The sequence below is a fragment of the Actinoplanes philippinensis genome (assembly GCF_900113015.1).
GTDB lineage: Bacteria > Actinomycetota > Actinomycetes > Mycobacteriales > Micromonosporaceae > Actinoplanes > Actinoplanes philippinensis.
Genome location: NZ_FONV01000019.1, coordinates 1 through 57,671 on the forward strand (window position 1 = coordinate 1; position 57,671 = coordinate 57,671).

General features: G+C 72.4%; 42 protein-coding genes (1 of these 42 running past the window's edge). 18 read left to right on the plus strand and 24 right to left on the minus strand.

What is annotated here, in order from left to right; genetic code table 11:
• Positions 1-97 precede the first annotated feature (97 nt).
• Together BM290_RS38935 and metX are read right to left on the minus strand one after the other, a co-directional pair.
• Positions 98-1,396 (minus strand): O-acetylhomoserine aminocarboxypropyltransferase/cysteine synthase family protein, encoded by a 1,299-nt coding sequence (locus tag BM290_RS38935; protein WP_093620988.1) that lies wholly within the window; start codon positions 1,394-1,396, stop codon positions 98-100.
• Complete coding sequence (gene metX, locus BM290_RS38940) at positions 1,393-2,511, minus strand: homoserine O-acetyltransferase MetX (RefSeq protein WP_093620989.1); 1,119 nt, start codon at positions 2,509-2,511, stop codon at positions 1,393-1,395. Before metX ends, BM290_RS38935 begins: the two co-directional genes overlap by 4 nt.
• A gap of 88 nt (positions 2,512-2,599) precedes the next feature.
• On the opposite strand from metX, the gene BM290_RS38945 reads away from it, so the two are divergent.
• From BM290_RS38945 to BM290_RS38955, 3 genes are read left to right on the plus strand one after another with little or no spacing between them, the layout of a single operon-like run.
• Positions 2,600-3,145, plus strand: a complete 546-nt coding sequence (locus BM290_RS38945) for an OsmC family protein (RefSeq protein ID WP_093620990.1) — start codon at positions 2,600-2,602, stop codon at positions 3,143-3,145.
• 2 nt (positions 3,146-3,147) lie between these two features.
• The gene (locus BM290_RS38950; protein ID WP_093620991.1) at positions 3,148-4,407 is read left to right on the plus strand and encodes an NAD(P)-binding domain-containing protein; all 1,260 of its coding nucleotides are present in this window, start codon (positions 3,148-3,150) and stop codon (positions 4,405-4,407) included.
• A complete protein-coding gene (locus BM290_RS38955) occupies positions 4,404-6,431 on the plus strand; it encodes an alpha-glucuronidase (protein ID WP_093620992.1) in 2,028 nt (675 codons plus the stop codon). Before BM290_RS38950 ends, BM290_RS38955 begins: the two co-directional genes overlap by 4 nt.
• A gap of 7 nt (positions 6,432-6,438) precedes the next feature.
• Here the strand turns inward: BM290_RS38955 and BM290_RS38960 are convergent, their stop codons facing one another.
• From BM290_RS38960 to BM290_RS38985, 6 genes are read right to left on the minus strand one after another with little or no spacing between them, the layout of a single operon-like run.
• On the minus strand, positions 6,439-6,906 hold the full coding sequence (locus tag BM290_RS38960; RefSeq protein ID WP_093620993.1) for a GNAT family N-acetyltransferase: 468 nt from the start codon (positions 6,904-6,906) through the stop codon (positions 6,439-6,441).
• A 9-nt stretch (positions 6,907-6,915) separates the two neighbouring features.
• Positions 6,916-8,943, minus strand: coding sequence for a beta-galactosidase (locus BM290_RS38965; protein ID WP_093620994.1), 2,028 nt, complete (start codon positions 8,941-8,943; stop codon positions 6,916-6,918).
• Positions 8,940-9,587, minus strand: coding sequence for a hypothetical protein (locus tag BM290_RS38970; protein WP_093620995.1), 648 nt, complete (start codon positions 9,585-9,587; stop codon positions 8,940-8,942). Before BM290_RS38970 ends, BM290_RS38965 begins: the two co-directional genes overlap by 4 nt.
• Positions 9,588-9,642: 55 nt before the next feature.
• Positions 9,643-11,283: an ABC transporter substrate-binding protein gene (locus BM290_RS38975; RefSeq protein ID WP_093620996.1), complete on the minus strand. Its 1,641-nt coding sequence runs from the start codon at positions 11,281-11,283 to the stop codon at positions 9,643-9,645.
• Positions 11,284-11,295: 12 nt separating this feature from the next.
• The gene (locus BM290_RS38980; RefSeq protein ID WP_239143872.1) at positions 11,296-12,141 is read right to left on the minus strand and encodes a carbohydrate ABC transporter permease; all 846 of its coding nucleotides are present in this window, start codon (positions 12,139-12,141) and stop codon (positions 11,296-11,298) included.
• A gap of 20 nt (positions 12,142-12,161) precedes the next feature.
• A complete protein-coding gene (locus BM290_RS38985; protein WP_239143871.1) occupies positions 12,162-13,076 on the minus strand; it encodes an ABC transporter permease in 915 nt (304 codons plus the stop codon).
• Between the two features lie 259 nt (positions 13,077-13,335).
• Between BM290_RS38985 and BM290_RS38990 the strand changes: the two genes are divergently transcribed.
• Both BM290_RS38990 and BM290_RS38995 read left to right on the plus strand, forming a co-directional pair.
• Positions 13,336-14,475, plus strand: coding sequence for a LacI family DNA-binding transcriptional regulator (locus tag BM290_RS38990; RefSeq protein WP_093620999.1), 1,140 nt, complete (start codon positions 13,336-13,338; stop codon positions 14,473-14,475).
• A gap of 8 nt (positions 14,476-14,483) precedes the next feature.
• Positions 14,484-15,461, plus strand: a complete 978-nt coding sequence (locus BM290_RS38995; RefSeq protein ID WP_093621000.1) for an acetylxylan esterase — start codon at positions 14,484-14,486, stop codon at positions 15,459-15,461.
• Positions 15,462-15,734: 273 nt separating this feature from the next.
• On the opposite strand, the gene BM290_RS39000 is transcribed toward BM290_RS38995, so the two are convergent.
• The 6 genes from BM290_RS39000 to BM290_RS39025 all read right to left on the minus strand — a co-directional run bounded on the left by BM290_RS39000 (position 15,735) and on the right by BM290_RS39025 (position 22,737).
• Positions 15,735-17,840, minus strand: a complete 2,106-nt coding sequence (locus BM290_RS39000; RefSeq protein ID WP_239143870.1) for an ATP-binding protein — start codon at positions 17,838-17,840, stop codon at positions 15,735-15,737.
• Positions 17,841-17,958: 118 nt separating this feature from the next.
• Positions 17,959-18,234 carry a hypothetical protein gene (locus tag BM290_RS39005; RefSeq protein WP_093621001.1) on the minus strand — a complete coding sequence of 92 codons (276 nt, stop codon included), beginning with the start codon at positions 18,232-18,234 and terminating at the stop codon, positions 17,959-17,961.
• 121 nt (positions 18,235-18,355) lie between these two features.
• Positions 18,356-19,171 carry a right-handed parallel beta-helix repeat-containing protein gene (locus BM290_RS39010; protein ID WP_143134089.1) on the minus strand — a complete coding sequence of 272 codons (816 nt, stop codon included), beginning with the start codon at positions 19,169-19,171 and terminating at the stop codon, positions 18,356-18,358.
• A gap of 77 nt (positions 19,172-19,248) precedes the next feature.
• Complete coding sequence (locus BM290_RS39015; RefSeq protein ID WP_093621002.1) at positions 19,249-20,508, minus strand: restriction endonuclease subunit S; 1,260 nt, start codon at positions 20,506-20,508, stop codon at positions 19,249-19,251.
• Positions 20,505-21,902 (minus strand): class I SAM-dependent DNA methyltransferase, encoded by a 1,398-nt coding sequence (locus BM290_RS39020; protein ID WP_093621003.1) that lies wholly within the window; start codon positions 21,900-21,902, stop codon positions 20,505-20,507. The genes BM290_RS39015 and BM290_RS39020 overlap by 4 nt, the downstream gene beginning before the upstream one ends.
• An 85-nt stretch (positions 21,903-21,987) precedes the next feature.
• Entirely contained in the window at positions 21,988-22,737 is a 750-nt protein-coding gene (locus BM290_RS39025; protein WP_093621004.1) for a maleylpyruvate isomerase family mycothiol-dependent enzyme, read from the minus strand.
• Positions 22,738-22,923: 186 nt separating this feature from the next.
• Here BM290_RS39025 and BM290_RS39030 point away from each other — a divergent pair, with 186 nt between their 5' ends.
• A complete protein-coding gene (locus BM290_RS39030) occupies positions 22,924-23,874 on the plus strand; it encodes an ABC transporter substrate-binding protein (RefSeq protein WP_093621005.1) in 951 nt (316 codons plus the stop codon).
• Positions 23,875-24,193: 319 nt separating this feature from the next.
• Here the strand turns inward: BM290_RS39030 and BM290_RS39035 are convergent, their stop codons facing one another.
• Positions 24,194-25,513 (minus strand): flavin monoamine oxidase family protein, encoded by a 1,320-nt coding sequence (locus BM290_RS39035; RefSeq protein WP_093621006.1) that lies wholly within the window; start codon positions 25,511-25,513, stop codon positions 24,194-24,196.
• A gap of 712 nt (positions 25,514-26,225) precedes the next feature.
• On the opposite strand from BM290_RS39035, the gene BM290_RS39040 reads away from it, so the two are divergent.
• The 3 genes from BM290_RS39040 (at position 26,226) to BM290_RS39055 (ending at position 28,334) form a co-directional block, all read left to right on the plus strand.
• Positions 26,226-26,831: a flavodoxin family protein gene (locus tag BM290_RS39040; protein ID WP_093621007.1), complete on the plus strand. Its 606-nt coding sequence runs from the start codon at positions 26,226-26,228 to the stop codon at positions 26,829-26,831.
• Positions 26,832-27,588: 757 nt separating this feature from the next.
• Positions 27,589-28,014, plus strand: coding sequence for an ATP-binding protein (locus BM290_RS39050; RefSeq protein ID WP_177320080.1), 426 nt, complete (start codon positions 27,589-27,591; stop codon positions 28,012-28,014).
• The gene (locus BM290_RS39055; RefSeq protein WP_093621009.1) at positions 28,011-28,334 is read left to right on the plus strand and encodes an STAS domain-containing protein; all 324 of its coding nucleotides are present in this window, start codon (positions 28,011-28,013) and stop codon (positions 28,332-28,334) included. Before BM290_RS39050 ends, BM290_RS39055 begins: the two co-directional genes overlap by 4 nt.
• 54 nt (positions 28,335-28,388) lie before the next feature.
• Here the strand turns inward: BM290_RS39055 and BM290_RS39060 are convergent, their stop codons facing one another.
• Complete coding sequence (locus BM290_RS39060) at positions 28,389-29,375, minus strand: aldo/keto reductase (protein ID WP_093621010.1); 987 nt, start codon at positions 29,373-29,375, stop codon at positions 28,389-28,391.
• Positions 29,376-29,480: 105 nt separating this feature from the next.
• The gene (locus BM290_RS39065) at positions 29,481-31,097 is read right to left on the minus strand and encodes a sensor domain-containing diguanylate cyclase (RefSeq protein WP_093621011.1); all 1,617 of its coding nucleotides are present in this window, start codon (positions 31,095-31,097) and stop codon (positions 29,481-29,483) included.
• A 141-nt stretch (positions 31,098-31,238) separates the two neighbouring features.
• Between BM290_RS39065 and BM290_RS39070 the strand changes: the two genes are divergently transcribed.
• Complete coding sequence (locus tag BM290_RS39070) at positions 31,239-32,051, plus strand: aquaporin (protein ID WP_143134090.1); 813 nt, start codon at positions 31,239-31,241, stop codon at positions 32,049-32,051.
• Here the strand turns inward: BM290_RS39070 and BM290_RS39075 are convergent.
• Complete coding sequence (locus BM290_RS39075; RefSeq protein ID WP_093621012.1) at positions 32,011-33,084, minus strand: flavin-containing monooxygenase; 1,074 nt, start codon at positions 33,082-33,084, stop codon at positions 32,011-32,013. The two genes, BM290_RS39070 and BM290_RS39075, sit on opposite strands and share 41 nt — an antisense overlap.
• Positions 33,085-33,236: 152 nt before the next feature.
• On the opposite strand from BM290_RS39075, the gene BM290_RS39080 reads away from it, so the two are divergent.
• Together BM290_RS39080 and BM290_RS39085 are read left to right on the plus strand one after the other, a co-directional pair.
• Positions 33,237-34,811, plus strand: a complete 1,575-nt coding sequence (locus BM290_RS39080) for an MFS transporter (RefSeq protein ID WP_093621013.1) — start codon at positions 33,237-33,239, stop codon at positions 34,809-34,811.
• A gap of 13 nt (positions 34,812-34,824) precedes the next feature.
• Positions 34,825-35,439 (plus strand): TetR/AcrR family transcriptional regulator, encoded by a 615-nt coding sequence (locus BM290_RS39085; RefSeq protein WP_093621014.1) that lies wholly within the window; start codon positions 34,825-34,827, stop codon positions 35,437-35,439.
• A 448-nt stretch (positions 35,440-35,887) separates the two neighbouring features.
• On the opposite strand, the gene BM290_RS39090 is transcribed toward BM290_RS39085, so the two are convergent.
• A complete protein-coding gene (locus BM290_RS39090; protein ID WP_093621015.1) occupies positions 35,888-36,343 on the minus strand; it encodes a hypothetical protein in 456 nt (151 codons plus the stop codon).
• Positions 36,344-36,536: 193 nt separating this feature from the next.
• Here BM290_RS39090 and BM290_RS39095 point away from each other — a divergent pair, with 193 nt between their 5' ends.
• The 3 genes from BM290_RS39095 to BM290_RS39105 all read left to right on the plus strand — a co-directional run bounded on the left by BM290_RS39095 (position 36,537) and on the right by BM290_RS39105 (position 43,563).
• On the plus strand, positions 36,537-38,174 hold the full coding sequence (locus BM290_RS39095) for a GGDEF domain-containing protein (RefSeq protein ID WP_239143869.1): 1,638 nt from the start codon (positions 36,537-36,539) through the stop codon (positions 38,172-38,174).
• 149 nt (positions 38,175-38,323) lie between these two features.
• Positions 38,324-42,220, plus strand: coding sequence for a Pls/PosA family non-ribosomal peptide synthetase (locus BM290_RS39100; RefSeq protein WP_093621017.1), 3,897 nt, complete (start codon positions 38,324-38,326; stop codon positions 42,218-42,220).
• Positions 42,217-43,563, plus strand: a complete 1,347-nt coding sequence (locus tag BM290_RS39105; RefSeq protein WP_093621018.1) for a M1 family metallopeptidase — start codon at positions 42,217-42,219, stop codon at positions 43,561-43,563. The genes BM290_RS39100 and BM290_RS39105 overlap by 4 nt, the downstream gene beginning before the upstream one ends.
• Before the next feature lie 81 nt (positions 43,564-43,644).
• Here the strand turns inward: BM290_RS39105 and BM290_RS39110 are convergent, their stop codons facing one another.
• Positions 43,645-45,792, minus strand: coding sequence for an ATP-binding protein (locus BM290_RS39110; RefSeq protein ID WP_177320081.1), 2,148 nt, complete (start codon positions 45,790-45,792; stop codon positions 43,645-43,647).
• 27 nt (positions 45,793-45,819) lie between these two features.
• The gene (locus tag BM290_RS39115; RefSeq protein WP_093621020.1) at positions 45,820-46,599 is read right to left on the minus strand and encodes a hypothetical protein; all 780 of its coding nucleotides are present in this window, start codon (positions 46,597-46,599) and stop codon (positions 45,820-45,822) included.
• A 202-nt stretch (positions 46,600-46,801) separates the two neighbouring features.
• Here BM290_RS39115 and BM290_RS39120 point away from each other — a divergent pair, with 202 nt between their 5' ends.
• Positions 46,802-47,854, plus strand: a complete 1,053-nt coding sequence (locus BM290_RS39120; RefSeq protein WP_203779602.1) for a glycoside hydrolase family 43 protein — start codon at positions 46,802-46,804, stop codon at positions 47,852-47,854.
• A gap of 3 nt (positions 47,855-47,857) precedes the next feature.
• Here the strand turns inward: BM290_RS39120 and BM290_RS39125 are convergent, their stop codons facing one another.
• From BM290_RS39125 to BM290_RS39135, 3 genes are all read right to left on the minus strand, one after another.
• On the minus strand, positions 47,858-48,841 hold the full coding sequence (locus BM290_RS39125) for a helix-turn-helix domain-containing protein (protein WP_093621021.1): 984 nt from the start codon (positions 48,839-48,841) through the stop codon (positions 47,858-47,860).
• A 46-nt stretch (positions 48,842-48,887) separates the two neighbouring features.
• On the minus strand, positions 48,888-51,932 hold the full coding sequence (locus BM290_RS39130) for a poly(A) polymerase (protein ID WP_218163314.1): 3,045 nt from the start codon (positions 51,930-51,932) through the stop codon (positions 48,888-48,890).
• A 448-nt stretch (positions 51,933-52,380) separates the two neighbouring features.
• Positions 52,381-52,704 (minus strand): STAS domain-containing protein, encoded by a 324-nt coding sequence (locus tag BM290_RS39135; protein WP_093621022.1) that lies wholly within the window; start codon positions 52,702-52,704, stop codon positions 52,381-52,383.
• Positions 52,705-52,896: 192 nt separating this feature from the next.
• Between BM290_RS39135 and BM290_RS39140 the strand changes: the two genes are divergently transcribed.
• Positions 52,897-57,189: a family 78 glycoside hydrolase catalytic domain gene (locus BM290_RS39140; RefSeq protein ID WP_093621023.1), complete on the plus strand. Its 4,293-nt coding sequence runs from the start codon at positions 52,897-52,899 to the stop codon at positions 57,187-57,189.
• A gap of 97 nt (positions 57,190-57,286) precedes the next feature.
• A protein-coding gene (locus BM290_RS39145) for a DUF4394 domain-containing protein (protein WP_093621024.1) crosses the window boundary here: on the plus strand, positions 57,287-57,671 show its start. The gene runs 482 nt beyond the window's last position; the window shows 385 of its 867 coding nt (coding positions 1-385); the start codon lies at positions 57,287-57,289; its stop codon lies off the right edge, out of view.

Sequence of the window (57,671 nt, forward strand, 5' to 3'; positions counted from 1 at the left end):
GCTGGACCACCGGCACCGCCTACGATCCCGCACAACACCGAGCCCTCCAACGACTCCTCAACCAAGATCAAACCGTGGCGGGTTGACACAGGGCTACTCATGCCGTCACCCCCGCAAAGGCCTGTGTGAGGTCCCAGATCAGATCGTCCACGCTTTCCGTGCCGACCGACAGCCGGATCGTGCCCGGCCCGACCCCGGCGGCCCGCAGCTCGTCGTCGCTGAGCTGCCGGTGTGTGGTGCTCGCCGGATGGATGATCAGGCTCTTCGCGTCGCCGACGTTGGCCAGGTGCGACCACAGCCGTACCCCGCGGATCAGGTCCTGGCCGCCCTCGCGCCCACCGGCCACGTCGAACGAGAACACCGCGCCCGGCCCGAGCGGCAGATACTTCTCCACCAGCGCCCGGTAGCGACCGCCGGGCAGCCCGGCCCAGGTTATGTTCGAGGCCAGCGGGTGCTCGTCGAGGAACGCGGCGATCCGGCGGGCGTTCGCCACGTGCCGGTCCATCCGCAGCGACAGCGTCTCCAGCCCCTGCAGGAACAGGAACGCGTTGAACGGCGACAGCGCCCCGCCCAGGTCACGCAGCGTCTCGGCGCGCAGCTTCATCAGATAGCCGTAGGTCCCGAATGTCTCATGGAACTTCAGGCCGTGGTACGCCGGGGACGGCTCCGCCACCACCGGGAACCGCCCGTTCGACCAGTCGAACGTGCCGGCCTCGACCACCACCCCGCCGATGCTGGTCCCGTGGCCGCCGATGAACTTGGTCGCCGAGTGCACCACGATGTCGGCGCCCCACTCGATCGGCCGGCACAGGTACGGCGTGGCGAACGTGTTGTCCACGATCAGCGGCAGCCCGTGCTCGTGCGCGATGGCGGCGATCGCCTCGATGTCGAGCACGTTGCCGCCCGGGTTGCCGATCGTCTCGCCGAAGAACGCCTTCGTGGTGTCCCGGACCGCCTTGCGCCACGCCGACACGTCGTCCGGGTCCACCCACGACAGCTCGACGTTGAGTTTGCGCAGCAGGTGCTTGAGCTGGTTGACGGTGCCGCCGTAGAGCGCCTGTGACGCGACCACGTGGTCACCCGGCTCCAGCAGGGTGAACAGCGCCGCCGCCTGGGCTGCGATGCCGCTGGCGAAGGCGACCGCCCCGCTGCCGCCCTCCAGGTTCGCCACCCGCTCCTCGAAGACCGCCGTGGTCGGATTCATGATCCGGGAGTACGTGTTCCCGTACTCCTGAAGGTTGAAATAGGCGGCAGCCGACTCCGGATCCTCGAAGACGTAGCTGGTCGTCTGGAAGATCGGCACCGCCCGCGCGCCGGTGTTCGGATCGGGTCGCTGACCGGCGTGCAGCTGCCGGGTCTCGAACCCGAACTCGTGCGGCGCTTCTTCTCTGCTCACTCGGTGCCCTCCTGAAGGAACCGCCGGACGATGGGGGTCTGCCGGGCCTCTTCCAGCAGAAAACAATCGTGCCCGTACGGCGCGTCGATCACGTGGTTCTCCACGCTCTTGCCGAGTCGCGTCAGGGTGTCGGCGATCTCCTGGGACGCGGCCGGCGGGTAGAGCCAGTCCGAGCTGAACGAGATCAGCAGCGTGCGGGCCTTCACCTGGTCGAGGGGCCCCAGCTCGAAGTAGGTGAGCGCCCGGGAGAGGTACAGGTAGGTGTTCGCGTCGAACCGGCGGACGAACGCGGCCGCCTGGTGTCGCAGGTAGCTCTCCACCGCGAACTCCGGCTCGGTGATCGTGTAGTTCAGCCCGTCCTGGAGTCGCCGGCCGAACTTCTCGGCCAGCCCCGGCGCCGACAGGTAGGTGATGTGCCCGACCATCCGTGCCACGCCCATCCCGGCGTCCGGGGCGCGGCCCGTCCCGTAGTAGCGGCCACCCTGCCAGTCCGGGTCCCGCATGATCGCCTCGCGGGCGATCGCGTTCCAGGCCACCCCCTGCGGCTGCAGCGCGTGGGTGGACGCGATCACCACTATCGCGTCGACCTGGTCCGGGTAGCGGGTCGCCCATTCGAGCGCCTGCATGCCGCCGAGGGAGCCGCCGGCCACCGCGGCGAGCCGGTCGATGCCGAGCTCGTCGAGGAACGCCCGCTCGCAGCGGACCATGTCGGCCACCGTGATCACCGGGAAGTCCGGCCCGTACGGCTCACCGGTCGCCGGATCGGTCGAGGACGGGCCGGTGGTGCCCCGGCAGCCGCCCAGCAGGTTCGTCGACACCACGAGATACCGGTCGGTGTCGAACGCCTTGCCCGGTCCGATCATGCCGTCCCACCAGCCCAGCCCCTTGGCGTACCCCTCACGGGTGCCCTCCTCGGGCGGCTGCGCGGCGATCCCGGCCGCGTGCGCGTCACCGGACAGGGCGTGGCAGACCAGGATCACGTTGTCCCGATCGGGGGACATCGTCCCGTACGTCTCATAGGCGACCCGGACTCTGGAAAGCTCACGCCCGCAGTCCAGAGGCAGCGGACCGGGCAGGTCGAGGTAGCGCGTCTCGACGACTCCGACGCTCGTCATGGCCCCCCACGCTATCCGCGGACAAGATCATTGTCTAGCGTACCGATGGGTGTTGTAGATCAGGCCCCCACCAGGGAGGATGCCAGCCATGACCGTCACCGATAACGGAGTCAACGTCCAGGCGCTGCTCGACGCGCGCGAGGCCCTCAAGGGCGCACCGGAGGCCGCCCGGTTCACCTGGCGGGCCACCTCGAAGTGGGACCGGGGCGTGCACTGCACCACCACCATCGAGAACTTCTACGGCCTCGGCGCCGAGCAGTCGCACAAGGCGAAGTCCGAGTTCGCCGCCGACCACCCCGAGGTGTTCGCGGCCGAGGACAACGGCATCACCCCGATCGAGTACCTTCTGGTCGGCCTGGCGAGCTGCCTCACCGCCGGCGTCGCCTCGGTCGCCCAGAACCGGGGGATCCAGCTGCGCTCGGTCACCGCCGTCGTCGAGGGCAACCACGACATCCGCGGCATCCTCGGCGACCCCGACGTGCGCAACGGCTACAACGACATCAAGGTCACCTTCGACATCGACGCCGACGCCTCCAAGGAGGACATCGAGGCCATCGTCGCCCAGTCGCAGAAGCGGTCGGCCGTCTTCGACGCGCTCACCAACCCGACCGACGTGACCGTAGAGGTCGCCTGACCTTGGGCGACAGTGTCACCACGGTCGTCGTCGGCGCGGGACACGCCGGGCTGGCCGCCAGCCACTTCCTGCGCCGGCGGGGCATCGACCACGTCGTCCTGGAACGCGGGCAGGTCGCGAACTCGTGGCGCACCGAGCGCTGGGACTCGCTACGGCTGCTCACGCCCAACTGGCTGAGCCGGCTGCCCGGGCTGGACTACGACGGCGACGACCCGGACGGGTACATGACGATGGACGAGGTGGTCGCGTTCATCGAGCGTTTCGCCGCGGGGGCGCCCGTCCGGACCGGTGTGAACGTGACGTCGGTACGGCGTACCGGCGAAGGGTTTGCCGTCGGTGACCTGCGGTGCCGGTCGGTGGTGATCGCGACCGGCGCGTGCAACGTGCCGGTCGTGCCGGACTTCGGGGACCTCGGCGTCCCTCAGGTCACGCCGTTCGGGTACCGCAACCCGGACCGGCTGCCCGACGGCGGCGTGCTCGTGGTCGGCGCCTCGGCCACCGGTGTGCAGATCGCCGCCGAGCTGCGACGAGCCGGGCGGCAGGTGGTGCTCTCGGTGGGGGAGCACACCCGGATGCCGCGCCGGCACCGTGGCCGTGACGTGCTGTGGTGGATGCACGAGTCGGGTCTGTGGGCGCAGCGTTACGACGAGGTGGAGGATCTCGACCGGGCCCGGCGGCTGCCGTCGCCGCAGCTCGCCGGCGGCGCCGACGTCGACCTCAACACGCTGACCGAGGCCGGGGTGGAGTTGGTCGGGCGGCTCGCCACGGTACGGGACGGGTGGGCGCTGTTCTCCGGCGGGCTGCGCAACGTGTGCTCGCTCGCCGACCTGAAGGCGAACCGGATGCTCGCCGGCTTCGACGAGTGGGCCGGGCTGACCGGCCGGGTCGTGCTCGAACCCACCCGGGTGCCGGCGAAGCCCCGGCTGCGCCTCGACCTCGGCAGTGGCGAGATCGGCACGATCGTGTGGGCGACCGGCTTCCGGCCGGACCACTCGTGGCTGCAGGTGCCGGTCCTCGACGAGAAGGGCCGGCTGCGCCACGACGGCGGCGTGACCGAGGTTCCCGGGCTGTACGCCCTGGGCCTGCCGGTGCTGCGCCGCCGCCGGTCCACGTTCCTGCACGGCATCGAGGACGATGCCCGCTACGTCGTCGATCACCTGGTTCGTACGCTGAGCGGCACGCCCGGCCGGCCGGAGTCCGAGGCCGGATCGACGCTCGGGTGGAATGGGCACGGATCCGGAGATATCGTTTCTCCTCGATGAACGAGAGACCCGCTCCGGACGCCGATCCGGTCCATGCCGCCTGGCTGCCGCCGTCGGTGTTCCGTGCCCTGGGCTCCCGCCGCGTCCGGGTGGACGGCGAGGGACCGCTCGCCGACACCGTCCGCGCCGAGGTGGCCGCCGCCTGCGCCCGCTTCGGCGGTGTCGCCCAGCCCACCTCGGCACCCGACCTGCTCCTCACCGTCGCGGCCGGCGCCGCGGGCTCCGAAGGCTTTCTGCTGGGCCGCCGCGACGGCGCCACGGTCGTGCTCGCCGACGGCCCGGCCGGGCTGCTCCCCGGACTGTTCGAGGTGGTCCGCCGGGGCGAGGCCGCCTTCGATCCGGCGCTCGCCGACGAACGCCACCAACCCGCGTTCCGGCTGCGCGTCCTCGACCACTGGGACAACGTCTTCGTGCACCCGGTGATGGGCCAGGTCGAACGCGGCTACGCCGGCGGGTCGATCTTCTGGCAGGGCGGCCGGCTCCGGGCCGACCTCTCCCGGGTCCGCGACTACGCGAGGTTGCTGGCCGCGTCCGGCATCAACGCGATCACCGTCAACAACGTCAACGTCGGCGAGGGCGAGACCCACCTGCTCACCGACCGGCTCGGCGACGTCGCCGCCATCGCCTCGGCCGTCCGGCCGTACGGCATACGCGTCCACGTGTCGGTCAACTTCGCCGCCCCGGTGATCCTCGGCGACCTGCCGACCGCCGACCCGCTCGACCCGGCCGTCCGGCGCTGGTGGGCGTCCACCACCGACCGGGTCTTCGCCACGATCCCCGACTTCGGCGGCTACCTGGTGAAGGCCGACTCCGAAGGCCAGCCCGGCCCGTTCACCTACGGCCGCACCCACGCCGACGGCGCCAACATGCTCGCCGCGGCCCTCGCCCCGCACGGCGCCCCGGTCCGGTGGCGGGCGTTCGTCTACAACCACCGCCAGGACTGGCGCGACCGCACCACCGACCGGGCACGCGCCGCCCACGACCACTTCGCCGCGCTGGACGGCCGGTTCGCCGACAACGTGATCCTGCAGGTGAAGCACGGCCCGATCGACTTCCAGACCCGCGAGCCGGTGTCCCCGGTCCTGCTCGCCATGCCGCACACTCACCTGGCCGTCGAGCTGCAGGTCACCCAGGAGTACACCGGCCAGCAGAGACACATCTGCTACCTGCCGCCGATGTGGAGCGGGGTGCTCGGGTTCCGCCCCACCGGCGACACCTCGCCCACCCTGGCCACCCGTCTGACGGCCGGCCCCTCCGGCGCCGACTCGGGTTCCGTCTCCGGTCGTACCCCCGCGGGGGTGCTGTCCGCCGTTGCCAACGTGGGCGATGACCGATTCTGGACAGGGCACCCGTTGGCTCAGGCCAACCTCTACGCGGTCGGCCGCCTGGGCTGGGCGCCCGGCCGCGACCCGGCGGCGATCCTCGACGAGTGGATCTCGCTGACGTTCCCGGAGGCGCCGCCCCGGCTCCGCCACACCCTGCACACCCTGATGGACGACTCGTGGCTGACGTACGAGCAGTACACGGCCCCGCTGGGGGTGGGCTTCATGGTCCGTCCCGGTCACCATTACGGCCCCGACGTGGACGGCTACGAGTACACCCCGTGGGGCACATACCACTTCGCCGACCGGGACGGCATCGGCGTGGACCGCACGGTCGCCACCGGCACCGGGTTCACCGGCCAGTACCCGCCGCCCTGGTCGGAGCGCTACGAGTCACTGTCGACCTGCCCCGACGAGTTGCTGCTGTTCTTCCACCACGTCCCCTACACCCACCTGCTGCACAGCGGCACGACGGTGATCCAGCACATCTACGACACCCACTTCGCCGGCGCGCAGCGGGTGGCCGAGATGCGCCCGGAGTGGGATTCCGTCGCCGGCCTGGTGGATCCGGCCACGCACGCCCGGGTCGCCGAACGCCTGGCCGAGCAGCACCGCAGCGCCGAGGAGTGGCGGGACCAGATCAACACGTACTTCCACCGCAAGTCCGGGGTCCCCGACGACAAGGGCCGCCGGATCCACTGATCCGGGGTCACCGGCCGCGCTTCTCGTAGATCAGCGTGGTGCGGCCCTTGGCCATGTCGGGGCGGGTGTCGACGTGCCGGTAACCGAGCGCCGACCAGAAGCGCTGAGCGGCCGGATTGTTGACCAGGACGCCGAGACGGAGGACACCCGTACCCTCGAAGAGATCCTCGACGGCGGTGGCGATCGCCCGGCCGTGCCCCTGCCGGCGGTGGTGGCCGTCGACCAGGAGCAGGCCGATCCACGGATGGCCGTCCCTCAGGTGGCGTTCCAGGACACGGACGTAGCCCACTGTCGCGTTCCCGTGGCGGGCGGTGAACGCCAACTCGCCGGGGGCGAGGTCGGCGGCGGCCCGGGCGACGGCCGGCCGGTCCAGCCGGGACGGGTCGAGGTCACCGCTGCGGCGCCAGTAGTCCGCGTTGGTGAGGTAGACCGAATGCAGGTCGTCGTCCGCGGCCCAGGGGTGAAGCGTGGTCACCGCACGACCCTACCGGCGCGCCGGTGTCCCGCCGCCGGTCGACGGAGTGCGCGCCGGGTCGCGGTAGAGGGCGACCCCGTTCGGGCCGAGGACGCGGACGAGGTGCCCGGACAGCAGGTCGGTGCCGGCGCAGGCATCCGGCAGGTCGACCGGTGACGTGCCGTGGTTGAGGACGAACAGCAGCCGCTCGCCGTCGGGGGTGACGCGGACGGCGGTCTCCACGTCGGGCAGGTCGGCGCACGGGCCGAGCAGCCCGTGCCGGGCGAGGACCTCGCGGATCACGTGGGTCACCCCTTCCGGGGACAGGCCGGCTCCGACGTACCAGGCGTGGCCGTCGCCGTAGGTGTTGCGGGTGACCGCGGCGGTGCCGGCGTAGAAATCGGCCCCGTAGGTCCCGACGACCTCGGCGCCGCGCGGGAGGACCAGTTCGAACAGCAGCCGCGACTCGAACGTCGTGCCGTTCATGGTCACCGGGTTGACGTAGGACTCCTCCCGGGCGTCCTGCTCGTCCACCCGTACTCCCAGGAGGGCGGCCAGGGGTCCCGGCACGTCGGACAGGAAGGCGTTGTCGTTCTCGTCGACCCGCCCGGACAGGAACGTGGCGACCACCGTCCCGCCACCGGACGCGACAGCCGCGAGCCGATCCGCCAGACCGTTCTTGACCATGTGCAGGGCGGGCGCGACGACCACGTCGTAGCCGTCCAGGGGCGCGGTCACCGGTATCACGTCGAGGTCGGCGCCGAGCTGCCACAGCGCCCGGTGGTAGGCGATGACCACGTCGAGGTAGCGGACCAGCCGGGACGGGCCGTCCGAGATCTCCAGCGCCCACCAGCTGTCCCAGTCGAAGAGCAGCGCCACCCGCGCCGGGGTCCGGGCGCCCAGCGTCATCGGGCCGAGGACGGCGAGTTCGGCGCCGAGGGCCGCGACCTCCCGGAACACCCGGGTGTCCGAGCGCCCGGCGTGCCCGATCACCGCGCCGTGGTACTTCTCGCTGGCGCCGCGACCGGCGCGCATCTGGAAGAACAGCACCGCGTCGGCCCCGTGCGCGACCGCCTGCCAGCTCCACAACCGCATCACCCCGGGACGTTTCAGCGGGTTGACGTCCCGGCACGCGGTCACGCTCGGTGTCTGCTCCATGAGCCAGAACGGCTGCCCGCCCTTGAGTCCGCGCATCAGGTCGTGGGCCAGCGCCATCCGGGCGGCGGACCGGTCGTCGGGCGGATAGTTGTCCCACGAGACCAGGTCGAGATCGGCGGCCCACCGGTGGTAGTCGATCGGCCGGTAGAGGCCCATGAAGTTGGTGGTCACCGGAGTGTCCGGATCTGATCGCCGGATAGCGGCCTTCTCGTCACGGAAGTTGGTCAGCATCGCGTCCGACATGAACCGCAGGTAGTCGAGCGTGATGCCCTGGAAGGCGGTGTGGTCGGGGCCGCGCCAGTGCTCGGTGAGCGCCGACGGCGGCTCGATCTCGTCCCAGCCGGTGAACGTGTGTGACCAGAACGTGGTGTACCAGGCGTCGTTCAGCGCCGACAGGCTGCCGTACCGGGAGCGCAGCCAGTCACGGAAACCGGCGGCGCACAGGTCGCAGTAGCAGGCGCCGCCGTACTCGTTGCCGACGTGCCACGCGACGATCGCCGGATGCCCGGCGTAACGGTGCGCGATCCGGCCGGCCACCTCGGCGGAGAAACGCCGGAAGTCGGGCGAGCTGGGGCACGAGTTGTGCCGCTGCCCGAACCGGTGCTTGCGGCCCTCGAAATCGGTGCGGGTCACCGACGGATACGCCCGGGCCATCCACGCCGGATGCGCGCCGGTGCCGGTGGCGAGGCAGATCCGCCGGCCGGAAGCGGTCGCCCGCTCGATGATCGCGTCGAGGACGCTGAAGTCGTACACGTCCGGGCCGGGCTGCGTCAGCCCCCAGGTGAAGACACCCACGGTGAGCGTGTCGATGTGCGCCTCGTCGAACAGGCGGTGATCGTCGTCCCACACCTCCTTCGGCCACTGCTCCGGGTTGTAGTCGCCGCCGTAGGGGATCTTCATGCCACGAACTCCTTCCGGACCACGGCGATCAACGGCCGGGCATTGCCCAGCAACGCCAGCACCAGCAACGATGCGGCCAACGCGAGGACCGCCTCGGACCACAGCCAGACACCGGCCAGAGCGACCACGATCAGGCAGGCGTTACCCACCGTCACCCCGAAAGAGCGGATCAGGAGGTACGCCGAAAGCCGCGCGACATCCCGCAGACGGAACACGAACAGGGACGTGATCACGAGGGCGTTGAGCATCCACATCGTCGCCACCGCGATCACGATCCACTGAGCGGGCCCCGGACCGGCCAGGTTCAGGCTGATCAGAAGCAGCCACGGTGCCCACACCTTCAGGGAGCCCGCCGCGTTCAGCCGGTAGCCCCGGACGAACGCGGCGCCCGGATGGAGGTCGGTCAGGTCGAGCCGCCGCCGGTGCAGGGCGTAGATCGCCGCCGACAGCGCCGGCCCGGCCGGGAGCAGGCACAGCGCCGCGAGCGGCAGGTTCGACGCGTCCCGGTCCAGCAGGGCCAGCAGCGCCACCCCCGGCCCCGCCGTCACCAGCACCAGCGCCTCGACCACGAGCAGCGTGTAGATCATCGCGGCCGCCTGGGACAGCAGCCCGGTCCCGAAGCGTTCCCCGAGCGCGGCGCTCACGACGACGCGCCCAGCAGGTCGGCGTCGTCCCACCACCAGGCGGCCGGCAACCGGCTCACCCGTGCTCTTTCTTGTAACGCTCGTACGCCTTGTTCACGATGTCCACGTACTTCGTGGAGTTCTTGCCCTCGAGCTCCTTGACGTAGGCGTCCCATTCGGCGAGCGGGCGCTGCCCGAGCGCGAATTTCAGCGTGTTCTGGAAGACGTGGTCCTTCAGCGCCGAATCCCAGAGCGTGACCTGCTCGCGCTCCTCGATGGTCAGCGGCGCAGGCGGCGCGACCGGGCGGATCTGCCGTTTGTTCATCTCGGCCTGGAACGCCTTCTCCTCCTCGGAGAACTGTGAGTTCAGCATGTTCGTGCTGCCGCCGTAGGCGAAGACGCCGTTGGAGAAGCCGTAGTCGACCTGGAGGTCCTTGGGCGCGCCGGGGTTGATGCCACCCCACTTGATGCCCGGGTCGAGTTTGAAGCTGCCGTCGTCCACCTTGCCGGTGTAGGTCTGCCCCTCGATGCCCCACTTGCTGAACATCAGGCCGGCGTCGGAATACCAGAGCCAGTCGATGAACTGCATCATGGCCACGAAGTTCTTCGATTCGAGCGCCTTCTTGGAGATCATGAGCCCGTTCTCCAGGCGGTTGTGGCCGGGCAGCGTGGCGCCGGCCGGGCCGACCGGCAGGATCAGCTTGGCGACCTTCGCGCCGGGGAGCTTCGCGATGTCCTTGCGGGCCTCGTTGACCAGGGTCTGCGCGTTGACGCTGATCATGAACGACTTGCCGTTGGCGAACTTCTGCCGGGCGATGTCGTCGGTCTGGGTGAAGCTCTCCGGGTCGAGCAGGCCCTCCTTGACCAGCGTGTTCACGTATTGCAGCATTTGCCGGTACTGGTCCATGGCGCCGGAGTAGACGAACTTCCCGGCGGTCGCGTCCCACTCCATCGGGTTCCAGGCCCAGCCGGCGCGCGTGCCGTACGCGGTGCTGAGCAGGCCGAACAGGTTGTTGGCGCCCGGCTGTGGGGGAGTGCTCCAGCGGTCGGACAGCGGGTAGAGGTCCGGGTGGGCCTTCTTCATCTCGCGCAGCACACCGGTCAGGTCGTCCCAGGTCTGCGGCGCGGTCAGCCCGAGCTTCTCCATGACGTCGGTGCGCACCCCGAGCGTGTAGTCCTGCCAGACGTTCTCGTGCAGACCGGGCAGCAGGTAGTATTTGCCGTCCTGGGCCTTGAACCCGTCCAGGTTGGGCTGCAGGTTCCAGCGGGCGACCTTCTCCGTGAAGTGCGGCATCAGGTCGACGTAGTCGCTGACCGGCAGGATCGCGCCGCCGGCGATGAACGCCTCCTCGTCCGGGTGGTAGGTCTTCGGGATGATCATCGGCGCGTCGCCGGCGCTCACCACGACGCTGCGCTTCTGGTTGTAGTCGCTGCCCGGCACGGCCGTCGACTCGAGCGTCACGTTGGTCCGGGCGGTCAATTCCTTGAAGAACGGCCAGTCCGCCTTGTACGGGTACGCCTGGTTGCTGAGCATCATGATCGAGAACGAGACCGGCTCGGTGGCCTTGAACTGGTCACCGACCTTGAACCCGTCCATCGCGCCGGCCCGCTTGTCGTCGGTCGACGTGTCGCCGCCGTCGTCGCTGCACCCGGCGAGCCCGGCCACGGCCGCGGCGCCCGCGGCGGTCAGAAGGTGACGTCTGGTCAGCTGAAACATGGGGGAGTGCTCCTAGCCCTTGACGGCGCCGAGCATGACGCCGGAGACGAAATATCGCTGGATGAAGGGGTAGACGAGCATGATCGGCGTCATGATCAGCACGATCGTGACGGCCTGGATGCTCGCGGCGATCTGCAGCGCGGCCTCGCTGGTGGCGGTGTTGTCGGTGCCCGAGGTCGCGCCGGCGATCAGGTTGCGCAGATAGACGGTGACCGGGAAGAGTTCCTGTCGGTCCATGTAGAGGAACCCGGCGAACCAGGAGTTCCAGAAACTCACCGCGTAGAACAGCAGCATGGTGGCGAGCACCGCCTTGGACAGCGGCAGCACGATCCGCAGCAGCGTGCCGTACGTGCCGGTGCCGTCGACCGCGGCCGCCTCCTCCAGTTCGGTCGGAAGGCTCTCGAAGAACGCCTTCATCACGAGCAGGTTGAAGACGCTGATCGCGTTGGGCAGCACGATCGCCCACAGCGTGTTGCGTAGGCCGAGCGAGCTGACCAGCACGTAGTTGGGGATGAGACCGCCGTTGAAGAACATCGTGAACACCGCGATCCCGACGAGCAGGCCGCGCCCCTTGAGATTCCTCTTCGACAGCACGTACGCGTAACAGGTCGTCAGCACCAGCGCGATGACGGTGGCCACGACCGTATAGACCACGGTGTTGCGATAGTTGGTCCAGAACATCGCATCGGACATGACCTTGTCGTACGTCGTCAGGTTGAACCCTTTCGGCCAGATGCTCACCTGACCGGACCGGATCTCCTGCTCGCCGCTGAACGAGCGGGCCACGATGTTGACGAACGGGAACAGCGTCACCAGCACCACGACGGTCAGCACGACGCCGTTGACCACCTGGAACACCCGGTATCCCCGGGTCTCGCCTACCACAGGCTCGTCCCGGCGACGCGGCGCGACAGCGAGTTCGCGCCGAGCACCAGCGCCAGCCCGATCAGCGACTCGAACAGTCCGATCGCGCCGGCGTAGCTGAAACTTCCCGACACGATGCCGACGCGATAGAGGTACGTGGAGACGACATCCGCGGTCGCGTAGGTCAGCGGGTTGTAGAGCAGCAGGATCTTCTCGAACCCGACCGCCAGGAACGTGCCGATGTTCAGGATCAACAGCGTGATCATGGTCGGGCGGATGCCGGGCAGCGTCACGTGCCAGGTCTGCCGCCAGCGGTTCGCGCCGTCGACCTTCGCCTGGTCGTACAGGTCGTTGTCGATCGTGGTCAGCGCCGCCAGGTAGAGGATCGTGCCCCAGCCGACGGTCTGCCACACCTCCGACGACACGTAGATGGTCCGGAACCAGCCCGGCTCCTGGATGAACGCGACCGGATCCTGCCCGATCGCCCGCAACCCCTGATTGATCACGCCGTCGATCGAGACGGTCTGCAGGATCAGGCCGGCCACCACCACGATCGACAGGAAGTGCGGCAGGTAGGAGATGGTCTGCACGAAACCCTTCAGCCAGCGCGTGCGGACCTCGTTGAGCAGCAGGGCCAGCACGATCGGCAGCGGGAAACAGAACAGCAGCGTGAGAGCGCCGATCACCGCGGTGTTCGTGAAGACCTGCCAGAACGTCGGATCGGCGAGGAACATCCGGAAATACCGGAGCCCCACCCAGTACTCGCCGAACAGGTCGCCGCCGGGCTCGTACCGCCGGAACGCGATCACGTTCCCGAGCATCGGCAGATACCGGAAGACGACGAAGAACAGCAGCGGGAGTACGGCCAGCGAGTACAGCTGCCAGTCCCGGCGCAGAGCCTGCGCCCAGGATCGGCGACGCGGCCGCAATGGGGTGTGTGGTGGATCCTCAGTGGAGTGGGGTGGGCTTGCCTGGGCTGTCAGCATGAGCCAGCCTTCCGAAACTTTCATCGAAGGACCGGGATGTATGGCGGCGAACGTAAGTCCGTTACGAATCGATGTCAAGCCTGATGGAAGCGCTTTCCTGATGACGATCATCAGTGGACTACATCGATCTCTTGTGGTTAGGGTGCGTGCAGGATCGAGCGAAACCACATTCGCAACTACCGATGGTGGTGCGTGATTTTCGATGACGAAGTCTGACGGGTCAGCGACCATCGCCCTCATCGCGAGCGACGTCGGGGTGTCGGTGACGACGGTCTCGAAAGTGCTCAACGGACGCTCCGACGTGGCCGCCCGCACCCGGGCCCTCGTCGAGGCCAGCCTGCAGCGGCACGGCTACCGCCGGCGCAGCCGCCGCCCACCCGCCGTCACCGGCCATGTCGACCTCGTCTTCCACGAGTTCGACACGGCCTGGTGCATGGAGGTCATCCGCGGCGTCGAGGAGGTCACCTCCCCGGCCCGGGTCGAGCTGGTCATCTCCCAGCTGGGCGGCAGACACCGCCCGCCCCGGCACTGGGCCGACGACGTGCTGCACCGCAGCCCGCTCGGCGTGCTGCTGGTGCTCTGCCACCCCACCGAGTCCCAGCGGCGGCTGCTGATCCGGCAGCGGATCCCGTTCGTCGTCCTCGACAGCGACAGCGCCACCGCCGCCTCGGTGCCGACCGTCGGCTCCAACAACTTCGACGGCGGCCTCCTCGCCACCCGCCACCTGATCGACCTCGGTCACCGGCGGATCGCCGTCATCTCCGGCCCGTCCGACGTGCTCTGCAGCCGGGCCCGCGTCGCCGGCTTCCGGTCCGCCCACGACGAGGCCGGGCTGCCGCTTCTCCCGCACCTGGTGCGGTACGGCGCGTTCACCGGACAGGCCGGATACGAGCACGGCATGCAGCTGCTCGCCGCCCCCGACCGCCCCACCGCCGTCTTCGCCGGCTCCGACACCCAGGCGATGGGCGTGATCCGCGCGGCCCGCCGCCTCGGCCTGCAGGTCCCCGCCGACGTCTCGATCGTCGGCTACGACAACGTCCCGATGGCCGCGTGGGCGGCCACCCCCCTCACCACCGTCGACCAGCACGTCGCCGACATGGGCGGCGCGGCCGCCCGCATGCTCCTCGACCTGGCCCGCGGAGTGGACGTCCCGATGACCCGGGTCGACCTGGTCACCGAACTGATAGTCCGCGAAACCACCGCCCCGCCCCCGCCGCTCCCGGCCGCCGCGCCCTCCTCAGCCGCACCACCCCAGCCGCCCGCGCCCGCGCTGTCGCCCGCGCCCGTCTCACCGTCGCCGCCGCCCGTCTCGCCTTCCCCTTCGCCGTCGCCTTTCGCCTGAGGATCGCCATGGCCGCCTTCGACATGCCGCTCGACCAGCTGGAACGATATGCGCCGGACCTGGCGGAGCCGGCCGACTTCGACAGGTTCTGGACATCGACGCTCACCGCCGCCGCGGGCCCGCTCGTTCTCGACATCCGGCCCGAACCCAACGACCTGGCCCTGCTCGACTGCTGGGACGTCACGTTCGGCGGCTTCGGCGGCCAGCCGGTCCGAGCCTGGTACACCCGCCCCGCCGGACGGCCCGGCCCGCTCCCGGGGATCGTCGAGTTCGCCGGTTACGGCCGAGGCCGCGGACTGCCGCACGAGCGTCTGACCTGGCCCGCGGCCGGCTACGCCCACCTGCTCCTGGACAACCGCGGCCAGGGCGACCTCTACGGTTGCGGCGGCGACACCCCGGATCCGCCGTCCGGCGCGGCGATGGGCGGCCCGGGGGTGGCGACCCGGGGCCTCCTTTCCCCGGACGACTACTACTACCGCCGCCTGATCACCGACGCGTTCCGTGCCGTCATGGCCCTCCGCGAACTCCCCGACGTCGACCCGGCCCGCATCGCAGTGATCGGAAACAGTCAGGGCGGCGGTCTGGCCCTGGCAGTCGCCGGCCTGATCCCGGACCTGTCCGCGGTGCTCGTCTCGTCACCGTTCCTGTGCCACATCCAGCGGGCGGTGTCCCTGACCGACCTGTCCCCGTACGGCGAGATAGCCACCTACCTGTCCGTGCACCGGGATGCCGAGCCCGCGGTCTGGAACACCCTGTCCTACGTGGACGCCGTCCACTTCGCCCGCCGGGCGAACGCCCCCGCCCACTTCGGCATCGGCCTGCGCGACACGGTCTGCCCGCCGAGCACCGGTTTCGCCGCCTACAACCACTACGCCGCCGCCGACAAGACGATGCACACCTACCCCTACAACGGCCACGAACACGGCGACGCCGTCCACACCCGCTCCCAGCTCCGCTGGCTGAACCCCCGCCTGCGCCCGACCTGACCCGCCTCCAGCGCCCCGCCCCGGGCTCAGCTCCGCCACCCGACCCGGTCACGGGTTCCACATCCGCGGACGCCGTTGCGGCCAGACCCCCACGCTCGGCACGGGAAGGGGCGCTGGCATCTGGCGGGGCCTTCCCGGCCGGTCGGCATGGCTGTCCGGTGGCACGGGAAAGGGCGCTGCGGTCTGGCCGGGCCCTCCCGGCCGGCCGGCACGGCTGTTTGGTGGCGCGCGAAATGACGCTGGGGTCCGGCCGGCTGTTCGAGGGCGCCGGGGTCAAGCGGGAGCCGGGGCCGGGCGGGGGCGGGACGGCTGGGTGGCCAGGGGGATCGTCACGGTGATCACGGTGCCGGCGCCGGACGGGTTGTCGGTGGCGGTGATCGTGCCGCCGTGGCGCTGGGTGATGCGTTTGCAGATGGCCAGCCCCAGACCGGTGCCGGCGTAGTCCGACGTGCGGTGGGCGCGGTGGAAGTTGTCGAAGACGGCCTCGTGCTGGCCGGCCGGGATGCCGATGCCGTTGTCGGCCACGCACACCCGGATGTCGTCGCCGTCGGCGGTGGCGTAGACCATCAGCTGCGGGATCACGCCGGGGGCGGTGTACTTGACGGCGTTGCCGACGACGTTCTCGAAGAGTTGCCGCATCAGGGCCTCGTCGGCGCGCACCACCGGCAGGGCGCCGAGGGTGACGCGCGGAGCCGGGGCGCCGGTGGATTCGGCCTGGTCGGCACGGGCGGCGGCGATGTCCGCGATCAGTGGCGCCAGGTCGACGTCGGTCAGGTCGAGGCGGCCGTCGCGGGCGGTGGTGTAGTTGAGCAGGTCGTTGATCAGGTTGCGCATGCGGGCGGCGGCCCGGCGGATGCGGGTGACGGCGGCTCCGGCGCCGGGCACGTCGATCAGCTCCTCGGACCAGCCTTCGACGGTGGTCAGCGGATTGTTGAGGTCGTGGGCCACCACACCGGCGAAGGCGGCCAGATCGTCGCGTTGCCGGCGTTCGGCGGTGACGTCGGAGAAGACCGTCACGGCGTACCGGACGCCGTTGATCGGCTTCGGCATCGGCGTGGCGTGGACGGCGAGGGTCCGGCCCTGCGGGACCGCGGAGTTGCGTACCACGATGTCCATGGCGTGCGGCTCCCCGGTGGCGAGGGTGCGCTGGTAGGGGAGTTCCCCGCGGGGCACGAGCGTGCCGTCGGCGCGGTACAGGCCGTAGAAGGCGCTCTCCCGGATCTGGCCGGTGCCGCTGGTGACGCCGCCGAGCAGTTCGAGGGCGGCCGGGTTGCGCAGCAGGTACCGCCCGTCGGCGTCGACCACGGCCAGGCCCTCGGTCATCGAGTCGACCACGGTGCGCAGCACCTCGGCCTGGTCGGCGGCCTCCTGCCGGGCGCCGCGCAGGTCGTCGACGAGGCGGGTGCGTTCGTCGCGTCCGAGAGCCACGGCCAGGCCGACGACGGCGACGAATCCGACGAACAGTTGCACCACCAGGGCGCGGGTGGGGTTGGAGGGAATCGAGGCGAAGGGGCCGTCGCCGTGCAGGGTGAAGACGACGGCGAGGCCGCCGAACATCAGGTCGTGCGCGATCACGAACGATGTGTGCAGCCGCAGACCGGCCCAGACGGTGACGGTGAGCAGCGGGAACGCCAGCGGCAGACCGTGCCGGAGCCCGAACGCGACCGAGTAGGCGGCGAACGACACGACCAGCAGGGTGAGGTATTCGGCCCGGCGCGGCCACGGCGTGCGCTGCCAGGCGTCGCGCAGGGCGGACCGGCGGCGGCCGGGGTTGCCGGTCCAGTACCGGTGCAGCAGGTGGCCGATCCGTAGCCCGGCCACGCCGATCAGCAGCATGCTCGCGGTGTTGCGGGTCAGCCACACCGCGGTCGCTGCGACCGAGTAGTTGCCGGTGATCAGCCACAGTCCGGTCGGGCCGATCAGCGCCCCGCACACGGTGCTGATGGCGGAGATCGACAACAGTCGCCACAGGTGGGTCAGCCGGGAGATCGGCTCGGCGCCGCCGCCGCCCCACAGCTCCGGCAGCCAGCGGCCGAACAGCCACGCGAACACCCCGGCCTGCACCACGTTGGCGAGCACGAAGAACCCGGCGAGCGCCGCGGAGGCCCCGGTGGCCATGTTGAGGGCCATGGTCACCGCGGCGAGCAGCGTCACGTCCAGCGTGAACAGCCGCGACCGGCGCTGCGCCACGAACCACACGGCGGCCACCCCGGCGGCCGGCCAGACCAGGCTCAGGTTGGTGTTGTCCATCACGGTGAGCCGGCCGACGAATGCCGCGACGAGATGGAGCAGCGCGAACGCGAGCGACCGCAGGGCCTCCACGCGCAGCCCGGGCCGCGGCGCCGGCCCGGCGCCGGCCCGCTCCTCGTCGACCGTCACACCAGGTTCTTCGGCAGGCGGCGGCGGGTCCGGAGGATTAGAACCGGGCGGGGGTACGCTCCACACCCGGCCCGGTCCGCGCAAGAGGCGGGTGGCCCGCCCCGGAACCGTGTGAAGACTAGCTCCGCAGACCGGCTTCCCAGCGGGCCCGGCGCTGGTCGAGGTCCTGTTCCCACCACGGGGCGCCCCGCTCGCCGAGCGCGACTTTCGCGGCGTGCACCCGGCGACGGGCGGGCGCCGGGTCCGCTCCGGCGCGCAGGGCCGCGCCGACGTCACGGCGGGCCGCCATGAGGATCCGGCGCAGCTCGGCGGCGACCGGCTCGGGGATCGCCGGGTCGGTCGCCCGCCACCGTCGCCCGTTCACCACGATGAACCGGTCCTCACCGTCCGTCATCGGCTCATCCTCACACAGCGGGACGCGAGAGCGGCGGCGCGTGGGGTGGCCGGCGGTGCGTGACCCCGGCCGGAGCCGGACGGGCTCCGACCGGAAACGGTCACGCGGAGCGCGTACCCCCTCAGATTTCGGCACCGACCGAGGCGCCGTCGGACGGGACCAGGAAGCTGGACGGCCGGATGGCGCCGTCGGCGGCCCTGGCGCCGGTGATGGTGGAGGCGTCGGTGCTGGTCAGAGTCCAGGTGCCGGCGATGTTCCAGGAGTTGCCGGAGGCGGTGGAGGAGCCCAGCGCGACGGCGGTGGCGTTGCCGTCGCCGCTGCCCTCCTTGATGCCCAGCCCGTCGGCGCTCTCCCCGTTCTTGCGCGGGTCCCGGTTGCCGTAGCTGTCGAGGTTGAGGATCAGGTTGTTGGCCGAGCTGTTCTGCAGCTGGAAGCCGGTCTCGTAGTTGTCCCGCGTGACCAGGCGCTCGAAGGTGTTGTTGTTGCAGCCGGCGCAGTACACCCCGTACGGCCCGTTGATGATCTCCAGCCCGGCCAGCTTCCAGTACGACGCCTCCATGTGGATCGCGCCGCGCTGGGCGGCCGGGATCGTCGACCCGACCGCGCCGGGGGTGTAGCCGAGCGCCTCGCCGTCGATGATCACCCGCTCGCTGCCGTACGCGGTGAGCGTGATCGGCGCCGACGACGTGCCGCTCCGGGTGATCTGGATGTTGGAACTCAGCGCGTACGTGCCACCGCGCACCGCGATGGTCCCGCCGGGCGTGATCAGACTGATCGCCTTCTGGATCGTGGCGAACGGCGCGGCCTGGGTGCCGGCGTTGGCGTCGTTGCCATTGGTCGCCACATACAGCGTGGTGGCGGCCGATGCGGGCACCTGGAATACGGCGGACAGGACCGCTCCGGTGATCGTTGCGGTCAACACATTCCGCAATTTCATGGGGATTCTCCTGGTGGGGACGAGGGCAGCGCGACAAGGGGGAATGCGCTTTCCTGCCGGGACCGTACGACGAGCACCTACTGCGCGTACACGCTGGATCCGGCGTCGTCGGTTGCGGCGCCGGTGACCGCCGGCGCCGGGGCGGGCCGGATCCGACGCCCCGCCATCAGCTCCGGGAGCAGCGCGTCCCGCAGCGACTGCAGAGCCCGTGACTCGGCGAGCAGGCCGGCCATGTGTGTGAACGCCGCGCCGGCCCGCTCGCCGAACACGGCCAGCCGCTCCGGGGACGGCACGCTGATCCGGAAGTCGGCGGCGTCGGCGGCGTTCACCCGCTGCCGGCCCGACGACCCGGCCATCTTCCGCACCGCGTGGCCACGGAACCGCTCGTCACGGGCCAGGAAGTAGGGGAACTGCGGCGGCACGCCCGGCCGGGCCCGCAGCACGATGAACTCGGTCGACCCGGTCGCCGTCTGGCCGGGGGCGAGGAAGTCCACGTAGCCGGTCTTGCCGTTCTCCAGGCACGGGGTGATCCGGGCCAGCAGCGTGTCGCCGTTGCGGAACCGGCTGCCCCCGCGCGGCGGGCGATGCGACCACGAGCGGATCCCGGCGACGTGGGTGGGCAGGGCGGCCATGTCGACGTACGGCGCGCCGGCCCGCTCCGGCGGCGGGGTGCGCGGGTTGAACTCGACCAGCTCGGTCACCGGCACGCTGCCGTGACCGGTGACCGCCAGGGCGTCGAACTCGGCGCGCAGCAGCTCCTCGGTCGCGGTCACCACCCGCTCGTTGATCTCGATCTTGTCGTCCAGGGCGGCCAGCACCCCGGCGATCCGGCGCTGCTCGGCCATCGGCGGCACGCGCAGCAGCTCGGCGTCGAGGAACCGCTCGAACTGGAAGTTGCTGATCCCGGTCGACTGGTTCTCGTAGTCGCCGGCCCGCCCGGACAGATACATGTCGAGCAGGCCGTAGTAGGCGTAGCGCGGGTCGACGAGCGTGGTGTCGAACCGGACGAGACGGCAGAAGCTCGCCGGGATCACCGGCAGCTCGAACGCCGGCAGCACGTCCGGGCCGACGAACAGCGAGCGGCCGGTCGTCTGCCCGCGGGCGACGCTGCCGCCGGAGATCTCCAGCAGCACATCGCCCGGCCGCACCCGCCGCGGCACGATCAGGGTCCGTTTCTCCCACCGGCGAGGGACGGTCTCGGTACGGCCGGAGCGCACCGCCGCGAAGTCGGTGCCCCGGATCACCGCCACCGGGTCGTAACCGTCGGCTGCCCGGTCCACGCCCCAGCCGCCACCCCGGGCGAAGATCACCAGGTCACGGTACGGACGACGGGTCACGTCAGGTCCCGGAGCCGGTTCCGGAGCACGTCCTCACGGCGGCGTGACTCGTCCAGGCAGGCCTGCAGCTCCTTGGTGAGCCGGGCGATCCGGTCCGGCAGCGGCTCGGCCGCCGGGCCCGCTCCGGGGGCGCCCACGTAGCGTCCCGGACTCAGGACGTGGTCACGCTGCCGGATCTCGTCGAGGTTCGCCGCGTAGGAGAAGCCGGGCGTGTCCTCGTACCCCCGCATGGTTTTGATCTTGTCGGTGCGCCAGGCGTGGAACGTGCTCGCGATGCGCTGGATGTCGGCGTCGGTCAGGACGCGCTCGGTGCGGCCGGTCATCGTGCCGAGCCCGCGCGCGTCGAGGAACAGCACCTGCCCGCGGCGCGCGCCCTTGTCGCGGGACAGGAACCAGACGCACGCCGGGATCGCTGTGGTGCGGAACAGGTTCGGCGGCAGCGCCACCATGCACTCCACCAGGTCGTCCTCGACGATCGCCCGGCGGATGGCGCCCTCGCCGGCCAGCCGCGACGACATCGAGCCGTTCGCCAGCACCACCCCGGCGCTGCCGTGCGGGCCGAGTTTCGTGATGATGTGCTGCAGCCACGCGTAGTTGGCGTTGCCGCGCGGCGGCAGACCGTGCCGCCAGCGCGGATCGTCCTCGCGGCGGGCCCAGTCGCTCATGTTGAACGGCGGGTTGGCCAGGATGAAGTCGGCGCGCAGCTCCGGATGCCGGTCGTCGGCGAACGTGTCCGCCCACCGCTCGCCGAGCCCGCCCGGGTCGATGCCGTGGATGGCCAGGTTCATCTTCGCCAGCCGCCACGTCCGCTCGTTGGCCTCCTGGCCGAACACCGCGATCCGGCTCTGCCGGCCGGCCTGCACGAACATCCCGCCCGAGCCGCAGCACGGGTCGTACACCCGGCCGTGCCGCGGCTGCAGCATCTCCACCAGCAGCCGGACCACGCTCGCCGGGGTGTAGAACTCGCCGGCCCGCTTGCCCTCGGCGCGCGCGAACCGCTCCAGGAAGTACTCGTACACCTCGCCGAGCACGTCCCGCGCGTCCCCGGTGAACCGGGCCCCGCCGATCACGCCGACCAGCTCCCGCAGCCGGTCCTGGTCGACGTTGTCCCGGTCGAAGATCCGCGGCAGCACCCCGGTCAGCGCCGGGTTCTCCCGCATGATCGCGTCCATCGCGGCGTCCAGCAGCGCGCCGATCCGCCCGCCGGTGTGCGCGGCCACACGCTCCCAGCGGGCGCTGTCCGGCACCCGGAACACGCTGCCGGCGGTGTCCGACACGTACTTGAGGAACACCAGCCCGAGCACGAACTCCTTGTACTGCGCGGCGTCCACCGATCCGCGCAGCTTGTTAGCCGCCGTCCACAGCACATCCTGGAACTGCCTGCCAGTGGCCACCCATGATCCGTTTCTGTCGCGCCGCGAACCCGTACCGTACGTCCAACCCCGGGCGGGTCCGGTGACGACGGCGCCGTGTCGGCGGTCAGAAGCGGATCAGGTCGAGCCAGTGGTCGAGCAGCGGCCGGTCGCCGTGCACGCGGGCGTCGTCGGGCAGGCGTCGCCGGTTGAGCACCAGCAGCAGGTCCAGGACCGGCCCCTGACAGACGACATCGGCCGGGGCCTCCGCCTCCTCCCAGCGCATCCCGCCGCTGTGCAGCGTCACGAGCCAGCGTCCGCCGGTGTCGGTGGCCCGCAGCAGCAGCGTCTCGCCGGCGCCGGTCAGCTCCCGAAGCCGGGGGCCGCGGGCAGCCGGGCCGGCCATGGTCGCGAACACCGTCAGCAGGTCGGCGATCCCGTCGGCGGCCAGATCGGCGGCCAGGTCACCGGCCGGGTCGGCGTCGAACCGGTGGATGATCTCGTCGTGCACCATCCGGCGCAGCCAGAACCCGGCGATCGGGTGGGCCGGGATGAACGTCCACACCGGATTGTCGAAACCGTGCTTCCCGACCGCCTCGACCAGCCCCCGGGCGCCGGCGGCCAGCCAGCCGGGCCAGTCGCCGGGATCCTCCGGCGCCGGCAGCGCCTCGAACGGCACCGGTGCGGTGGCGGCCCGCTCGATCACGCCCGTGGCGTACCGGTGCCCGGTGCCGACGTGCGCGACCAGGTCACGCACCGTCCACTCGGGACACGTCGGCACCACCGCCGCCGGTGACAGCCGGCCCACCGCGCCGGCCAGCCGATCGGTCTCCGCCTCGAGTTCCGCCGCGTATCGTCGCGGCTCCAGCCAGTCCATGCCCCCACACTCCCACAACCGCGCGTCACGCCGCCCTCGTCTCGAAGGCGGCGGCCCGCACCCGTGCCCGGCAGGGCGAACATGCCCGCGCCACCTTTCCTCACCCTCGGCGGATCTTTTCGGCAGGCGTACGGCCGCCGCGAAGTTGATTGACGTTTGCGAATGGCCCGTCTAGGTTCCGAGTCCATGCGACGATCACGCCTGCTCGCGATCCTCACCACGGCCACCCTGCTCGCCGCCGGGTGCAGCGAGGAACCCGCCACTCCCGGCGCCGCCCTCGACAAGGTCAACGCCGGGGTCATCGCGATCGTCGACGTCGCGCCGATCTACCTCGGCAAGGAGAAGGGGTTCTTCACCGAGCAGAAGATCGATTTGACCCTGACCACCGCACAGGGCGGCGCGGCGATCGTGCCGGCCGTGCTCAACGGGGAGTACCAGTTCGGCTTCAGCAACACCGTCTCGCTGCTGCTCGGCGCGGCGAAGAACCTGCCGGTCAAGGTCGTCGCCAACGGCACCAACTCGACCGGCGCCGACGGGCAGGACTTCGGCAGCCTCTTCGTCAAGGCCGACAGCCCGATCAAAACCCCCAAAGACCTGGCCGGGCGTACGGTCGCCGCGAACACCCTGAAGAACATCGTCGAGACGAGCGTGCGCCAGTCGGTACGCAAGGACGGCGGGGACGCGGCCGCCGTCAAGTTCACCGAACTGGCGTTCCCCGACCAGGTCCCGGCGCTGCAGTCGGGCAGCGTCGACGCGATCTTCGTGGTCGAGCCGTTCCAGCAGACCGCCGTCGCCGCGGGCGCCCGCCGGATCGCCTCCAGCTACGTCGACGTGGCTCCCGACCTCACCGTCGCCATGTACTTCACCTCCCAGCAGCTGCTCGGCAGCGACCCCGGCCTGGTGTCCCGCTTCACGACGGCGATGAAGAAGTCCCTCGCGTACGCCGACGCCCACCCGGACGAGGTCCGCAACGTCCTGGCCACCTACACCAAGATCACTCCGGAGGTGCGGGCGGCGCTCGTCCTCCCGAAGTGGCCCGCCGAGATCAACACGGCCTCCGTGGACGCTCTCGCCGGGCTGGCCGTCACCGACGGGCTGCTGACCGCCAAACCCGATGTGGCGAAGCTGCTGCCCTGAGCCGTTCCTCGCCGGCCCGGCCGCTCGGCCGGGTTCGGCTGCGGCTTTCTGATCGCTTCTGCCGCGTCCTCTCCGCCGGTTTGCTGTGGCCTTCGGGTTGGTTTCTGCTGTGGCCTTTCGGCCGGGTTTGCTGTGGCCTTCGGGTTGGTTTCTGCTGTGGCCTTTCGGCCGGGTTTGCTGTGGCCTTCGGGTTGGTTTCTGCTGTGGCCTTTCGGCCGGGTTTGCTGTGGCCTTCGGGTTGGTTTCTGCTGTGGCCTTTCGGCCGGGTTTGCTGTGGCCTTCGGGTTGGCTTCTGGCGCGGCCTCTCGATTGGCTTTGCCTAGGGCCTTGCGATTGGCTTCTGCCGCGGCCCGTCGGTGGGGTGGTCGCCGCCGTCCTCCGGGTGGCCGGTCGCGTTGCTGACGATGGCTGCGGCGCGGGCGGCGATCCGGTCGTCGGCGCCCGCCCACAGATCGTCCAGCCACGGGCCCGCGAACAGGCCGACCAGCGTGGGGACGCCGTCGGTCTCGGTGGTGTCGAGCCACTCGCTGACGCAGTTCTCCGCCGGGCCGTGGATCCGGTAGTAACCGGCCGGGTGGGCCGGCCAGAATCGGTCGTCGAAGCGCAGGACGACCTTCTCCACCCGGCCCATGCCGAGATGTGACAGCGCGTCCCGATGCGGTGCCGGAAGCGGTGGCTCGAACCGGACCGAACCGGCCGCCAGCACGCCGAGCGGAACCGTGACGATCACCGCGTCCGCCCGCAGCGAGCCCGCGTCACCGGACAGTGTCACCCCGTCCGGGCCGACGGCGATCCCGGTCACCGGATGCCGCAACCGCACGTCCAGGCCGTCGGCCAGGTGATCGAGAAGCAGACGGTACCCGCCGACGATCCACCGGTCACCCTCCCCGACCCCGGGCTCGAAACCGTGGCGGGCGCTCAACCAGGACAGCGGCGCACCGGAGTCCATGACGATCTCGGCGTCCACGAGACGGCGAACCGCCTCCACATCCCATGCTCCGGGAGCGGCGATCCACGCGTCGAGAACATCGGCCACGGAGGCGCCGGCCGGCGCGGACCCCAGGCGGGCCCGCAACTCGGCCTCCACCGCCTCCGCCGCGCCACCGGAAGCGGGCGGCGCGTCCGCGGGGGAGCGGTGGCCGTCGAGAACCAGCGGATCGTTGAAGTCGGTGGGAACGGTACGCAGTCCCAGCTTCTCGGTCAGCCGGGCCAGGATGTTGTCGTCGTACTGCTGAAGCCAGTTGGCGCCCAGATCGAATCCGGCGCCGTCGATCTCGGCCGGAGCCGTGCGACCCCCGATCCGGTCCCGGGCCTCCCAGACGACCACGCCGGCGCCCCGATCGGTCAGCGCCCGGGCGGCGGCCAGCCCGGCGATGCCGGCGCCCACCACGGCGACGCGGCGATGCCCCAGACCGGCGGCCCAGGAGGCGGCGGCGACCCCTTGCTCGTACGCTCCGTGCGTCATCCCGGCCCGCGTGGGATGCGTGGCCTCCCCGGCGATCCGCAGCCGGTCACCCACGGGCGCGCCGAGGGCGACCCGATCCGCGGGGCTGCCGTGCCGCCCGATCAGGCTCCAGGAGCCGCGCGCCCACGGGTCCTCACCCCACCGCGAGACCACGAACCCGGTCAGCCGGCCCATGCCGCCACCCACCCGTCCTGCTTGATCGACTCGCGCATGGTGGCCGCCACCCACACTCCCACGCCACCGAATTCCCACCGGCCCGATTGTCGCGCCCTCCCTACAGGGTGCGAGGACAAGGTCAACCACCTGCACCGGGGTTCAGAGGTCGTGTCGCGACGACCCTCTCGTGCCGCCGACCTCCATCGCCGCGATCGTCGTGCCGGCCGAAACCCGTCATGGCGACGGTGGCTTTCCGCCACGGTGCCGGGATCCCGGTCATGGGGTCGGACAAAACTGGTCATGGTGCGGGGTCTCGGTCGTGGTGTCGGACGGAACTGGTCATGGTGCGGGGTCTCGGTCGTGGTGTCGGACGGAACCGGTCATGGGGCCGGGCCCCCGGTCGTGGTGTCGGACGGAACCGGTCATGGTTCCGGGTCTCGGTCATGGTTCCGGGTCTCGGTCGTGGTGCCGGGTCTCGGTCGTGGTGCCGGACGAAATCGGTCATGGTGTCGAGGGTCCCCGTCCTGGTGTCGGAGGGGAATGGTCATGGGGTCGGGTGGAATCGGCATTGAGGGTCCCGGTCGTGGCGCCGGACGGAACCGGTCATCGTGCTGGAAGGGGCCGATCGTTGCGCCGGCGGAGACCGTGAGGAGCGCGGTGGCCTGCCTCCCGCAGCCGTCGCCGGCAAAGTGGGAAGCATGAACCGTCGATGTCCGGGCATGCCGTCGCCATGCGAGCACTGATCATCAACTGCACTCTGAAGCCGGCGCCGGCTCCGTCCAACACGGAGGCTCTGGCCCGGGTCGTGGCCGAGGCCATGGCGAAGGACGGTGTCGAGGTCGACTGGGTTCGCGCGGTCGACCACGACATCAAGCCCGGCGTCGAATCCGACATGGGCCCCGGCGACGCCTGGCCGGCGATCCGGGAGAAGATCCTGGCCAGCGAGATCCTGGTGATCGCCTCCCCGACATGGGTGGGCCGGCCGTCGTCGGTGGCGCAGCGGGTGATCGAGCGGCTGGACGCGATGATCTCGGAGACCGACGACACCGGCCGCCCCGTCGCCTACAACCGGGTGGCCGGGGTGGTGAACACCGGCAACGAGGACGGGGCCCACCACGTCATCGGCGAGATCGCCGGCGCTCTCGGCGACATCGGTTTCACCATCCCGGGCCAGGCCTGGACCTATTGGCATCTGGGCCCAGGCGCCGGCCCGGACTACCTGGACGACGACCGCGGCCACGACTGGGCGGCAAAGACCGCCCGCGCGATGGCCGCCAACCTGGTCACCGTGGCCCGAGCGCTGACCACCACACCGATGCAGGCCCCACCGTCCTGAAGGGACCCCGGGTGCCCGCCGGCCGGACCTCCCAGGGCCTGAACCCCGGTCGATGTCGTCAGCACATTGAAACGGCGGCACGGCCCAGCGCGCGCCGGTCGATGAGGCGCTCCAAACCCGCGGCGCAGACTTCGGTCGGCCCACTGCGCGCGGCACCCACCTGATACGGCCGACATGCCCCCCACCCCGCTTCCCGCGCCGGGCCACCGCGCCACGCCTTACGCGCCCCGGTCCGTCGGATCTCGTTCTGCTGCGACTTCCGGCTTCCGCCGCCTGGAGCGCCCGGCCTCGTGCCGCAGCTTTCTTGCGTGCTCCGCTCAAGGTGTATCGCTCACCTTGCTCTCCGGCCTTCAGCGACGAGCGGCTCTTCGGTGGCGAGCGCATGCCCACAAATCCGCGCGATCGAAAAGTGGACTTCGGCCTCGGCGGCGAGAGGTTTGTCGAGGTTTCGGTGTACTTCGGTGAGTGGCCGAGCCAGTTGAGGACCGCGGTTCGCCGCAGCGGGGCCGTTGCATCGAGGGGTGTGCGGCGCGGTGGCCTGCCGGTGCGCGAGCCGGGCCGCCTGGCCGGCCGGGCGGCGTCGAGGCTGGTGATCCGTCTGCCTGGGCCGGCCCGCGCGGCCCGCCCGCTGGAGTGAAGCATCACCCGCTAAAGTTGCGTCGATTTGCATGTCGTTTTGGTCGAGTGGGAACAGACTGAGGCATGCGGGCGCGGTTGAGGGACGTAGCCCGGCTCGGACGGGAGGGTGGCGAGCTCGATGAGTAGCGTGACGGCTCATTTCGACCTGCCGTTGGACGGTTCGGCGCCCGGCTGGGCGCGGTCGGCGGTGACGGCGGTGCTCGGCGGATGGGGGTTGCGGGACCCGGCGTGGCTCGACGACGCGGCGGTCGTGGTCAGCGAACTGGTCACCAATGCGGTACGGCACGGTGGCGGGCAGATCGTCGTGGACGTCGAGGCGTACGGCCGGCAGGTGATCGTCTCGGTGGCGGCCGGCTCCTCGGTGGTGCCCCGCCCGCGGGAACCGGACGGGACCGGTGGCCTGGGCCTGCGGATCATCGAGTCCCTCACCACGCGGTGGTATGTGCAGTCCTATCAGGGCGGCAAGCGGGTGCGTGCCGAACTGCCGTTGTCCCCCGGCCGCGGAGTGACCGAGGCCGGAACCAGCCGTACGGAGCGGGCATGAGGATCACGACACGTCACGACGACGACGCGACACGTCTGGTCCTGGCCGGGGATCTCGACATGGCGACGACTGCTGTCCTGGACGACTCGGTCACCGCTGTGCTCACCACCACTCGCCCGCGCCGCCTGGTCATCGACGCGGAAGGGCTGGCCTTCTGCGACTCGTCGGGGATCCACGCCCTGATGCGGGCCCGCGACCGAGCCCAGCGCCAGGGCACCTCCTTCGTGGTGGCCAACCCGGTCGGCATCGCCCGCCGCACCCTGGAGATCACCGGCCTGCTGGACGTGCTCACCACGGCCACGCCACCCGCGGAGAGCTGACCGGCCCGCGGCGGTGAGGCGACCGAAGGACGGAGCATGTGACCGGCGCCGCGGTCAGCGGCCCGTCAACCGCTCCAGATGATCGGGATAGCGCGCCCCCAGCACCTCCACCCGGGCGATCGCCGCGTCGATCTCACCCAGGTCGTCCGCGGTGAGATCGACAGTGGCCGCGCCCAGGTTCTCCTCGAGGCGGTCCAGCCGGCGGGTGCCGGGGATCGGCACGATCCATGGTCGCTGGGCGAGCAGCCACCCCAGGGCGATCTGAGCGACCGTCACGCCCTTGCGGATGGCGACCTCGCCGAGCAGGTCGACCAGGTCGAGGTTGGCCTCGCGGACGGCCGTGTCGAAGCGGGGGATGGTGCCGCGGATGTCGCCGTCGGTGAACACCGTGTCCCGGTCGATCGCCCCGGTCAGGAAGCCCTTGCCGAGCGGACTGTACGGCACGAGCCCGATCCCCAGCTCGTCGCAGAGCGGCAGGATCTCCGCCTCGGGCCGTCTCCACCACAGCGAGTACTCGTTCTGCAGGGCGGTGACCGGCTGCACCGCGTGCGCCCGCCGGACCGTGGCGGCGGCCGCCTCGGACATCCCGAAGTGGCGGACCTTGCCGGCCTCGATCAGGTCCCGGACCGTGCCGGCGACGTCCTCGATCGGCACGTCCGGGTCGACGCGATGCTGGTAATACAGATCGATGTGGTCGGTGCGCAGCCGCCGGAGCGAGGCGTCGGCGGCCCGCCTGATGTCGCCGGGCCTGCTGGACAGGCCGGTCTGGCGGCCGTCGGCGTCGAAGGCGAAGCCGAACTTGGTGGCGATCACGACCTGGTCGCGGACCGGCTGCAGGGCCTCGCCGACGAGCTCCTCGTTGACGAACGGCCCATACACCTCGGCGGTGTCGACGAACGTGACGCCCCGGTCGACCGCGTCGCGCAGCAGGGTGATGCCGGCGGCCCGGCCGGGGCCGGGACCGTAGCTCTGGCTCATCCCCATCGCGCCGAATCCGATGGCGGAGACCACCAGTCCCCGGCCTAGTGTCCGCTGTCGCATACGAGCCCCTCCCGTCCTTGCGCGCCTACCGGTCCATCACAGCGCATCAGAGGAGCGGGAGGGAGGCCCTGCCGACAGGGGTACCACCGGTACCCCTTTGCGGGGTCAGCTCACCGGGACGGGCGGCGCGCTGCTCCGGGCGCGTTTCACCGCGTACATGGCGGCGTCGGCGTGCGCCATCAGCTCGTCCGGGTCGCCTTCGCCGTAGGGCGCCCAGGCGACGCCCAGGCTGGCCTGCGGCACCAGGGTGGCGCCGGCGGTCCGCACCCGGGCCGCGCTGAGCGCCGCGAGCAGGTCGGCTCCGATCCGGTCGGCGTGTTCCCGGCCGGCCACGTCGCGGCAGACGGCCACGAACTCGTCGCCGCCGATCCGGCCGACGATGCCGCCGGGCGGGACCGCGCCGCGCAGGCTCGTCGCCACCTGGCTGAGCAGCAGGTCGCCGGCGGCGTGGCCGTACCGGTCGTTGATGGGTTTGAAGGAGTTGAGGTCCAGGAAGATCACCGCGGTGCCGGTGTGCCGGTCGGTCGCGCCGAGGGCGTCCTCCAGCGCGGCCATCGTGGCGGCCCGGTTGTGGCAGCCGGTCAGCGCGTCGAAGGTGGCCTGACGCCACAGGCGATCGCGCAGCTCCACCTCCTCGGTGACGTCGGCCAGGCAGATGATCGCCCCGGTCACCGCGCCGGCGTCGTCGGTCAGCGCCCGCAGGTTGGCCCGGATCCGGCGGATGCCCGACCCCGGCTCGCGGTGCCCGTACTCCACATCGGTGTCCTTGCCGGTCAGCACCCCGGCCAGCGCCGCGCCGACCAGCGGGCGGTCGACCGGCTCGGTCAGGTCGAGCAGCGCCGCGGTGAGGTCGCCGCCGATCTGGGCCCGGACCTGCCGGGCGGCCCTCTCGTTGAGGAAGGTGATCGCGCCGTCCGGGCCGACCTGCAGGATGGCCAGCGGGATCGTCTCGGTGAGCCGGCGCATCAGCTGCTCGGCGGCCCGCACCGCCTCCTGCGCGGCCATCTCGTCGGAGATGTCGAGCATCTCGGCGATGACCCGGGGGTCCTGCGGGTCGGCGAGATGGTTGTGGTTCGTCACCTCGAACCAGACGGTACGCCCGTCGCGGTGCACGTGGCGCAGCCGCACCCGCCGGGCCGATCCGGGCGGGGCGCCGAGCATGTCCATCCAGCCGGCGATGGCCCGTTCCTGGTCGCCGGGGTGGACCAGTTCGAGGGTGCGCTGCCCGATCAGCTCGCCGGGCTGCCAGCCGAGCAGCGGGGCGATCTCCGGGCCGACGTCGGTGACCACCGAGGTGGGACTCTTGACCATGGTGACCATGCGCGGCCGGACCAGCTCCGGGTGCAGCACGAGGTCGGCCGACAGCCCGGCGCCGCTGATGACGCCCAGATAGACGCCGAACCGGTGGGTGAGGTCGACGAAGTGGATCCGGGTCCGCCGGTCCGGCGCCGCGGTGAGGCGGACCACGCAGCTCGCCGCGCCCTCGTCGACCACCTGCGTCCAGGTGTCGACGACCAGCCGCTGGTCGTCGGTGACGACCACGCCCAGCATCGACGACGCGCCCTCGATCGGCCGCAGGCCGGTGGCGGCGAACTCCGGGGGCATCGGGACGAACAGGCCGTTCTCCCCGATGGCCGCGATGAAGGCGTCCGGGTTCTTCGCCACCAGGGCGCTGAACACGGCGTCGCGGTCGTCGGGCTTGATCATCTGCTTGTCGGCCATGTGGCCACTGATCGGCCGTCCGATCCTGATCTGAGGATTTCCGCGGACGGAGGTCCCGGCCGGTGCCGCCGGACGGCCCTCGTGAGCGGGCCGCCGGGCTGCTTACGGTTCGGGTGACCGATGTCGGCGAGCGGAGCGATCATGGACGACCTGGCGACGGCCCGGCGGTTGTCGGCCGAGTTCCTCGGTACGGGGTTCCTGCTCGCGGCCGTGGTCGGCGCCGGCTCCATGGCGGCCGCCCTGTCACCCGGTGACCCCGGGCTACGGCTGCTGGAGAGCACCGGCGCGGTCGCCCTGGCCCTGGCCGCGGTCATTCACATGTTCGCGCCGGTGTCCGGCGCGCATTTCAACCCGGTGGTGTCGGCCGCCGACTGGTGGCTCGGCCGGCGGGCCGGGACCGGGCTCACCACGGCGGAGCTGATCGGGTACGTCGGCGCGCAGCTGGCCGGGGCGGTCTTCGGGACGGTCCTCGGCAACCTGATGTTCGGCCGGCCGGCGATGACCGTGGCCTCCACCGTCCGGTCCGGTGGCAATCTGCTGCTCAGCGAGGTGGTGGCGACGGCCGGGCTGCTGGTGCTGATCGCCGCCCTGGTGCGTACCGGGCGGGGCGCCGCCGGGCCCGGCGCGGTGGGCGCCTACGTGGGCGCCGCCTGCTGGTTCACCGCGTCGACCTGCTTCGCCAACCCGGCCGTCACGGTCGCCCGGATGTTCACCGGCGCCGAAGCCGGGATCGCCCCCGGCTCGGTTCCCGGCTTCCTGCTGGCCCAGGCCGGCGGTCTGATCCTGGCCTGCGCGCTGATCCCCTGGTGGTACCCGCACCCCGCGGCGCGCCCGGAGCCGGCGGTGACCGCGGTCCCGGCCGGGCGTGTGCCGCGGCCGCGCCGGGCGGCCCGGGTGCTGACCGCGGTCCCGGTCAGGCGTGTGCCGCGTCCAGCCGGGCGGCCAGGGCGCTGACCGCCTCGCGGCCGGCGCGGTTGGCCCCCACTGTCGACTGCGAGGGTCCGAAACCGATCAGGTGCACGCGCGGCTCGCCCGCCACGGCGGTGCCGTTCATCCGGATGCCGCCGAGGTCGCTGCGCAGCCCGAGCGGGTCGAGGTGGCGCAGCGCCGCCTTGAAACCGGTCGCCCACAGGATCGCGTCGGCCGACGTGAACGACCCGTCCGCCTCACGGACGCCGTACGGCTCGATCGCGGTGAACATCGGCCGCCGCTCGAGGACGCCGCGCTCCCGGGCGGCCACCGCGTAGGGCGTCCAGGCCAGCCCGGTGTAGGAGACGACGCTGCCGGTCGGCCGGCCCGCCTCGACGTCGGCGACGACCTTGGCGATCGTCTCGCGCCCGGCGACCTCCGGCTCGAACCCGCCGGTCCGGAAGACCGGCTCCCGCCGCGTGTACCAGTGGGTGACAGCGACCCGGGAGATCTCCTCCAGCAGCTGCAGCGCGGAGATCCCGCCGCCGACGACGGCGACGCGCCGGCCGGCGAACTGCTCCGCCGACACGTAGTCCCGGGTGTGCACCTGGATCCCGAGGAACGTCTCCTGGCCCGGATAGTGCGGGCGCACCGGGTTGTCCCACGTCCCGGTGGCGTTGATGATCGCCCGGGCGGTCCAGGCCCCGTGGTCGGTCTCCACGGCAAAAGCACGATCATGCCGGCGTACGGCGGAAACGCGCACCGGCCGCACGATGGGTAATCCGGTCGCGCGCTCGAAGTCGGCGAAGTAGCGTGGCACCGCCGTCCGGCTCGGCTCGCCCGGGTCGAGCGGTGGTTTCGGAAAGCCGGGCAGGTCGAAGATGCCGTTGACGGTCGCCATCCGCAGGGACTCCCAGCGGTGGCTCCAGGCTCCGCCGGGCGCGTCGCCGGCATCCAGGATCACGAAGCTCCGGGGATGGGCCGGGTCGGCGAGCGCGCTGACGAAGCCCCGCCGGCGCAGGTGGTAACCCGCGGACAGTCCCGACTGTCCCGCCCCGATGACCACGACCGCTGCCATGCCCCGGTGGACGTCCGGCCGGCGGCGGCTATTCCCGGACGTGACCGGCGACACTTTCGAGACGATGGCGTTCCGTTATTGGCCCGCGGGGGTTAGGTTGCTTTGTGAAACGGAACGGTTCCGTTTCGAAAAGGTTTCGGGGGCACCCGCACATGGACACCAACGTTCCATCCCAGACCGGGCATCCCCGGCGCTGGGCGATCCTCGGCGTGCTGGTCATCAGCCTGCTCGTGGTCGTTCTCGACAACACGGTGCTCAACGTCGCGATGAGCACCATCGCCGACCCGGTCCGCGGGCTCGGCGCCACCCAGAGTGAGCTCGAGTGGGCGATCAACTCGTACACCCTGGTCTTCGCGGGTCTGCTCTTCACCGCCGGCATCCTGGCCGACCGTCTCGGCCGCCGGCTCAGTCTCACCGCCGGCCTGGTCGTCTTCGGCCTCGCGTCGCTGATCTCGGCCTACGCCACCTCGCCGGACCAGCTGATCGCGGCCCGCGCCCTGATGGGCCTCGGCGCCGCCGCCGTCATGCCGGCCACCCTGTCGATCATCGCGAACGTCTTCGACCCGCGGGAGCGCCCGCGCGCCATCGGCGTCTGGGCGGGCGCGGTCGGCCTGGCCGTCGCGGTCGGCCCGGTGCTCGGCGGCGTGCTGCTGGAGCACTTCTGGTGGGGCTCGGTCTTCCTGATCAACGTGCCGATCGTGATCGCCGGCGTGACCCTGGTGTCGATCCTGGTGCCCGAGTCGCGTGACCCGAAGCCGGGCCGCATCGACGTGCTCGGCGTGCTGCTGTCGATCGTCGGTCTGACCCTGCTCACCTACGGCGTGATCAAGGGCGGCGAGGACGGCTTCGGCGAGACCGCCGCCTGGGCGACCATCACCGCGGGCCTGCTGGTCCTCGGCGGGTTCGTGGTCTACGAGCGGCGCATCGAGTTCCCGTCGCTGGACGTGCGGCTCTTCGCCAACCGGCAGTTCTCCGCCTCGACCGGCATCATCGGCCTGGTCTTCTTCGCGGCGATGGGCTCGATGTTCTTCGGCGCCTTCTACCTGCAGATGGTGCGCGGGTACGGGCCACTCGCCTCCGGCGCGCTGTTCGTCCCGTTCGCGCTCGGCCAGCTCATCTTCGCCCCGGCCAGCGCCTCGATGGTCAAGCGGTTCGGCCCGAAGGCGGTCAGCACCGTCGGCCTGCTGCTCGTCTCGGCCGCCCTCGGCATCTGGCTGTTCATCGGCGTCGACACCCCGATCGCCCTGGTCGCGGTGGCGTTCTTCGTACAGGGCGTCGGCATGGCCAACGTGATGCCACCGGCCACCGAGGCGATCATGGCGACGCTGCCCCGGGAGAAGGCGGGCGTCGGCTCGGCGGTCAGCAACACCATCCGCCAGCTCGGCGGGGCGCTGGGCGTGGCGGTGCTCGGCGCGGTCGTCTCCTCGGTCTACCGCGGTCACCTGACCCCGCCGTCCGGGCTCCCGGACGCCGCCGCCGACGCGGCCCGCGAGTCGATCGCCGGCGCCCACGCGGTCGCCGCCCAGGCCGGCCCCGCCGCCACCGCCCTGCTCGACGGCGCCGATGCGGCGTTCGTCACGGCGATGCACTACGCGTCCATCGGCTCGACGGTCTTCGCCCTGCTCGGGGCCCTGGTGGCGGTGTTGTGGCTCCCCGGCAAGCGGCCCGCGGCCGCCCCGGCGCCCGCCGCCGTGCAGGAACCCGGCCGGGAACTGGCCGACGCGTAACCCAGCGGTAACAATGAACGACATGAGCAGCAGCACGGCAGCCGGCCAGGACCGCAAGGCTCCTGGCCGGCCGCGCAACGCCCAGGCCGACGAGACCATCCTCGACGCGGTGCTGGGGTTGCTGAGCGAGGGTCAGAGCGCCGCGGCCATCTCGATCGAGGCGGTGGCCGCCAAGGCGGGGGTCGGCAAGGCGACGATCTACCGCCGCTGGCCCAACAAGGAGGCGCTGCTGATCGATGCGGTCCGGTCGATGAAGGGGCCACTGCCCGAGCCGGCCGGCCGCTCGGTGCGGGAGGACCTGATCGCCCTGATCAAGGCGAACCGGACACCGCGGGCACAGCGCTACAGCAAGGTCACCGCCTGCCTGCTGCCGGAGATCTCCCGCGACAGCGAGCTGGCCCGGATGTATCAGGACTTCGTCGAGCCGCGCCGCGAGGTGACCCGCCAGGTGCTGCGCCGCGGCATCGCGACCGGCGAGCTGCGCGCCGACCTCGACGTCGAGCTGACCCAGCTGATGCTGTCCGCCCCGGGCATGGTCCAGTCGATGCTGCGTCTCGGCTCGGTCGTCCCGGACGAGCAGTTCGCCGAGTCCCTGGTCGACGCGGTCCTGCGCGGCGCCGCGGCCTGATCCCACCCGCCGCCCGCCGCCCGCCGCCCGCCGCCCGCCTCGCGCCTCGCGCCTCGCGCCGCCCGCCTCGCGTCGCCCGGCCTCGTCGCGGGCCGGGCCTGGCCCTCGGGCGGCCGTCGCGGGCTCGCCGCTCGGCGCGGCGTGGGCTCGGGGTTGGGTGCGACGCGGGCTCGTCGTTCGCCCCGGCGTGGGTTTCGCGCGGCGCGGGTTCGGCGCGGCGCGGCGGGGTGGGGATTCGGCGCGGCGGGGTGTGGGTTCGTGGTTCGGTGCGGCGGGGTGTGGGTTCGGTGCGGCGCGGTGCGGTGCGGGTTTGTGGTGCGGTGCGGGTTTGTGGTTCGGCGCGGTGCGGGTTTGTGGTTTGGCGCGGCGCGGCGCGGTGCGGGTTGTGGTTTGGCGCGGCGCGGCCTCACTTCCGGCCCGTCGTGGGCCGGAAGGGGGCCGGCGCCGCTCAGCTGCAGTGCTGCTGGACCGGGGCCAGCCACGAGCTCAGGGTCGGGCCGACCGCCTTGTTGACGTCGTCGGGTGTCTTGATCGCGCGGAAGAACTTCTCGTCGGTGGACTTCTTCTGCATCTGCTCGGCGGCCTTCTTGCCGGCCGCCTTCAGCCCGGCGTCGGCGCTCGTGTCGGTGGCGTCCTGCACGGCGGTGGCGAACGCGGCCAGCGACTGCTGGGCCTGGGCGATCGTGGCGGGATCGGTGGCCAGGGTGGTGAGCGCTTTCGCGTACGGCGCCATTTTTGTGCCGTAGACCTGGGCGAGGGCCTCGCAGGCGGCGCCCGCGGGCGGCGTCGTGACGGCTGCGGTGGCGCCGCCGGCTCCGGAGCCGGGAGCGCCGGGCGCGGTGCCGCAGGCCGAGACGGTGAGCAGAGCCCCGCCGGCGAGCAGGGTGGCGATGACGTGGCGCATGGGAGCACCCCCGGTGTCGTGGGAACAGAGTAGGATGGGAGCGCTCCCATTGAGCGTGCACCCTACGCGGACCAAGCGACCTTTGTCGATACCGCAATCGTCGGCGCCGACGTGCGGCCCCAACTCCTCATGAATGGTTCGGGCGGGTCGAATGGTCCATCGTGCCGGTGTTGAGGGAGGACGCTTGACCACCGTGAACACAGCCGACAGCGACTCGCCGCCGGTCGCCGCGCTGCTGGAGCGGGCCGAGGAGCGACGTCTCGCCGGTGACTACCTGGCCGGCGGCGAGCTGGCCCAGCAGGCCGCCGACCTGGCCGCTGCCATCGGCGACGCCGCCGGCGAGGCGGCGGCGCTGCGCTCGGTGGCCAACCAGCTGATGCGGCTGGGCCGGCAGGAGGAGGCGATCGCGGCCTGCCGCCGGGCGGCCATGATGCTGGAGGGGCTGGACGACCCGGCCGGTCTCTGCGACGTGCTCACCGTGCAGGCCATGCCGCTGATGGACCTCGGCATGCACGACGAGGCGCTGGGTGTGCTGGCCACCGCGCGGGAGATCGCGCAGCGCCTCGGCGACCGGGAGCTGCTCTACTGGGTGCACAACCGGACCGGCGTGGTGCACGGCAGCATGGGCGACCGTGAGCTGAGCACGGCGTGCCTGATGCAGGCGCTGGGCATGGCCGACGGGATGAACGCCGAGGCACGGTTCTGCATCCTCAACAACGTCAGCGACAACGCGGTGTACGAGGTGACCCGCCTCCGTGGCCGCGGCGACACCGAGGCCGCCGACCGGGTGCTCACCGGCGCGCTCGGCCACGTGGTGGAGGCGCTGACCCTGGCCCGCGAGGCCCGGCACCCGTTCCGTGAGGCGCTCAGCCTGGACAACCACGGGATGCTGCTGGCGCTGGCCGGTGACCTGGACGGCGCGTTCCGGCTGATCGAGGAGTCGCGGCGGATCGCCGTCGAGGCCGGCTACCGTTCGCTGGAGTCGGCGGCCCTGCAGCACCAGGCCCGGGTGCGCCTGATGCGCGGCGACCACGCCGAGGCCATCGAGGGCCTGCTCCTCGCGCTGGACCGGGCGCACCGGGCGGGCGAGAAGCCGATGGCCATGGAGATCTTCCGGGAGCTGTCCGAGGCCCACGAGCGCATCGGCGACTTCATGGCCGCGCTGGCCTACTACCGCGACTTCCACGATCTGGAGCGCGAGCTGCACAACGAGGTCGCGGCGGCCCGGGCCCGGATGGCGGCGCACCACTTCGAGCTGGACAACGTGCGCCTGGAGGCGGAGAACGCGCGCCTGGAGGCGGAGCTGCACCGGGCCCGCAGCGCCGAGCTGGCCGCCGACAACCTGCTGTGGCAGCGCCAGGCGACCGAGGACGCGCTGACCGGCCTGCCGAACCGGCGCTCGGCCGACGACCGGCTGCCGAAGATGGCCGCCGATGGCCCGGTCTGGGTGGCGCTGGCCGACGTCGACCATTTCAAGCGGGTCAACGACAGGTACGGCCACCCGGTCGGCGACGAGGTGCTGCGGCGGATCGCCCGGATCCTGCTCGACGGCATCGAGCCGGCCGATCTGGTGGCCCGCTTCGGTGGCGAGGAGTTCCTGCTCGCGGTGCACGGCTCCGGTGCCGAGGACGCGCGGGCCCAGTGCGAGCTGCTGCGGGCGGCCGTGGCGGCGTACCCCTGGGGGTCGATCGAACCGGGCCTGTCGGTCACGATCAGCATCGGCCTCGCCGAGGCCGCCGGCCCGGACGCGCTGGCCGGCGCGCTGAACCGGGCCGATCAGCGCCTGTACGACGCCAAGCGCCAGGGCCGCAACCGGGTGCACGGAGACTGACCGTTCGGGTGAGTGGCGATCCATGCTTGCGGATGGATCGCGGTGTGTCCGTCAACACCTCTACGGCATTCGGCCGTTATCTCCCTTTCAACGGAAGTAGTTTCGAACGTTGCCGCGAAACGGCGGACCAGGGGAATGGAGCGCGCTCAGTGACGGTGTCGACCGATCTGCGACTTATCGAGCTGCCCGAGTGGGAGTTCGCAGCCGAGGCGCCGGCGGTGTTCCGTTCGCGATCCGCCCCGATCCGCCGCACGCTGATCGACATATTCGACGCCACGGTGCACGACCATCCGGGCGCCCGCGCGATCGACACCGGCGCGACGAGCCTGACATACCGTCAGCTCGCCGCCGAGGTGCAGACGCTGCGGGCGGCCCTGCGCGGGCACGGCATCGGCGCCGGCGACCGGGTGGGCGTGCGGATCGCCTCCGGCACCGCCGACCTCTACCTGGCGATCCTCGGCGTGCTGGCGGCCGGCGCGGCGTATGTGCCGGTCGACGCCGACGACCCCGACGAGCGGGCCGAGCTGGTCTTCGCCGAGGCGGGCGTGTGTGCCGTGCTCGGCGACGGACTGACCGTCTCGCTGCGGCGGACCCCCTTGGGCAGGACCGGGCGTCCGGGCCCCGCCGACGACGCCTGGATCATCTTCACGTCGGGTTCCACCGGCACCCCGAAGGGGGTGGCGGTCTCGCACGGCGCCGCTGCCGCGTTCGTCGACGCCGAGGCGCAGCTGTTCCTCGCCGACGACGACGTCGAGCCCCTCGGCCCCGCCGACCGGGTGCTGGCCGGGCTGTCGGTGGCCTTCGACGCCTCCTGCGAGGAGATGTGGCTGGCCTGGCGGCACGGCGCGTGCCTCGTCCCGGCCGCCCGCTCGCTGGTCCGCTCCGGCGTCGACCTGGGCCCGTGGCTGGCCGAGCAGCGCATCACCGTGGTCTCCACCGTCCCGACACTGGCCGCGCTCTGGCCGGCCGAGGCCCTCGAGGACGTCCGGCTGCTGATCTTCGGCGGCGAGGCGTGCCCGCCCGAGCTGGCCGAGCGGCTCGCCGTCGAGGGCCGCGAGCTGTGGAACACCTACGGGCCGACCGAGGCGACGGTGGTGGCCTGCGCCGCCCGGCTGACCGGCGAGGGCCCGGTGCGCATCGGCCTGCCGCTGGCCGGCTGGGAGCTGGCCGTCGTCGACGCCGCCGGCGAGCCGGTCAGCATGGGCGAGACCGGCGAGCTGGTGATCGGCGGCGTCGGCCTCGCACGCTATCTGGACGCCGCGAAGGACGCCGAGAAGTTCGCGCCGCTGCCCGCCCTGGACTGGTCCCGCGCCTACCGCAGCGGCGACATCGTGCGGGCCGAGCCGGAGGGGCTGCTGTTCCTCGGCCGCGGCGACGAGCAGGTCAAACTCGGCGGCCGCCGGATCGAGCTGGGCGAGGTCGACGCGGCCCTGCAGGCGCTGCCCGGGGTGGCCGGCGCGGCCGCCGCGGTCAAGCGCACCGCGGCCGGCAACCAGCTGCTGGTCGGCTACCTTGTGCCGCACGAGCCGGACGCCTTCGACGTGGCGGCCGCCACCGCGCGGATCCGCGAGCAGCTCCCGGCCGCGCTCGTCCCGCTGCTCGCGGTCGTCGACGCGCTGCCCACCCGCACCTCCGGCAAGGTCGACCGGGCCGCCCTGCCGTGGCCGCCGGCGGTCGGCACGCCCGGCGCCGGCGAGCTGACCCCGGCCGAGGAGTGGCTGGCCGGCGGCTGGGAGGAGATCCTCGGGGTCCGCCCGGCCGACGCCGCCGCCGACTTCTTCAGCAGTGGCGGCAGCAGCCTGAACGCCGCCCAGCTGGTCGCCTGGATCCGGCAGACCCACCCGCGGGTGTCGGTCGCCGACGTCTATCAGAACCCGCGGCTGTCCGAGATGGCGGCGATCCTCGACGGGCTGGAGACCGAGACCACGGTCCGCCGCGACGTCCGGCCCACCCCGCGCCGCGCCGGGTTCGTGCAGGCAGTGCTCATGCTGCCGATGCTGGCCCTGGTCGGGCTGCGCTGGCTGACCGTCCTGGCCGCCCTCGGCAAGATCGTGTCGCTGGCCCCGGCCGTCTCCTGGTGGTGGATCGCGGCCGCCTGGTTCCCGCTGTTCAGCCCACCCGGGCGGATCCTGCTCGCGGCCGGGGCGGCCCGGCTGCTGCTGCGCGGCGTCGGCCCCGGCGAGTATCCCCGCGGCGGCCACGTCCACCTGCGGCTGTGGGCGGCCGAGCGGTTCGCCGAGGTCACCGGCGCGACCGGCATCGGCGGCGCGGGCTGGATGACCACCTACGCGCGGCTGCTCGGCGCCCGCGTCGGCCGTGACGTCGACCTGCACTCCGCGCCGCCGGTCACCGGGCTGCTCAAGCTCGGCCGGGGCGCCGCCATCGAGCCCGAGGCCGACCTGTCCGGTTACTGGATCGACGGCGACGTGGTCCGGGTCGGCACGGTGCGCGTCGGCGCGGGCGGCCGGGTCGGCGCCCGGAGCACGCTCATGCCCGGCGCCCGGGTCGGCAAGGGCGCGAAGATCGGCGCCGGGTCCACCGTCACCGGCGCGGTCCCGGCCGGTCAGCGCTGGGCCGGCTCCCCGGCCGTCCCGGTGACCGGCAAGGGCGCCACCGTCTGGCCGTCGCAGCGCCCCGACCGGTCCCGGCTGAGCGCCCCCACCTGGGTGGTCGCCTACAGCCTGACCGCACAGCTGCTGGGCCTGCTGCCGGTGCTCGCCGCGGTTCCGGCGCTGGCGCTGCTCGCCCGCGCGCTCGTCGGCCCGTCCCCGACGGCCCTGCTCGTCGCCGTTCCGGGCGCCGCTGTCGCGTACCTGCTCGGTTATGCCCTTCTGGTCCTGGTCCTGGTGCGGCTGCTCAGCATCGGCCTGCGGACCGGCTTCCACCCCGTGCAGGGGAGGGTGGCGTGGCAGGTGTGGACCACCGAGCACCTGATGGGGATGGCCCGGGTCGCGCTGTTCCCGATCTACTCCAGCCTGTTCACGCCGGTGTGGCTGCGGCTGCTCGGCGCGAAGGTGGGCCGGGGCGTGGAGATCTCCACGGTGCTCGCGGTCCCGTCGATGACGACCGTCGACGACGGCGCGTTCCTGGCCGACGACACCATGGTCGCGACCTACGAGCTCGACCACGGCTGGCTGCGGGTCGCCCCGGCGCGGATCGGCAAGCAGGCCTTCCTCGGCAACTCGGGGATGACCGCGCCCGGCCGGTCGGTGCCCAAACGCGGCCTGGTCGGCGTGCTGTCGTCGGCGCCGCACAAGGCGAAGAAGGGCTCGTCGTGGCTGGGCGCCCCGCCGATGCCGCTGCGCCGCATCGTCGAGACCGCGGACACCGGCCGGACCTTCGACCCGCCGGCCCGCCTCAAGGTGGCCCGTGCCCTCGTCGAGCTGTGCCGGGTCGTCCCGGTGATGTGCGCCGGCGCGCTCGCCGTCGCGGTGCTGGCCGCGCTGACGTTCGTCTGGCGCGAGGCCGGGGCGTGGGCCGCCGCGCTCGCCGCCGGTCCGGTGCTGTTCCTCGCCGCGGTCGCCGGGGCGCTGCTCGCCACCGCCGCGAAGTGGCTGCTGGTCGGCCGGTTCCGGGCCGGGGAGCGGGCGCTGTGGACGTCGTTCGTGTGGCGCAACGAGCTGGCCGACACCTTCGTCGAGGTGCTCGCCGCGCCGTGGCTGTTCCGGCTCGCCGCCGGCACCCCATTGCTCAACCTGTGGCTGCGTACGCTCGGTGTGCGGATCGGCCGCGGGGTGTGGCTGGAGACGCTGTGGCTGCCCGAGTTCGATCTGGTCCGGCTCGGTGACGGGGCGACCGTCAACCGGGGGTGCGTGGTGCAGACCCACCTGTTCCATGATCGGATCATGAGCATGGATGAGGTCACCCTCGGCGCGGGCGCCACCCTCGGCCCGCACGGCATCGTGCTGCCCGGCGCGAGCATCGGCGCCCGGACCACCGTGGGCCCCGGCTCGCTCGTCACCCGCGGCGACGCGGTGCCCGACGACAGCCGCTGGCTCGGCAACCCGGTCGCGACCTGGCCGGTGACGGCCTCCCGCCGGGTATGACCCCACCGGGCATCCCCCTCGGCGCGACCCCGGGCGCCGACCGGTCGACCGACCCGTACCTGCCGGCGAACGGCAACGGCGGCTACCGCGTGCTGCACTACGACCTCGACCTCGACTACCGGGTGGTGTCCAACCGGCTGGCCGGCCGGGCGGTCGTCACCGCGCGCGCCGTGCAGCCGCTGTCCCGGTTCAGCCTCGACCTGGGGCCCCGGCTGCAGGTGCGGGACGTGCGGGTGGACGGGCGGCCGGCCAAGTTCGACCACCGGACCGGCAAGCTGCGGATCAAACCGGAGCGGCCGATCGGCTACGGGGCGACGTTCAAGACCGAGATACGGTACGCGGGCAAGCCCGGTCCCGTCTCCGGCCGGTGGGGAGACATCGGCTGGGACGAGCTGAGCGACGGGGTGCTCGTGGCCAGCCAGCCCAACGGGTCGTCGTCGTGGTTCCCGTGCAACGACCGGCCGGGCGACAAGGCCGCCTTCCTGATCACGATCACCGTGGCGTCGGCGTACACCGTGCTCGTCACCGGCGACCTGGTGTCCAAGCGGCGTGGGGCGGGCGCCACCACCTGGGTCTACGAGCGGGACGAGCCGACCGCGCCGTACCTGATGAGCGTCCAGATCGGCCGTTACGAGATGGTGGACCTGACCACCGCGGGGGTACGCCAGCGGGCCGCGATCACCCCGCGGGTCCGCGCCGCGTTCCGGCACGACTTCGGCCGGCACGGCGAGATCATGAAGGCGATGCAGCAGCTGTTCGGGCCGTACCCGTTCCGCGAGTACGTCGTCGTGATCACCGACGACGACCTGGACGACCCGGTCGAGGCGCAGGGCATGGCCGTCTTCGGCCGCAACCACCTCGACGGGCGGCGCACCCACGAGCGGCTGGTCGTGCACGAGCTGGCCCACCAGTGGTTCGGCAACAGTCTCACGGTCGCCGACTGGCGGCACATCTGGCTCAACGAGGGCTTCGCCACGTACGCCGAATGGTTGTGGTCGGGCGCCTCCGGCGGCCCCTCGACGAACACCCACGCGGCCCGCTGGCACGCCTGGGTCGCGGCCCAGCCCGCCGACGTCGTCGTCGCCGACCCGGGCGTGGACCGGATGTTCGACCCGCTGGTCTACAAGCGGGGCGCGCTGGCCCTGCACGCGCTGCGCGCGAAGGTCGGCGAGCAGGCGTTCTTCACCCTGCTCCGCTCCTGGGTGGCCGAGCACCGCCACGGCACGGTGACGACGCAGCAGTTCCGCGAACACGCCGCCCGCTACAGCGGCGCCTCCCTCGACGACCTGTTCACCGCCTGGCTCGACAGCCCCGCCCTGCCCCCGGTTCCGCGCGTCCTCTGAACTGCCGGTCAACTGCCTGGTGGGGCGGGGGCGGTGTGCCCACACTGGACGCATGACCGCTTTTTCTCCGGTGTGCGGGGGTCAAGGGTGGCGCGGGTCCGCGGTGAGGGAGGCGAGCCGGCGGCGCATCTCGTCGGCCGCCCGGTCGCCCAGATCGTCGAAGATCCGGATCGCGGCGCGCCACGACCGGGCGGCCGACTCGGGATCGCCGGCCGCCCGGTGGAGGTCGCCGAGCCGGCCCCGGGCCTCCGCCTCGTGATACCGATCGCCGGACCGCCCGAACAGCCGCACGGCCTCCTCGGCCGCGGCGGCCGCCTCCCCCGACAGGCCCTGGCGGCCGTACGCGAAGGCGAGGCTGTCCAGGGTGGCCGCCTGCCCGTTGAGGTCGCCGCGTTCCCGTTGCACCGTCAGCGCGGCGGCGCAGCAGTCGATCGCCTCCGGATAGCGCCCGGCCTGCGCGAACAGCCAGCCCCGGGCGTTGAGCGAGCGGGCCTCGCCGTCGCGGTGGCCGGCCTGCCGGTACAGCGTGACCGCGTCGCCGACGGTGGCGATGGCTTCCTCGACCCGGCCGGTCAGCTGCCGTACCTCGGCCAGGTTGTGCAGGGCCTGCGCCTGCCCGCCGGCGTCGCCGAGGTCCCGGTAGCGGGCGTGGGCCTCGGTCAGGTGCTTCTCGGCGGCGTCCAGCCGTCCGAGCCGGGTCTCGGCGCGGGCCAGCATCCGGCAGGCGGTGGCGATGCCGAGCGGATCGTCGCAGCGGCGGGCCGCGTCCAGCGCGATCCGCTGGACCGCCTCGTTGTCCTGCCATCGGCCGCTCGGCGCGAACCAGGCGGCCAGGCACCAGGCGAGCCGCCAGGCGTAGGTGTCGAAGCCGTCGGCGGCGGCCTGGCGGACGGCGGCGGTGAGGACCTCGTGTTCGGCGGCGAAGTACCGGCGAGCCTCCTCCGGGGTGGACGCGGCGGCCGGTGGGGGCAGCGGTGACAGCCACTGCGGCTGCACGGCCACGGCCGCGGAGCCCGCCTCGGTGAGCAGATGCTTGTAGAGGCGGTCCCGGGCCGGGTGGTCCGGTTCGGCGATCGCGGCGGCGTAGTCGTGGACCAGGTCGTGCAGCAGGAAACGGCCCGGACGCTGCTCGATCAGCAGGTGCAGCCGGGCCAGTTCGGCGAGGAGCTCCGCGGTCGGGGTGACCGGGCGGCCGGCGAGGGCGGCCGCCACGGGGACGGTCACCTCGGGGCCCGGGTGCAGGCCGAGCAGGCGGAACAGTCGCGCCGCCGGGGCCGCCAGCGCGCCGTACGACCAGGAGAAGACCCACCGCAGGTCGGCGGTCACACCGAGGTCGCCGGTGAAGGCGGCCAGCGGGAACGTGGGATGGAACGCCACCCGGGCGGCGACCATGGTGAGCGCCAGCGGCAGGCCGGCGGTCGCCGCGACGATCGCGCCGGTCGCGGTGGGATCGGCGGCCAGCCGGTCCGCGCCGATCCGGGCCGCCAGCAGGGTACGCGCCTCGCCCTCGCCGAGGACACCGAGCCGCAGCGGCCGCGCCCCCGCCACGGTGAACAGCCCGGCCAGCCGGTCGCGGCTGGTCACCACGACGACGCTGTCCCCGGCGCCGGGCAGCAGCGGCCGCACCTGCTCGTCGTCGCGGGCGTTGTCGAGCACCACGAGCATCCGCCGGTCGCTGAGCAGCCCACGCAGCAGCGCCGACCGCGCGTCCGGGCCGGCCGGGACGCGGGCCGGAGCCACACCGAGCGCCTCCAGGAAGGCGCGCAGCACCTCGGCCGGGTCGGTGACCGCCGGCGCCGGGCCGAAACCACGCAGGTCGGCGTAGAGCTGCCCGTCGGGGAACCGGTCGGCGACCCGGTGCGCCCAGTGCACGGCCAGGGCGGTCTTGCCGACTCCGGCGAGCCCGGCGATCGTCACGACCACCACTGCCCGCGGCTGGTCGAGCACGGCGTCCAGCTCCGCCAGCTCGGCGTCACGGCCGGAGAACCCCGGCACGTCGAGCGGCAGCTGGCGGGGACCCCCGGCGACGGCCGCCAGGAACAGCTCCCGCTCGGCGCCGGTCAGGGCGAGCGCGTCGGCGAGCAGGGCCAGGGTGGACGGCCGGGGCCGGGTGACCCGCCCGTTCTCCAGGTCGCGCAGGCTGCGCACGCTCAGACCGGTCCGCTCGGCCAGGGCCTCCTGGGTGAGGTTGGCGCGGCGGCGGTGCCCGGCCAGCAGTCGGGAGAACACATCGACCACCGTACGGCCCGCCGGGCCTCACAGCAGCGCGTCGACGACCTTCTCCGCGCGGTCCTGGTGGTCGGCGTACGCGTCGGGCAGCGCCGAGCGTTGCACGGCCTGCGCCGCGTCGCCGAGGCTCTTGGACTCCCAGTCGGCGATGTCGATCAGCTTCTCGTAGAAGGCGTTCGCGGCGTACCGCGGGGTCATCAGCTGCGCCACGGTGCCCCAGCCCTGGCTCGGGCGCTGCTGGAAGATGCCGAGCGAGTCGAAGTTGGCGCCGTCGCCCTCGTTGGGCCGGTCCAGCGAGGCGGGCACGGTGGTGTTGGCCAGGTTGCGCAGGCTCGACTCCTGCAGCCCTGTCATCATGGCCACCAGCATCGCCCGGCGGGGGAGGCCCATCTCCCGGGCGACCTGCACGATCACCGCGGCGTTGTTCATCTGCGCCTGGGTGAGGCCGGCGACCGGCTCCGGTGGCCGGGTGGACTTCGGGGTGGCCTTGCGGATGGTGGCCGACGGGCTCACCGACGGGGCAGGCCGTGGCCGGCCGCGGGTGGCGGCCGGGGGGATGCTCGGCCTCGGCTCCAGCGCGGCGTCGACGGTGGCCGGCACGATGGGCGGCGGGACGGTGCTGTGGACGGCGACGTATCCGCCGCCGGCCACCGCGGCGCCGACCACCAGCAGGATCGAGACGGTACGGCCGGCCCGCCCGCGGGCCCGGCGGCGTCCCTTGCGGTGGCGGCGCGGTGACCAGTCGGTCGTGTACATGTCCGGCCCGGACGCGGCGGGCCAGAACGGGTCGTCCCCGGCGGACTCCACGAGGACGGCACGCTGACGAGGAATCTGTCCCTGTCGCCGGTAGTGCGCAGGTCCGGTCGAGTGCTCCGGCGCCACGAACCGCCCCGTCCTTCCGTAAACACTTTCGCTTTCTCCCCGGCTCTACGGGCCGGCGGCCGCTCCGGTTCAACCCGAATTAACTGTTAGCTTTATTAAATTCATGTGAGTCGAAGGAGGAACCCCCGTGCCTCGTTCCCGCTGGCTCGTCGCGATCCTGTCCGCCACCGTCCTCGGCGTTCTCGCCCTGGCACCGCCCGCGCCCGCCGCCCGGACCACGCTCGGCGGCGCCGACCCGAGCGTCATCAAGGTCGGCGGGCTGTACGTCTCGGCCAAATCGGTCGACGGCGGCGTCGCCGTACGCACCGCGACCACCCTGGAGGGCCTGGCCGCCGCCCCGAAGAAGCAGGTCTGGCGTGACACCGGCGGCCTCGGCGAGGTGTGGGCGCCGGAGATCGTGCACCACGACGGGCAGTACCGGATCTACTTCGCGGCCGGGACCGGCGCCGCCCACCGGATGTACCACATCAGCTCGTCCGCGCCCGACACCGGCTACTCGGCGGCGACGAAGGTGGCGCTGCCCGACGACCGCTGGGCCATCGACGGGGTGCCGTTCACCTACCAGGGGCAGCGCTGGTTCGTCTGGTCCGGCTGGGCCGGGACCACCAACGTCGAGCAGAACCTCTACGTGGCCCGGATGAGCAGCCCCACGGCGGCGATCGGGGCACGGTACGTCATCTCCCAGCCCCGAGAGGCGTGGGAGCGGGTCGTCGGCAACCCGTACATCAACGAGGCGCCCGAGCCGATCCTCGACCCGAACGGCCAGTTGCACGTCGTGTACTCCGCCAACGGCAGCTGGAGCAGCCGGTACTGCCTGGCCGACCTGCGGCTGCGATCCGGAGGCGACCCGGCGTACGTGTGGGACTGGTACAAGAGCAACGGCTGCCTGTTCGGCTCGAACGCCTCCGAGCTGATGTCCGGCTGGGACCCGACGCTCCACGCCGACGGGCCCGGGCATCACACGTTCGTCCTGGAGCGCGGGGACATCGCCGCGAGCCCGCCGTCCGGCAACCGGTTCCCGACCATGTACCACGCGGTCGCCAAGGGCACGCCGTACTCGTGGGCGAACCGCTACTGGTACACCGGGACCGCGGTCTGGTGGGGGAACGTCACCTACCGGCGGGCCGACGTGCCCGGCGCCACCACGAGCACCGGCTTCGGTCTCAAGTTCTTCGAGTGACCGTCAGCCGTCCAGGGCCGTCGCCAGCCAGCGGGACAGCCCGCCGAAGTCCAGGTCGGCGTTCGGGTCGGCGGGCGTCGCGTTGACCGCCGCCACCAGCGCCAGGTAGCGGCCGTGGGTGGCCTTGTACCGCTCGTCGTGCTCGGTGTCGTCGAACTCGTCGATCATCCGGTACGCGGCGGCGAGCCGCTCACGCCGCTGCGGGGAGTCGTCCGTGCCCAGGGCCGCGGCGGTCTCGCTGACCAGCCGCCCGGCCAGCTCACGGGCGTAACCGGCGTCGGCCGGCAGTCCCGACCGGTACGCGGCCACGATCTTCTCCATCACCGCCGACCCGGAGTGGATGTACTCCTGCACCGGCGCCGACGTCATCACCGCAGCCCCGGGGCTTCCGGTGTAGGTGTCGCGGAGGTGATCGCGTACGGCGGCGCGGAACTCCGGGTCGCGCAGCAGATCGGCCAGCTCGATCCAGGCGTCCAGCTGGGCCGCGGCCGGATCGTCGGGCAGCCGCGGCCGCATCGCCCCGAGACGCTCGGCGAAGTCGGCGGGCAGGTCGGCGCCGGCCTCGGTCCAGAAGTCGTCGACGAGCCGCTCCCGGTCCTCGTCGGACATCGTGACGAGCCGGCGCATCAGGGCGGCCCGCTGCACCGGATGCTCGTGCCGGTTCAGGGCCCGCAGCACCGACCGGCGGGCCCGCAGGTCGATGCTCTGCCGCTCGACCAGCTCCAGGTGCTCGGCGAGCAGGTAGCGCAGGGTCGTCTCGCCGCGCAGCAGGCGCCGGATCTCGTCCAGCCCGGTGCCCAGGTCACGCAGCGTGCGGATCAGTTCGAGCCGGGCGACGGCGGTCACGTCGTACACGCGGTGGCCCGCGCTGTTGAGGCCGGACGCCGGGACGATGCCCTCGTCGGCGTAGAAGCGGATGGCGCTGACCGACAAGCCGGTCCGGCGTGCCACGTCCCCGATCGGATGGAGATCGCCGTGATCTGTCATACCGGGAATGATGGGCGCTCAAGCCGCTTGAGGCGCAAGCCCGCGGTCAGCGCAGCGTCGGCACCGCCCCGCCGTCGGCCCGGTCCGCCCGGACCCCCGGCAGCGTGGCCAGCCAGGGCGCCACGACGGCGGCGAGCGTTGCGGCATCCGGCGGGCGGCGGCCGAGCCCGACGGCGTACTCCCGGATCGCCGGACCGCTGGTGAACGGCCGCGGCCACGCGTGCGCATCGGTGACGCCTGCCTCCTCGAGAGCCGTCAGCAGGGCGCGCACCCGGCCCCGGAACCGGCCGATCGTCTCCTCGAACGCCTCGCCGGCCACCGGTTCCACGGTCAGCACGGCCCACGCGCGGTGCCGCCGGTGCGGCGGGGTCGCCGGCTGGCCGTCCCAGGACCGGTACAGCTCCTCCACGACCAGGTCGCTGACGCCGGCGCTCACCTGTCCGGTGCAGATCCGGACCGGAGCGGACGGAGTCAAGACCATCATGGGGTACGCCTCCGTGACCACCGTGGCAGCGCCGGTGAGGGCGACCGGCTCGGTCCAGTCCCAGGCCGCCCAGGCGCCGTGGAAGTCCCGTAGCAGCTCGTCCGGGTCCCGGTCGCCGGCGTCCCGGGCGGTTCGCGCGGCCAGCACCACCCACGCCAGCCCGGGCAGCCCGCCGAACGGCGCCGAGTCGAGGCCCCGCGCCCGTGCCCAGGCCTTCACCGAGCGGGCCAGGCCGGTGAAGCCGGGCGCCGTGGCGGTCGCCGCGAGGACGGCCTCGGCGTCGGAGACAGCACTCAGCGCGACGGCCGACGGCTCGTCCAGCTCTGCCCGCCGGGCCACCGCCTCGGCCACCGGCAGCCCACCGGCCCCGACGGTGACCAGGTCGACCGCGAGCCCCGCCCGGTTGCCGGTCCCGTTCAGCCGCAGCCCCGGCACCCGTGCCCCGGTCACCGTCCGCACCGACCATTCCGGACCGGCCGCCTCGGCCACCCGCCGCCGCAGCCCGTCGACGTCGACCACGCCGGGTACGTCGGCGTGGGCCTCGCGGGGGAGCGCGGCGCCGGGTTTGCCGGCGAGTCCGTGGCCGGGGGCGCCGGGGAACACGGCCACCAGGTCGAGGTCGGCTCCGGGGAGGTCGCAGCCGAGCCGCCGGGAGCCGGCCAGGTGCACGATCGCCTCGGGGAGGGCTGCCCGCAGGGTGGCGAGCACACCGGCCGGGTCGGCCGCGGGCGGGGCGGGTGGCGGCGGGTCGGGGAGCCAGCGCAGTTCGCCGGTGCCGAGCAGCAGTTCCGCCCGCGGGACCATCGGCTCGTCACCGCGGCGGGACAGCAGGGTGAGCCGGTCCACCGGCGCCGTCGCCGGGGCGAGCCGGACGGTCACCGGCCCGGCGGCGCGGCCCAGCGTCAGGTGGGGCGTCCACCCCTCGGCGCGGCCACGGCACTGCGGGAACCGGCGCCGCAACGCCCGGTGCAGGCCGAGCCACGGTTCCGGGCTCGCGGCGGCCGGGTCGAGCCAGACGGTGGCATCGTCACGGTGCGCGAAGGTGCGTACCCCCGAAAGCTCTGCCGGGAATGGGGAGACCTCGCCCGCCGCGGCAGCCAGCAAGGCCGCAGCGTCCTCGAAATCGGCTTCCGGAAGGAAGCCGAACAGCACGTTGACATGCGGCGGCCACCGGTCCACCTGCGGATCCAGCGCCCGCCGCACATCCTGGACCGGCGGCCACAACCGTTGCGGCGGCAGCCACGCCACAGCGGTCCGGGCCGTCGGCCGCGCACCGATCGTCTCCGCCGGTGGTTCACCGAGCGTCACGTCGACGACCACGGCGAAGTGATCCGACGGGAACAGGCCGTCATGGGGCACGTCACCGGCCAGGCCCGCCGCCACGACGGTCAGGCCGGCGCCGCGCAGCAGCACCCGGTCGAGCCGGGACGCCCGGCCGGTCAGCGAACCGACGGCGGCGAGCGGATTGCGCACCGGGTCGAAGGTGGCCGTCGTGTCACCCGGACCGTGCGCCTCGATCCACGCGTCGCGCAGCCCGAGCCGCTGCGCCGGGGTGTCGCCGCCGTCGTTGACGTCCCCGGCCAGCACCACCGGAACGTCCAGCCAGGCCAGCCCACCGGCGAGTTCCGCGAGTTCGGCGGCGCGCCGCCCCCGCCCGTCGGCGGCGTGATCGCTGGTCAGATGAACCGCGGCCACCACCACCGGCCCCGGCACGGTGATCGCGGTGACCTGCTTGTACGGCCCCAGCACGTGCCGCCCCGACTCCAGCACCGGAACCCGGCTGAGCAGCAGCACACCACTGTCGTCGACATCCGTGCCGGCCGGGTCGGTGCAGAGCGTGTAACGGTCCCGCACCCAGCCGGCCCGCAGCAGCAGTTCCAGCAGGTCACGCTCGACCTCCTGGAGCGCGATCACGTCCGCGGCGGCACGTTCGAGCGCGGCGACCAGCAGCGGCCGCCGCCGACGGGTGTGGATCCGGTCGGCGTCGTAGCGGTCCCACAGCGTGTTCCAGGTGATCACCCGCAGCCCACCGGCCGGTTTCCCGCCGGCCCCGGCGACGGCCGGCTCCACCTCGCCCACCCCGGTGGTCCTTTCGGCGGCGGCCAGGTGCGCGCCGGTCGGCTCGGCGGTCCTTCGGAGGGTGTTCGAGTCTGCGCCGGTCGGCTCGGCGGTCCTTCGGAGGGTGTTCGAGTCTGCGCCGGTCGGCTCGGCGGTCCTTCGGGGGGCGTTCGAGTCTGCGCCGGTCGGTCCGGCGGCCTTGCGGGGGATGGCCGTGGGCGCGCCGGCCGGGACCCAGCCGTCCACCGGGTGCCACACGTGCGGGGTGCGGGCGGTGAAGAACGGCGCGCTCAGCAGACGACGAGCCCCGACCCGCCCGGCGGCCGATGTGTCGAGGAGGTCGGCGCCGGTCGCGCGGTCCCACACCCGTTCGCCGTCGGCCTCGATGAACAGCACCCGATGCCACGGGATGTCGCCGCCCGGCACGAACCCCGCCAACGGCACCAGCTTGGGCTCGGCCCCGTGCAGGTCGACACCGAGCACGAACCGCGCCGGATCGAACCGGGGATCCCAGCGCACCCGGTGGTAGATCTCCTCACTGGTGCGCACCGGCGAACGGTAGCGCGGGGCCGTCGCCGGCCGCACCCGGTTTCCGGCGCCGCCCCGGCCCGCGGTGTGGCTCCCCGGACGGGCGAACGGCGTCGGATCCCGGTTCCGGCCCCGGCGGGTGGGCGCACCGGCCGGGAACCGCCGGGGCCGGATCCCGGCTCCCACCCCGGCGGGTGGGCGCACCGGCCGGGAACCGCCGGGGGACGGCCCGAGAAGGTGGCGGGACAGTGATCAGGGCGGGCCGAAAGCCAAGGGACGGGATTCAGGGCGGGCCGAAAGCCAAGGGACGGGATTCAGGGCGGGCCGAAAGCCAAGGGACGGGATTCAGGCCGGCCCGAAAGCCACGGGACCGGAATCAGCGCCGACCGAAGGCCATGGGATGGGAATCAGCGCCGACCGAAGGCCAAGGGACGGGAATCAGGGCGGGCCGAAGACCATGGGACGGGGATCAGGGCAGGCCGAAGACCTCGGCGAGGCCGGTCACCTGGATGGCCTTGAGGACCGGCGGTGACGGGTTGACCAGGGTCACCGTGACGCCGGCCGCGGCGGCCGAGTTGCGGACGCTGACCAGGGCGCCCAGGGCGTACGAGTCGATCAGGGTCACGTCGGAGACGTCGATCTGCAGGAATCGGTAGGTGGACGCGCTCGCTGCCGCCGCCAGGTTGTCGCGGACCTCGTCGGCGTCGGCGAGGTCGAGCTCGCCGGACAGGGCCGCACGCAGGGTGATGCCGTCGTTGCTGGTCGCGTACATGATCAAAGCGCTGCCGGACATCCCTCGACCGTAGCGGTGATCGACAAGTCGCGCCCGTCGAGGGCTCTCCACTGTGGCCGATCATTGCCTTTGTGTGACGGGGTCCGTACGATCGTGTTACCGATCCGCGTGAAACGTTTCACCACCGTGTAACACCTGCTCGGCGCGTCCCCCGCGCCGCGATCCGGCATGCCCCGATCGAAAGGGTGATCCATGCGCCTTCGTCCCGCCGTCCGATGGGCGGCAACCTCCCTCCTCGCCCTCACGCTGTGCCTTTCCGGCACCCCGGCGCCGGCCACCGCCGCCGGACCCGCCCCGGCCGTCACCGGTCTCACCGTCGAGGGCGTTCCCGGCGCCCTCGGCATCGACACCGCGGCGCCCCGGCTCGGCTGGCTGATCAGCTCCGCACAGCGCGGGGTCCTGCAGTCCGCGTACCAGATCAGGGTGGCCTCGACCACCGCCCGCCTCGCCGCCGGACGTGCCGATGTCTGGGACAGCGGCCGGACCGCCGGCGACAACTCCACCCAGGTCGCCTACGGCGGCCCCGCCCTCACCTCGGCCACCCGCTACCACTGGCAGGTCCGTGTCTGGGACGCCGCCGGCCGTGCCTCCGCCTGGAGCGCGCCGTCGTGGTGGGAGACCGGCCTGCTGCGCCCGGAGGACTGGCAGGCGAAGTGGATCGGCCGGGAGCGGCCCAGCAGCTCCTGGTCGGACTACACGGTCGACGTGCGCCTCACTGTCACCCGGGACGCGGCGGGCGTGTTCTTCCGGGCGAGGAGCGTCAACGACGCCTACATGTGGCAGCTGGCGAACTTCGGCAACGCCCCGGTGCTGCGCCCGCACGTGCGTACCGGCGGCTCCTGGCAGCTGCTCAAACAGGTGCCGATCGACGGCGTGATCGCGCCCGCCGACTTCAACAAGCCGCACGACCTGCGGATCGAGGCCGGCGGCAGCACCATCCGCACGTTCGTCGACGGCACCCTGGTCGACACCACGGTCGACACCCGGCACGGCAGCGGGACGATCGGGGTGCGTACCTCGGATCCGGAGTCCGCGATCGTGCACGCGGTGAAGCTCACGGTCGGCGGCCGGGTGGAGGTCGACGCCGACCTGACCACCGGGACCAACCCGTTCACCGCCGGCACGCCGGGCCCGCGGGGGCTGACCGTGTCCGGCTCGACCGAGACGCTGCTGGCCGACCCGGGCGGGAAACCGCTGCTGCGCCACGAGTTCCGCGTCGATCGCGAGGTCGGCCGGGCCCGGATCTACGCGACCGCGCTCGGCGTCTACGAGCTGTCGCTCAACGGCGCCAGGGTCGGCGACCACCAGCTCGCGCCCGGCTGGACCGACTACGCCAAACGCGTCCAGTACCAGACCTTCGACGTCACCGGGCAGCTCGTCGCCGGGGACAACACGATCGGGGCGATGCTCGGCGACGGCTGGTACTCCGGCTCCATCGCCTGGCTCGGCGACAAGCTCTACGGACAGCGGCCGGAACTGCTCGCGCAACTGCGCATCGACTACACCGACGGCACGTCGCAGATCATCGGCAGCGACGGCGGCTGGCGTACCGCCGACGGGCCGGTGCTGCGCGGCGACAACATCCACGGTGAGACGTACGACGCCCGCCGCGACCCGCCGGGCTGGCGCCGCTCGGCCTTCGACGACACCGCCTGGTCCCCGGCCGCCGTCCGGGACACCACCGTCGACGACCCGACGAGACGCCTGGTGGCGCAGGTCGACCCGCCGGTGAAGGTGACCGGGGAACTGCCCGCGAAGGCGCTCACCCAGCCCCGCCCCGGGGTGTGGGTCGTCGACCTGGGCCAGAACATGGTCGGCTCGGTCCGCCTCCGGGTCAGCGGTGACGCCGGCCGGACGGTCCGGATCCGCCACGCCGAGGTCCTCAACCCGGACGGCACCGTCTACACCGCCAACCTGCGGACCGCCCAGGCCACCGACAACTACACCCTGGCCGGCACGGGCGCCGAGGTGTACGAGCCACGCTTCACGTTCCACGGCTTCCGCTACGTGGAGCTGAGCAACTTCCCCGGCACTCCGGACCTGTCCACGGTGACCGGCCGGGTGATGGGCACGGCGGCGCCGTTCACCGGGGAGCTGACCACCTCCGACCCGATGATCAACAAGTTGCAGAGCAACATCGTCTGGGGGCAGCGCGGCAACTTCCTGTCGGTGCCGACCGACACCCCGGCCCGCGACGAGCGCCTGGGCTGGACCGGTGACATCAGCGTGTTCGCCGAGACGGCCACCTACAACATGGACTCGCTGAGCTTCCTCACCAAGTGGCTGGCCGACATGCGCGACGCCCAGTCGGCCAACGGCGCCTACCCGGACGTGGCGCCGCGCAGCTGCTGCGGCGAGGGCGTGTCCGGCTGGGCGGACGCCGGCATCACCGTGCCGTACACGCTGTGGAAACGCTACGGCGACACGGCGGTCCTGGTGGCGCACTACGACTCGATGCGCCGGTACGTCGACTACGTGCAGGCCACCAGCCGGGGACTGCTGCGGCCGGACGCCGGGCCGTACCTCGACTGGCTCAACCTGGACGACCCGACTCCGGCCGGCGTGGTCGGGACCGCTTACGCGGCGTACAGCACCAGGCTCTTCGCCGAGATGGCCGCGGCCCTGGGCCGCACCGCCGACGCCGAGCGGTACGGCGCTCGCGCCACCGCCGTGAAACAGGCGTTCGCCGACGCCTACCTGTCCGCCGACGGCCGCATCGAGGGGGACAGCCAGACCGCGTACGTCCTGGCGCTGAGCATGGACCTGGTGCCGGACGCGCTGCGCGACGCCGCCGGGAAACGGCTCGCCGACCGGGTCGCGTCCCGAGAACACCACCTGTCCACCGGCTTCCTCGGCACGCCCGACCTGCTGCCGGCGCTCACCGACACCGGCAACCTGGACATCGCCTACCGGCTGCTGACCAACCGGGACTACCCGTCGTGGGGCTACGAGATCGCGCGCGGCGCCACCACGATCTGGGAGCGGTGGGACTCGATCAAACCCGACGGCAGCTTCGGCGACGTCGGCATGAACTCCTTCAACCACTACGCGTACGGCGCGGTCGGCGACTGGATGTACCGGACCATCGGCGGCCTGCGCCCGGACGACGCGGCACCCGGATACCGGCACGTCACCATCGCGCCGAAGCCGGGCGGCGGCCTCACGTCGGCTCGGGCGAGCTACCGGTCGCGGTACGGCCGGTTCGTCAGCGACTGGAGACTCGACGCGGCCGGGCAGATGGCGCTGAACGTGACGGTCCCCGGTAACACGACGGCCACCGTGGAGATCCCCGCGGCGAGCCGGTGGGTGGTGACCGAGGGCGGCCGGCCGGCCGAGCGGGCCGACGGGGTCACGTTCGTGCGGATGAACGGCGACAGCGCGGTCTTCACCGTCGGCTCCGGCAGCTACCGGTTCGCTGTCGACGCGAGCGCGTCGGTCCGGGTGGTGAGCGGGGAGCCGCTGCCCGGCTCGGTCGTCCGGGTCGAGGCGAGCCTGCGCAACACGGGCGCCACCCCGCTCACCGGCGTGCGGTTCGCGCTGCCGGCCCCGGCGGGCTGGACCGTGACGCCGCTCCGGCCGGCGCCGTCGTCGGTGCGGCCCGGCGGCACGGCGACCGCCCGCTACGACGTCCGCATCCCCGCGAGCCAGGATCCCGGCGACGTGACCCTCGCCGGGACCGTCGGCTACCGGCGGCCCGGCCGTGCCGTCACCCTGCCGGTCGGCGCCACGCTCACCGTCGCGCCACCGGTCGAGATCACCCGGTTCGCCGCCGACCGGGACACCGTGGACCCGGGCGGCGTCACCACCGTCACGGTGACGCTGCGCAACCGCTCGACGGTCCGCGCCGGGGGAGACCTCACCGTGGCCGGCCCGCCCGGCTGGCCCGCCGGCCCGGCCCGGCGCTACGACCTGGCCGCCGGGCAGGAACGGACGGTGACGGCGGCGGTCACCGCGCCGATGACGGTCACCGAGGGCGCCGCCACCCTCACCGCCGCCGCGGGATCGACCGCCACCACCGAGGTGCGGGTGGTGCTCGCCGCGCCGCCACCGGACGCCGCCGACCACGCCGACCTGGGCGACAGCGCCTCGGAGCAGGCCCACCACCTGACCGCCTCGGCGACCTCCGGCGTCAACACCGAGGCCGGGCGGACCCGGCGTTACACCCAGCAGGGCGTCGGCGGCGGGTACTTCGAGTTCGACCTCGCGGTCACCCCCGGCCGCCCGTTCGTGCTGCGGGCCGTCGAGACCTACAACCAGGCGCAGACCAAGGACTACGACGTCCTGGTCGACGGCGTCGTCGTGCACTCCCGCGCCCATCGGCGCACCGAGGGCGGTGAGGGCGTCGTCACCTACCAGGTCCTGGTGGACCGCGCCGACTTCGCCGCCGACGGGACGGTCCGTGTCCGCTTCGCCGAAGACATCGACGGGCGCAATTATGACCCGTCGATCGCCGACGTCTGGTCAGTGCCCGTGACCAGCGGGTAGGCGGCGTCCAGGTGGTGTCCAGTCCGCATCCAGCCCGGCTGCATAGCGTCGGCCACAGCAGACCACCGACAGCGGGAAACCGGAAGAGGACACCACCATGAGGACCCACATCAAGAAGGTCATCGCCGCGGCTGCCGCGGTCGTCACCACGACGACCGCGGTGGTCGTCGGCCTCAGCGGCGGCGGCGCGTCCGCCTCGACACCCCGGCTGACGGCGTTCGGGATCGCCGGCGGCGGCACGCGGATGCTCCAGTTCTGGACCGATACGCCGGAGGAGAACGACTGGGTCCGCCGCATCGTCGGTCTGAGCGGCGACACGGCTGTCATCGGCATCGACATCCGCGTCCAGGACGGCCTGCTGTACGCCGTCGGCAACCAGGGCGGCATCTACACCATCGGCATCCCCAGCGCGACCGCCACGAAGGTCTCCCAGTTGCAGGTCCCGCTCTACGGCACCAACTTCGACGTCGACTTCAACCCGG

Excerpts from the sequence above, each read along its gene's own strand:
- metX (WP_093620989.1), bottom strand. The coding sequence starts at position 2,511 with ATGACGAGCGTCGGAGTCGTCGAGACGCGCTACCTCGACCTGCCCGGT.
- BM290_RS38945 (WP_093620990.1), top strand. The coding sequence starts at position 2,600 with ATGACCGTCACCGATAACGGAGTCAACGTCCAGGCGCTGCTCGACGCG.
- BM290_RS38955 (WP_093620992.1), top strand. The coding sequence starts at position 4,404 with ATGAACGAGAGACCCGCTCCGGACGCCGATCCGGTCCATGCCGCCTGG.
- BM290_RS38965 (WP_093620994.1), bottom strand. The coding sequence starts at position 8,943 with ATGAAGATCCCCTACGGCGGCGACTACAACCCGGAGCAGTGGCCGAAG.
- BM290_RS38975 (WP_093620996.1), bottom strand. The coding sequence starts at position 11,283 with ATGTTTCAGCTGACCAGACGTCACCTTCTGACCGCCGCGGGCGCCGCG.
- BM290_RS38990 (WP_093620999.1), top strand. The coding sequence starts at position 13,336 with ATGACGAAGTCTGACGGGTCAGCGACCATCGCCCTCATCGCGAGCGAC.
- BM290_RS38995 (WP_093621000.1), top strand. The coding sequence starts at position 14,484 with ATGGCCGCCTTCGACATGCCGCTCGACCAGCTGGAACGATATGCGCCG.
- BM290_RS39005 (WP_093621001.1), bottom strand. The coding sequence starts at position 18,234 with ATGACGGACGGTGAGGACCGGTTCATCGTGGTGAACGGGCGACGGTGG.
- BM290_RS39010 (WP_143134089.1), bottom strand. The coding sequence starts at position 19,171 with ATGAAATTGCGGAATGTGTTGACCGCAACGATCACCGGAGCGGTCCTG.
- BM290_RS39025 (WP_093621004.1), bottom strand. The coding sequence starts at position 22,737 with ATGGACTGGCTGGAGCCGCGACGATACGCGGCGGAACTCGAGGCGGAG.
- BM290_RS39030 (WP_093621005.1), top strand. The coding sequence starts at position 22,924 with ATGCGACGATCACGCCTGCTCGCGATCCTCACCACGGCCACCCTGCTC.
- BM290_RS39035 (WP_093621006.1), bottom strand. The coding sequence starts at position 25,513 with ATGGGCCGGCTGACCGGGTTCGTGGTCTCGCGGTGGGGTGAGGACCCG.
- BM290_RS39040 (WP_093621007.1), top strand. The coding sequence starts at position 26,226 with ATGCGAGCACTGATCATCAACTGCACTCTGAAGCCGGCGCCGGCTCCG.
- BM290_RS39050 (WP_177320080.1), top strand. The coding sequence starts at position 27,589 with ATGAGTAGCGTGACGGCTCATTTCGACCTGCCGTTGGACGGTTCGGCG.
- BM290_RS39055 (WP_093621009.1), top strand. The coding sequence starts at position 28,011 with ATGAGGATCACGACACGTCACGACGACGACGCGACACGTCTGGTCCTG.
- BM290_RS39060 (WP_093621010.1), bottom strand. The coding sequence starts at position 29,375 with ATGCGACAGCGGACACTAGGCCGGGGACTGGTGGTCTCCGCCATCGGA.
- BM290_RS39065 (WP_093621011.1), bottom strand. The coding sequence starts at position 31,097 with ATGGCCGACAAGCAGATGATCAAGCCCGACGACCGCGACGCCGTGTTC.
- BM290_RS39070 (WP_143134090.1), top strand. The coding sequence starts at position 31,239 with ATGGACGACCTGGCGACGGCCCGGCGGTTGTCGGCCGAGTTCCTCGGT.
- BM290_RS39075 (WP_093621012.1), bottom strand. The coding sequence starts at position 33,084 with ATGGCAGCGGTCGTGGTCATCGGGGCGGGACAGTCGGGACTGTCCGCG.
- BM290_RS39080 (WP_093621013.1), top strand. The coding sequence starts at position 33,237 with ATGGACACCAACGTTCCATCCCAGACCGGGCATCCCCGGCGCTGGGCG.
- BM290_RS39085 (WP_093621014.1), top strand. The coding sequence starts at position 34,825 with ATGAACGACATGAGCAGCAGCACGGCAGCCGGCCAGGACCGCAAGGCT.
- BM290_RS39090 (WP_093621015.1), bottom strand. The coding sequence starts at position 36,343 with ATGCGCCACGTCATCGCCACCCTGCTCGCCGGCGGGGCTCTGCTCACC.
- BM290_RS39105 (WP_093621018.1), top strand. The coding sequence starts at position 42,217 with ATGACCCCACCGGGCATCCCCCTCGGCGCGACCCCGGGCGCCGACCGG.
- BM290_RS39125 (WP_093621021.1), bottom strand. The coding sequence starts at position 48,841 with ATGACAGATCACGGCGATCTCCATCCGATCGGGGACGTGGCACGCCGG.
- BM290_RS39135 (WP_093621022.1), bottom strand. The coding sequence starts at position 52,704 with ATGTCCGGCAGCGCTTTGATCATGTACGCGACCAGCAACGACGGCATC.
- BM290_RS39140 (WP_093621023.1), top strand. The coding sequence starts at position 52,897 with ATGCGCCTTCGTCCCGCCGTCCGATGGGCGGCAACCTCCCTCCTCGCC.